The sequence below is a fragment of the Streptomyces sp. NPDC051211 genome (assembly GCF_040689505.1).
GTDB lineage: Bacteria > Actinomycetota > Actinomycetes > Streptomycetales > Streptomycetaceae > Streptomyces.
Map to the genome: position 1 here is coordinate 1 of NZ_JBFBAV010000037.1, position 56,215 is coordinate 56,215.

Here is a 56,215-nt window from a genome sequence, read left to right on the forward strand (position 1 = left end):
GCCGCAGGACGTGCAGGCCGAGGCTTTCCCCTACCCGCCCCTTCCCGAACTGGGGCTCCGCCCCAGACCCCGCGCCTCAAACGCCGGCGAGGCTGGGAAGGCCAAACGCCGGCGGGGCTGGGGAGGCCGAACGCCGGCGGGGCTGGGGAGGCCGAACGCCGGCGGGGCTGGGGAGGCCGAACGCCGGCGGGGCTGGGGAGGCCGAACGCCGGCGGGGCTGGGAAGGCCGAACGCCGGCGGGGGAGGTGGCGCCCGGTGGGGCCGGTGCGGTCGCGTGGCGGGGGTTGGGGCGGAGCGCCGGATTCGGGGAGGGGCGGGATGGGGGAACGGGACCCGTGGGGGTCTGCCGGGCCGGGCACCGGGTAGCGTGACCCGACGGTTCCACAGGTTCGGGCAGGTGCGGAGGAGGATCCCGGTGACGCAGAGCGGACAAGGCGGCTACCCGTACGAGGGTGCCCCGTGGGGCCCGCCGCCCGTCGCCGACCCGCAGGACGGCCACGTGGTGGGGCCCGGCTACGAGGGTCCGGGCGCGCCGCACGGCTACGGGTACCCGCCGCTGCCCGAGGCCGTGACCCAGTACATCCCACCGGTCCCGGCCGAACCGGCGGGAGCAGCGGGAGCGCATCACGAGGCGGCGACGCAGTACATTCCGCCGGTCCCGGCCCAACCGGCGGGAGCAGCGGGAGCGGCGGGCTCGCATGACGAGGCGGCGACGCAGTACATTCCGCCGGTTCCGGCCGCGCCGCATGCAGAGGCTGCCACGCAGTACATTGCGCCCGTCCCGCAGGATGAAGCTGCCACGCAGTACATTGCGCCCGTCCCGCAGGATGAAGCCGCCACGCAGTACATCCCGCCCGTCCCGGCCGCCCCGGGCGACGAGCAGGGTCACACCCAGTATCTGCCGCCCATCCAGGAGCCGGTGCTCCAGCAACAGCAGCCGCCGCCGCCCGGCCGGGCCCAGCGCCGGGGCCGGCCGCAGCCGCCGCCGCAGGGGCAGCCGCAGTACGCGCCGGTGCCGCCCCCGCCGCCGTCCTACGGGCAGCCCGCCGGCGACCCTCCCCGCCGGGTCTCCCCCGTCGCCATCGCCGCCGGCGTCCTCGCGCTGGCCGTCGTCGGTCTCGGCGTCGGGGCGCTGCTCAGCGAGCCCGGGAAGGCCCAGAACAACGATCCGGCCGCCGTGTCCTCCGTGCCGTCCCCCAGCGGTTCCGCCGCCACTGCCGCCGAGGCGCCGGTGGATCCGGCCCGCTCGCAGGCCGTGCAGCTGGACAAGCTGCTCGCGGACAGCAATGACAGCCGCGCCTCGGTGATCCGGGCCGTGGAGGACATCAAGGACTGCAAGAACCTCGACCAGGCCGCCGGCGACCTGCGGGACGCGGCCCGGCAGCGCGACGGGCTGGTGACCCGGCTGCAGGACGTGCAGATCGACAAACTGCCGGACCACGCCAAGCTGTCCGCCGCGCTCACCCGGGCCTGGAAGTCCTCGGCCGCCGCCGACCGGTCGTACGCCGCCTGGGCGGAGGAGATCGGGAACGGCAAGGGCGACGACGACAAGGGCGACAAGGAAGACAAGAAGGGGTGCAAGGACGGGCGGGCCCGGACCACCGCTCATGCTGCTGCCGGCAACAAGGCGAGCGGGGAGGCGACCCGGGCCAAGGAGTCGGCCTCGGTGATGTGGAACCGGATCGCCACCACCTACCAGCTGACCAAGCGGGACAAGTCCCAGCTCTAGTCCCGGCTCCAGTTCCGGCCCTGGTCCCGGCTCCAGTTCCGGCCCTGGTCCCGGCTCCAGCCCCGGCTCCAGCCCCGGCTCCAGTCCCGGCTCCGGGGGAGGGTCAGCCGGTGGTGGGGGCCGCCTCCATCGTCTGGGTCATGTCCATCGACGCCTCGCCGGGCTGCGCCACCAGCCGCCCCGCCTGCACCACCTGGAAGGTGACCCGCCCGTTCACCAGGCGCGGGTAGCCCCGGACCGCCCGCATGTCCTTGTAGCGCCAGCGCAGCTCCGGGGTGAGGCCGCCGGTGGCCACCCCCTCGGAGTTGTCCAGGACGCGGGCGATCCGGCGGCCGGTGACCTTCTCCTCGCCGAGCCGCTTCACCACCTCGGTGAAGACCGTGTACGCGATCCAGGTGGTCTGGGTCCCGACGTCCGCCGGGTCCGCCGCGTCGTCGCCGAAGGCGTGGTCGGCGATCGCCTTCCGCATCGGCTCCCACAGCGGGTCCGTTGCCACCGGGTACCAGCCGGTGACGTACGCGCCCTCGAAGGGGCTGTCGCCGCCGCCGGTACGGTCGACCAGGGCCTGGCTGACACTGCCCTGGATCGAGGCGATCTGCGGCCGCTTCTTCTGTACGTCGATCCGGCGGAAGGAGTCGACGAAGGTTTCGGTGCGCTCGCCGAGGGCGGCCGTCACGCAGCCCTTCTCCTTGCTGCGGCCGGCGTGCGCCAGCGCCTCGCGGGCCTGCGGGGCGAAGTCGGCGGCATCCTCCGCGGCCCGGATGTCGGCCGCTTCCGTCTGTTGCTTCTGTGCCTTCAGGCCGGCGTTCAGCAGGATCGGCAGCGAGTCGCCCGCCAGGGTGTCCGGCCGTATCAGGGCGATCTGTTCGCAGGCGCGGGCGAGCTGGTGTCCGGCGCCGGCCAGCAGGACCGGCTGGCCGCCGTTGACCGGGTAGGACAGGGCGCTCTGGAACTCCTCCTGGGAGACGCCGTAGCCGCCGATGAAGGGGATGCCGGCGTTCTCCAGCGGGGCCATGAAGGCGCGGCCGTGCTGGCTGTAGGAGCCCACCACCGCGACGGCCTTCTCGGCCACCGCCGTGCGCGCGCAGTCGGCGGCGCCGCTCGCCGTGTTGTGCTCGTTGCAGGTGATGACCCGCAGTTTGCGCCCGTTGATGCCGCCCTTGCTGTTCATCCAGCGCTCGTAGGCCCGGGCCATGGCCGGCATCCCGGGCATGTTGGTGGCCTTGGTGTCCTCGGGTGCCCAGGTCATGACGGTGAGGGTTTCCCCGGAGCCCCCTGTGCCTCCGGGGAAGACCCCACACCCGGTGACGAGGGACGCACCTACCACCGTGAAGAGGAGGGAGCGGGATACCCATGTGCGTCGCCTGTTGGTCATGACCACGCACATTTCCTCCCCAGGGGGAACTGGGGTGTGAGGTGTACACAACATTGAGTGACGCCAAGGTGAATTGCCGGGGCGTGTGTGGCACGGGGTGTGGCGGGCGTGGACCCGGGGGCCTTCAAGATCCCGTCAGAAGGGAACGTACGATCGAAAGCGTGACATTCGTCGAAGGTTCGAAGAACTCTTCCCGCCGCGGCCGCCGCTCCCCCACCATGGGCGGCATGCCGCTCAATGACATGCCGTGGTGGCGCTGGCGCAGCAACGTGCGCTCGGCGCTGCACATGCTTTCCGACCCCGCCTTCCACGAGGACACCTGGCTGGCCGGTGCCGAGGGCTACGGGGACGTCACCGACGCCGTGTACCGGCTCGTCGAGGACACCTGGCTCGACAGCTGGTCCGCCGAGAAGTACGTCGGGACGATCTTCCGGGACTCCCAGGAGGCCGCGCTCGTCGACGTCGCCGTGCTGCGGGTGCTGCGCATCCTGCACCAGGTCGGCCCGGACGCGCCCGTCTCCGCATACCTGGAGCACCACGGCTGGCCGGAGGCGGTGCGGGCCGCGCGCGAGGCGCACGTACGGCTGGCCACCGCCGACGGGGAGGACCCGGACGAGCGGCCGCGCTCGCTCGAAGTGCTGAGGATCCTGACCCGCGCGGTGTGAACGGTGTGAAAGGCTGTCGTGCCATGAGCGACCCGCACACCGAATCCCCTGCGGCCAAGGCCCAGCAGTACGTCCTGACCCTGTCCTGCCCCGACAAGCAGGGCATCGTGCACGCCGTGTCCAGCTACCTCTTCATGACCGGGTGCAACATCGAGGACAGCCGGCAGTTCGGCGACCACGACACCGGTCTGTTCTTCATGCGGGTCCACTTCACGGCGGACGACCCGGTGACGGTGGAGAAGCTGCGCGCGAGCTTCGCGGCGATCGGCGACACCTTCCGGATGGACTGGCAGATCCACCGGTCGGACGAGCGCATGCGGATCGTGCTGATGGTGTCGAAGTTCGGGCACTGCCTGAACGACCTGCTCTTCCGCTCCCGGATCGGGGCGCTGCCGGTCGAAATCGCGGCGGTCGTCTCCAACCACACGGACTTCGCCGAACTGGTCGGCTCGTACGACATCCCCTTCCACCACATTCCGGTCACCAGGGACACCAAGGCGGAGGCGGAGGCGCAGCTGCTGGAGCTGGTCCGCTCGGAGAACGTGGAGCTGGTCGTCCTCGCGCGCTACATGCAGGTGCTGTCGGATGCGCTGTGCAAGGAGCTCAGCGGGCGGATCATCAACATCCACCACTCCTTCCTGCCGAGCTTCAAGGGCGCGAAGCCCTACCACCAGGCGCATGCACGGGGTGTGAAGCTGATCGGCGCGACCGCGCACTACGTGACGGCCGACCTGGACGAGGGGCCGATCATCGAGCAGGAGGTCGAGCGGGTGGGGCACGAGGTGACGCCGGACCAGCTGGTGGCGGTCGGGCGGGACGTGGAGTGTCAGGCGTTGGCGCGCGCGGTGAAGTGGCACAGCGAACACCGCGTCCTCCTGAACGGCACCCGCACAGTCGTCTTCGCCTAGCCCCCTTCCGGGCCCCCGCTGCCCGGCCTGCTTGCATCCCCGCCGAGGCGTTACCTTCCCGCCTCGGCAGCACTTGTCATTTTCCGGCTCCGCCGGGCGGTACCACCCCAGCCCCTCCGGCGTTTGAGGAGCGGGGTCTGGGGCGGAGCCCCAGTTCGGGAAGGGGCGGGGTGGGGAATAGCTCCGCGCAGCGGCCGCCTGTCGGGTGCGGCGCCGTTGCCGTGGGCCTGCCCCCGGACCCCCGCGCCTCAATCGCCGGCGGGGCTGGATGTGCCCTTCGGGCACCCAGCCGGAAGGTCCAGCGGGGGCTGGATGGCTTGGCAAGCGGGGGCTGGGGCGCCCGGCAGGTGCGGCGCCGTTGCCGGGGGCCAGCCCCCGGACCCCCGCGCCTCAAACGCCGGCGGGGCTGGATGGGCCCCGCGCGGCTGGAATTGCCGCTGCGCGGCAACCCAGCCGCAAGGGCCTGGCGGGGCCGGATGGGCCCTCCGGGCGCCCGGCCAGGACGGCCCCCGCGGGGCTGGATGCGGCCCGGCGGGGCCCCGGCTGGCGGGGCCCCGGGGGCTAGAGGCGGCTCAGGGAGGCGGCTGCGAAGAGGACGTCGCGGATGGCTTCGCGGTCGCCGTGCTGGCCGGCGGCCGCCTCCTCCGGGGAGATGTGCCCCGCGGCCAGCTGGCAGAACTCCACCCCGTCCAGCGCGATCTGCGCCACCGTGTGCTCCCGCGACGTGGCCGCCGCCGGGGAGTCCAGCGCGATGTCCCAGGTCCCGCCCCCGGACCCCTCGATCTCCAGGTGCAGGGTGCGCCCCGGAGATCCGGCCGTGACCAGGGTGCGGGCCGGGGAGGCCAGCCCCGAGCGGCGGCGCTCGGCCAGTGCGCCCGGCAGCAGCCGGGCCGCCAGGTCGATCATCCGGTGCAGGTTCGCCCCGGACGGCGGGTCGTACGGGTAGTCCACCGCCTCCGCGATGTCCCACGCGTGCACCCAGCACTCGAAGGCCCGCTCCAGGAACGCGTCCCCCAGCGGCAGCGAGAAGTCCCCGTAGTCCACCGCCAGCTCCGCCACGCCCCGGCCCGCGAACGACACCGTCCGCACCAGCGTGTGGCCCTGCTCCCGCCAGGGTTCGCGGACCTGCCGGGTGATGGGGTGCGGGGCCGAGTCCCAGAACTGCTCGGTACGGGCGGTCGGGTGGACCGGCGCGTCCGGGCCCAGCGGGTCGTCCAGCCCCAGCGCCGTCGCGATCAGGCCGTCCACGGTCAGCAGGTGGCCGATGACCCCCGCGACCGTGGTCCGGCGCGACTGCCGCCGTTCCTCCTCGAACCACTTCAGGCGCACCGGGGTGTGCCACTCCGAGTCCCCGAAGTCCCGCAGCAGCGCATCCAGCCGCGCGGCCTCCGTGTCGTACGGATTCGCCCACACCGGCACCGGGATCCGGGCCGGCCGCTTCCCCAGGCAGCCCTCCAGCACCCGCGACCGCAGCAGCGGGTTCAGGTCGAGGCTCTCCTCCGGGTGCAGCAGCCCCACCGCGTCCCGCAGCCGCAACGCCTCCTCGGCGCACGGCGCGCACTCGGTGAGGTGCTCCTCCACCGCCCGGGTCTCGTCCGCCGAGCACGCCGACAGGGCCCACGCGCCCAGGAGGGACTTCAGGACGTCGTGGGAGGGTGGCGGGCCCGGCAGCCGGGGTGCCGCCTCGGGCGGCAGGTCGTCGGCGGCACCGCGCGGACCCGGTATCCGGGCCGGGCCCTGGAACTCGTATCCGTCGTCGGGGCACTCGGCGGGATCGCTCATCGCGAGGTTCCGTATCCAGGCGGGCCGTATCCGGGCGGGGAGGCGCCCTCCCGGGGGAGGGCGTTGGCGGTCGACAGCAGCTGAAGGCCCAGCCGCAGCCGGCGCCGCGCCTCGTCCTCGCTGATCTGCAGGTCGGCGGCGGCCTGCCGGTAGTCGCGGCGTTTGAAGTACGCCAGCTCCAGCGCGGCCCGCAGCGGCGCGGGCATGGACGTGACGATGTAGTCCGCGCGGGCGGCCGCGTTGGCGCTGCGCACCTTCTGCTCCAGCTCCTCGCGCGATCCGCGGCCCAGCTCGGCCTGCCGCAGCCGGGCCACCGCCTGCCCCTGGGTGATCCGGGCCACCCAGGACCGCATGGAGCCCTGCTTGGGGTCGTAGGCGTCCGGGTTCTCCCAGATGTACCCGAACACCTCGCGGGTGATCCGGTCGGCGGCCTGCTCATCGCCCAGCACGCGGTGCGCCAGGCTGTGCACGAGCGAGGCGAAGCGGTCGTACAGCTCTCCGAGCGCGGCCGCCTCGCCGCGGGCGAGCCGTTGTTGCATGCGGCGGTCCCAACGGGGTGGTGCATCCTTCGGCATTGCGCCCCCAGCCCTTTGTCGACCCTCCCGAATGTAGTGTCACTGCGCCACTCTGCGCCTGTTTTGGCTGAACCTCACCCCGGAAGAGCGGCTTCCGTGCTAGCACGTGGCCGGCCCGGCCGGTTCCCGGCCGGCCCCCGGTCGGTCCCCGGCCGGGCCGGATCGGGTGACGCGCCCCACTGCGCTCCTCGTGCGCGGGTTCGATGCGGCCACCTGCTTGCCCGCTTCGCTTAACGCGCAGGCCACGGAAGCCGTACGCTCCTGCCTTGTCTTGAACTGCACCCCACCGCACATGTGAAGGCGGACCCCTGTTATGGACAGCGCAGAATACGAGCGCAAAATCGCCGCCCGATTCGCCACCTTCGACCAGGACGGCAACGGCACGATCGACCGGGAGGACTTCAGTACGGCCGCGCGGGCGGTCCTGGCCGAGTTCGGCACGACCCCCCGCTCCGACAAGGGTCAGCAACTCTTCAGCGGGGCCGAGGCGTTCTGGCAGGGGATGGCCGGGATCGCCGACGTGGACGGTGACCAGCGGGTCAGCCGGGACGAGTTCATCACGGGTGCCGCCAAGCGGCTGCGGGACAACCCGGAGCGGTTCGCCGAGATCGCCCGCCCCTTCCTGCACGCGGTGATCGCGGTGGCGGACGTGGACGGCGACGGGGTCACCCCGCAGGCCGTGGTCCGGGTGCTGCGCGCGCTCAGGATCGGCCCGGACGTGGCCCAGCTGGTCGCCGCCGTGCTCGACGGGGACGGGGACGGCCGGATCTCGGAGGCCGAGATCCTGACCGCCTTCGCCGGCTATTGCGGGGTCGAGGCGCCGGACGCGTAACGACGTCGCGCGCACAACGCCGGCGCGCACAATGCCGCATGCACAGCACAGCACCGCGCTCACAGCGCCGCATGCGTAACGCCACACGCCTCCACCGGGTCGGTTCGACGGGCTCGGGGAGGCCGGTGTGCTCGCGGACCGGGACGCCTTCGCAGTGGCGGGAGACCGGGTCGTCGAGGCCTCAGCGGGCGTAGCGCTCGCGGAGTTTGTACTTGAGGACCTTGCGCAGGGTTTCGTTGCGGGGGAGGGCTTCGACCAGCTCCAGCTGTTCCGGCAGTTTGTGGGTGGCCAGGCCCTCGGCGCGCAGGTGGGCGGTGACGGCCGGCAGGGTCAGGGGCGGGGTGCCCGCGGGCTGTTCGACGACGGCGCAGACGCGTTCGCCCCGTTCCGGGTCGGGCAGGCCGATGACCGCGACGTCGCCGACGCCGGGGAGCCGGTGCAGCAGGTCCTCGATCTCCTTGGCTGAGATGTTCTCGCCCTTGCGGATGATGACGTCCTTGCTGCGGCCGGTGAGGACGAGGTAACCGTCCTCGGTGAGGTGTCCGAGGTCGCCGGTGAGCAGGTAGCCGTCCGCGTCGAAGACGCCGGCGGACTGGGCGGGGTCGAGGTAGCCGAGGCAGACGGCCTCGCCGCGCAGCCGTACCTCGCCGTCGGTGCCGGGCGGGAGGGGTTTGCCGTCCGGGTCGGTGATGCGGATGGACATGCCGGCCGGGGGCCGGCCCTCCGTGGTGGCCAGCTTCTCGGGCGGGTCCGTCGGTGAGCCCATGGTGATCATGGGTACTTCGGTCATGCCGTAGCCGTGGGTGAGGCGGCAGCCGAGTTCGCGGACCACCGCGTGGTGCAGCTCCGGGGGTTTGGGGGCGCCGCCGCCCGCGAGCAGCCGGAGGGTGGGGATCAGCGGGCGGCCGGGGTCCTTGCGCTGTTCGGCGAGGAACAGGGAGTAGAAGGCGGTGGAGCCGCCGGCGATGGTGACGCCGTGGCGGCGGTAGCCGTCGAGGGCCTCGGGCAGGGCGAACTTCTCGAAGAGGACCGCCGGGATGCCGTACAGCAGCAGCATGATCAGGTAGTCGGGGCCGCCGATGTGCGCGTAGGGGAAGGCGATCGAGCCGATGTCGGCGGGGTCCAGCCGCAGGGCGTGGGCGAGGCAGGAGCCGCCAGCGATGAGGGAGCGGTCGGTGTGCAGGACGCCCTTGGGGTCGGAGGTGGTCCCGGAGGTCCAGTAGATCCAGCGTACGTCGGTGCCGGCCGCCGGGGGCGGCGGCAGCACGGCCGGATCTCCCTGCGGCAGGTCCTCATACGCCTCGAACACGCCGCGGGCGCCGAGGCGTCCGGCCATGGCGGTGTGGTCGAAGCCGCGCCAGGTGCCCGGTACGGCGAAGAACTCGGCGCCGGACTCGCGGAGAGCGAAGCCGGTCTCGCGGTCGCGGTAGAAGGGGATGACGGGGGTCTGGACGGCGCCGAGCCGGGCGAGGGCGACGGACAGCAGGACCGTTTCGATGCGCGTGGGGAGCTGCCAGGCGACGACGGTGCCGGGGCGGACCCCCCTCCCGTGCAGTCCGGCGGCGACCCGCTCGGCGCGGTCGTGCAGCCCGCCGAAGGTGAGGGTGCGGCCGGTCTCGGCCTCGATCAGCACCGGGGCGTCGGGGGTGAGCGCCGCCCGGCGGCCGATCAGTTCCCAGAGGGTGGCGGACCGGCCCAGTTCGCGTGCGGTGTCCGTCATGCCCGGCCTCCCGGTGCGGTCGAAAGCTGACGTTCCGTCAGATCAGATGGAGAGACTAGGGCGGGAGCGCTTTACGGTCCAGGGTTCGCGGGGCTAGCTTCTTTCTGACGGGTCATCAGAAACGGTGAGGGGACTCAGGACTCCATGGAACTTCCTCGGATCATCAGCGTCGACGACCATGTGATCGAACCCGCCCATCTCTTCGACCGGTGGCTGCCCGCCAAGTACCGCGACCGCGGCCCCAAGGCGCTCACCGCCGGCATCGGCGAGCTCGTCTACACCGGCGGCAAGTACGTCATCTCCATGGACCCCGACGGCCCGCCCACCGACTGGTGGATCTACGAGGACCTCAAGTTCCCGTACAAGCGCAACATCGCCGCCGTCGGCTTCGACCGCGACGAGATGACCCTGGAGGGCATCACCCGCGAGGAGATGCGGCGCGGCTGCTGGGACCCCCAGGCCCGGCTCGCGGACATGGACCTCAACCACGTCGAGGCCTCCCTCTGCTTCCCGACCTTCCCGCGGTTCTGCGGCCAGACCTTCGCGGAGGCGCACGACAAGGAAGTCGCGCTGGCCTGCGTGCGCGCGTACAACGACTGGATGGTCGAGGAGTGGTGCGGGGACAGCGGCGGCCGGCTGATCCCGCTGTGCATCATCCCGCTCTGGGACATCGACCTGGCGGTCGCCGAGATCCGCCGGAACGCCGCCCGCGGGGTGAAGGCCGTCACCTTCTCCGAGATCCCCACCCACCTGGGCCTGCCGTCGATCCACTCCGGCTACTGGGACCCCTTCTTCGCCGTCTGCCAGGAGACCGGGACGGTCGTCAACATGCACATCGGGTCCTCCTCCCAGATGCCGGCCGCCTCCCCGGACGCGCCGCCCGCCGTGCAGGCCTCGCTCAGCTTCAACAACGCCATGGCCTCGATGATGGACTTCCTGTTCAGCGGGGTGCTGGTGAAGTTCCCGACGCTGAAGCTCGCCTACAGCGAGGGCCAGATGGGCTGGATCCCGTACGCCCTGGAACGCGCCGACGACGTGTGGGAGGAGCACCGGGCCTGGGGCGGGGTGCGCGGCCTGATCCCCGAGCCGCCGTCCACGTACTACTACCGGCAGATCTTCTGCTGCTTCTTCCGCGACAAGCACGGGATCGCCTCGCTGGACGTCGTCGGCCGCGACAACGCCACCTTCGAAACCGACTACCCGCACGTGGACTCGACCTTCCCGCACACCAAGGAGGTCGCCCTCGACCACGTCAAGGGCCTCGACGAGGAGACGGTCTACAAGCTGATGCGCGGCAACGCCATCCGCATGCTGGGCCTGGACCTGGTCTGATCCATGGACCTCGGATACACGCAGGAGGAAGAGGAGTTCCGGGCCCGGCTGCGGGAGTGGCTGGCCGTGGTGCTGCCCAAGCTGCCGCCCAAGCCCTCGCCCGCCGACTGGCCGGGCCGGCGCACGTACGACGCGGGCTGGCAGCGGATGCTGTACGACGCCGGGTACGCGGACCTGCACTGGGACGCCTCGCCCACCCGCCGGCTGATCTTCCTGGAGGAGACCGAACGGGCCGGGGCGCCCTACGTGGGCGCCAACTTCGTCGGGCTGCTGCACGCCGGTCCGACCATCGCCGCGGAGGGCAGCGCGGCGCAGCGCGAGCGCTGGCTGCCGCCGATCCTGCGCGGGGAGGAGATCTGGTGCCAGGGGTTCTCCGAGCCGGACGCGGGCTCGGACCTGGCCGCGCTGCGGACCCGGGCGGTGCGCGACGGGGACGACTACGTGGTCACCGGCTCGAAGATCTGGACCTCGCACGCGGAGGTGGCCGACTGGTGCGAGCTGCTGGTGCGGACCGGACCCGTCGGCGCGGCGGCGCCCAAGCACCGCGGCATCACCTGGCTGGCCATGCCCATGGACGCACCGGGCATCACCGTCCGGCCGCTGCGGACCCTGGCCGGCTCCACCGAGTTCGCGGAGGTGTTCCTCGACGAGGTCCGGGTCCCGGCCGCCAACCGGGTCGGCGCGGAGAACGACGGGTGGCGGGTCACCATGGTCACCCTGTCCTTCGAGCGCGGCACCGCCTTCGTCGGCGAAGTGGTCGCCTGCCGGCGGGTGCTGGGCGAGCTGGCCCGGACGGCGCGCGGCAACGGCCGCTGGGACGATCCGGTGCTGCGGCGGAAGCTGGGGCGGCTGCACGCGGAGTTCGGGGCGCTGTGGCGGCTCACCCAGTGGAACGTGAGCGAGGCGGAACGCTCCGGCGGCGTGCCGGGGGTGGGCGGCTCGGTCTTCAAGCTCCGCTACTCGCACGCCCGGCAGGAGCTGTACGACACGGCGGCGGAGGTGCTGGGCGCGGGCTCGCTGTGCCTGGACGGCGAGTGGACGGCGGACCGGCTGTCTTCGCTCTCCTACACGATCGCGGCGGGGACCTCGCAGATCCAGCAGAACATCGTCGCCGAGCGGATCCTCGGCCTCCCGAAGGGCCGGTGAGGAGTGCTGTGGACTTCCAGCTTACCGAGGACCAGCGGGACCTGAAGGCGGGCGTACGGGACCTCCTGGCGGGCCGCTACGGGCGCGAGGCACTGCGCGCGGCGGTGGACGGGGCGGAGGCGGACGGCGGGGCCGCGGCGGACGGCGGGACGGAGTCGGAAGGCGGTGCCGTGGCGACGGGGGCCGCGGCGGCCGGTGGGGCCGCGGCGACGGGGGCCGCGGCGGCCGGTGGGGCGGCGGGCGGCGGGGCCGTGGTGGACCGGGGGCTGTGGCGCGAGCTGGGCGAGGCGGGCTTCTTCGCGCTGCGGCTGGCGGAGTCGGAGGGGGGCGTCGGGCTGGGCCTGCCGGAGGCGGTGCTCGTCTTCGAGGAGGCCGGGCGGGCGCTGCTGCCGGGGCCGCTGGTGGCCACGCACCTGGCGGCCGGGGCGGTGGAGGGCGCGGCGGAGGGCCGGGCGGTGGTCACGGCGTACGACCTGGCGGGCGGGCTGGTGCCCTACCTGGCGGAGGCGGACGCGGTGCTGGGGGAGGCCGGGCCGGTGACCGGCACCGCCGTCCCCTCGGTGGACCCGCTGACCCCGCTGCACCGGGTGGCGGCGCCGGAGGTTTCCCCGTACCGGGACGCTCCGTACCGGGACGCCCGGTACCGGGAGGAGGGAGCGTTGCTGACGGCGGCCCTTCAGCTGGGCAGCGCGCTGCGGACGCTGGAGCTGGCGGTCGAGTACGCGGGCACCCGGCAGCAGTTCGGGCAGCCGATCGGCGCCTTCCAGGCGGTCAAGCACCTCTGCGCGCAGATGCTGGTGCGGGCGGAGCTGGCCCGTACGGCGGTCTACGCGGCGGCGGTGACCGGGGCGGCCGGGGAGGTGGCCGGGGCGAAGCTGCTGGCGGACGAGGCGGCGGTGCGCAACGCCCGGGACTGCCTCCAGGTGCACGGCGGCATGGGATTCACCTGGGAGGCGGACGTCCACCTGCATCTGAAGCGGGCGTGGGTGCGGGCGGAGCAGTGGCGGACCGCGGCGGAGGCGGAGGAACTGCTGGCCGGGGAGCTGCTGCTGGGCGCGGTGTAACTGGGGCGACGGCGCGGGACGCATGTCCGATTGCGGAGAGTTGATATCGGTTTGTGTCCTTGGCCGGTCGCATTGCGGACCGCAGCCGGGGGCCGCTCCGGTACGCTCCCGTCAATGCGAGCGGTTGAGCGGCGCGAGCGTCGCACAGTATGCACCACGCCTACTCCTTCGCGCTGGAATATGCCCGAAGCGCTTGTTGTGGTGACTGTACGTCAACCATGCTGCTCCGCAAGGGGATCATCACGGTCGGTGATCCCGTCGTCCTTTCGCGAGGCGAAGTGTCCGCCGGTTCGGATGGTGTGAGCGGTGCAGGTGCTTCAGGTTCAGCTGGAGGTAGGCCCGGATCCCGCGGAGGTCGGCCGGGCGCGCAGATGGGCGCGCTCCCGGCTGGCCGGCTCGGGGATAGGGGACGACGAGCCGCTGGCGGAGACGCTGATCCTGCTGATCTCGGAGCTGGTCACCAACGCGGTGGTGCACACCGGGTGCCCGGCGGTGCTGCGCATGCTGCTCGGCGGCCCGGGCGTCCGCGTCGAGGTCGCCGACGCGAGCGACCGCCCGCCGGCCCCGCGCCACGCGGCCGGCGACGACACGGGCGGGCGCGGACTGGAGCTGGTCGACGGGCTGGCGGACCGCTGGGGCTGGCAGCGCGAGGGCGCGGGCAAGCGCATCTGGTGCGAGATCGACCGGGCGGACAAGTCGGTGGACGACACATCCGACTTTTCCGGCGCGCCGCGGGAACCGCGCGTGTACCTCTAACGAGGTGTTGACGGCTCGTCACACGTTGATCACCCTGGAGTGAGCGATTCGTCGCGAGGGGACGCCAAGGTTCCGCCTTGGCGAGTGCGGGTCGTGGGGTGGCGGCTCGCCGTGCCGCGCTCGGGGCGTACACGACCGTACGCCGCCACCCACAGCTTCTTCCCGAGCCCGGCTCAGGCGCGGTCCGTGGCTCGCGGATGTCCGGTGCCGGCGAAGGTGACCCAGCAGGTGTCGCGAGCCCTGTCCACGAGGTACCAAACCCGGCCACCGCCGGTCACCTCGATCTGCCACTGCTCGCACGTCTGTCCGCGATGGGTCCCGTGCGCCAGTTTGCCCTTCAGTCGGTGGTGCCGGGGGGTCTCAGTGGCTGGCGCGGGGTCGGTGCGCATGGTGACCCAGGCTCGATAGGTGTTCTCGCGAGCCTGCTGGGCGAGCGATTCCCAGCCCTTCGCCGAAGCCGCGTCAGTGAAGCGAACCTCCCACTCGCCCCGTGGCGCGGGAGGTGCGGCGCGGTCGCCGCGGCCCGCGGTCATGTGAGGTCCTGTGGGTCCGGTGCCGGACCGTAGTCTGCGTCGTGGTCCCTGGTCAGTGCGGCCAGTAGTTCGGGATCGGAGTACACCTCGGCGGTGTGCTGCCACGCAACGAGCATCTGGGCGACTGACGCGCTGTTGCCCACGGAGTCGGCCGCACGCATCGTCTCGACCAACTCGACGGCGAAGGCGTGGATGTCGGGCTCGGGCAGGAACCGGACCCAGGGAAAGGCGTCCGGCAGGATGCCGAGGAGCAGCTCCATGGTGCCGGGGTCGCGCTGCGCCATCGCCGACAGCATCCTGGTGGCGGCCGAGACGACGGTCTGGTCCTGCTCGGCCCGCGCTGCGGTGGTGAGGACCAGGTCCTCGCCGTCTCTGCGGTGTAGGAGGAGCCGCGGCGACTGCTTGAGCCTGGCCAGCGTCTGCTTGTTCTTGTTCACCAGCTCGGAGAAGTTCACCGCGGCGTTATCGGGGCCCATGTCTTTCAAACTACTTTGAAAGACATGCTGCGTCATCACCCGTACGAGCGGCACGGCCGGCTCCGCCGGGCGGGGTGCACAGCGGCGGGCGGCGCCGCGAAGTCGCGGGACAGGGCAGGGGCGGGGTGTTCTGCCGCGATGCCTGCGGGCCGGAAAGTCCCCAGTTCCTTCCGGGCCGCAGGCGGCCGAGGATGCACGGCCCGGGTGACGGGCCCGCTCTGCCCTCACCCAGCGGGGAGCTTATGGGGCCGCCGGGGGGCGCGGTGTGCGCGGTGTGCGGGCCGGTTCCACATTTTGTGCAGGCGTGTTTGCCAGGGCCTCGTGGCGGTGCTGGGTCGGGGTGACGCCGTACGCCTCCCGGAAGGCGCGGGAGAACGCGGTGGCGCTGGTGAACCCCCGGCGGGCGGCGATGGACTGGACGGTGTGGCGGCGGAGTTCGGGGGCGGCGAGGTCCTGGTGGGCGCGGGTGAGGCGGAGCCGGCGGATGACGGTCGCGATCCCGCCCCCGTCGTCGTCCGCGCCGGGGTCCTCGTACAGGCTGTAGAGGGAGCGCAGGGAGATCGCGTGCCGGGCCGCTATGGCACGAGGGGTCAGTTCCGGATCGCCGAGGTTGTGCTCGATGAAGCGGTCGATGCGGGCCCGCAGGGCCCGGGTACGGGCCTCGGACGGGAGCTCCCCGGGCGTGTCGAGGTGCTCGGCCAGGCAGGCCGCGACGAGGTCGGTGGTGACGCCCGCCAGCCGGGCCAGGTCCTGCGGCGCGCAGTCGGGGCCCTCGTCGTGCAGGGAGGTCAGGAACCGGGCCAGGATCGCGGCCATGCCGGTTCGCGCGGGGATGCGCCGGGCCAGGAGGCGGTCCAGCCGGTCGGCGCGCAAGGGCATCGCCGCCCGGGGCATCTGCAGCACGATCGCCTCGACCTGGCCGTCCGCCTCCGGGACGCCGGCCTCCCAGGGGTGCGAGGAGTTCCAGAACACCAGGTCGCCGGCCGTCAGCGCCGAGCCGTTTCCCCGCTGCGTGATCCACTCACTGCCCGAGGTCACCAGGGCGAGCTGGTACTGCTCGGGGTCGCTGCGGCGGATCAGCGCGGGGGTGCGCCGCGAACGCAGCGGGGAGTAGCAGAATTTCGACACCTGGAGCGCCCCGAGGTCCAGCGCTGCGACCTCGGCGTGGAACGCGGCCGTGTCGTCGGTACTGAGGGCGGTGGGCATCAGCTCGCTGGCGACGACCTCGCTGAACCACTCGAACCGGTCCGCCGTCGGCACGGCGGAGGTTGAAAGATCCACCCACATCGATCGAGCATCCTCCTCACCCGGGCCTCGGCCCAGGCTAGAGGATCACTTCCGGCAGGGTTCTCGCCCGTCCGGCCGAGCACTCCCGCGTCCCCGGATGCGAGGTCGCTTCCGGCGCCGCAGGCTGGGCATGCAGCGTTTCGATTTCTCGCAGAGGGGTCGATCGGTCATGCCCACAGCAAGCCGTACCGGACAGGAGCCCGGGTCGGTGTCCGTGTCAGTGCGGGCGCTCGCGTCCGGGGCACAGATCCTCCAGCGGATCGCACAACATGATCACCTGATAGGCATCCTGCTTCCGCCCCGCGCCGGGTGAGTGCCGGCCGTGCCGCAGGAACCTCCACTGCGAGGCCTTGGTGTGCCGCGTCCGACCTGCCTTCTCCACTTGGGCGTGCAGGGTGCGCGTCCGGGGGTCGTTGGTCTCCACCAGGACCTCGTCCTCGCCGAGCGGGAAGTGGTCGTGCAGCAGGCACAGGCCGAAGCGGTCCAGATTTCCGTGCTTGTCCAGCACGGCGACCAGGTCCCGGACGAACTCCGCGTCCTGCGGTCCCAGCCCTTCGGCTTCCTCGAACGAGGGAAGCGGCGCCCTTGGCATACGGGATTCCGTCGTCTCGGTCATGACTCCTCCCGGTGAAAGCGCCCATCCATCCTTTATTAATATGATCGGTCGCATATTGTGATGTCGCAATCCGGAATTCCCTGGTGGCGCCGGTGCCGTCTGCTCTCCTTGTCGCTGCTGGTCATCGCGTGTCTGGTGGCGGTGTTGCTCCTGATCACCGCGTGGCGGGTGCTGACATCGGGTGCCGACACGGCCCGACGGGACACCTCCTGCCAGCCGAGTCTGCTCAAGGCGAGGGTGGAGGCCGCCCAGCTGGGTTTTCAGCACCGGGGCCGCGCCTACACCCAGGTGCAGTCCGATATGACGGTCAAGGTTCCGGACACCTGGCCGTATGCGAGAGATCTGACCCTCGGTGAAGAATCCCCCGAGTATCAGAACGCGATGAGCTGTCTCCTGCGCGGGAGCGAGGCCGCCGACCCGAAGATCGCCGCCTCGGAGAAGGAGAGGCGTGCCCGCAAGGCCGAATGGCGCTTCCGGAGTCCCACGGTCACCGCGACGGGCGACTGGATCACGGTGGAATACCAGGCGTTCGCCCGGATCGAGGAGAAAGGGGAGATCAGCATCGGGCCGTGGGGCATCGAGGTCGGCAGCAAGGTCTGGCGGGTCGTACTCAAGCCGCCGGACACCCTGAGGGCCGCCGACTGGAAACGCGTCGAGGTCGGGCTGGGCGGGCTCGACGCCTCCGTGATCTCACCGGAACCCTCGTCCCTCCGGGAGGGTGTTTTGGCATGGGGCCAGCCGAAGAGCCTCGACATCAGTGTCGAGGTGGATCCGCCCTGGCAGCGGTCGTTCACCTGGACCAACGTGTGGTCGCGGCTGAGCCAGGTGGGCGTGGTCTCGTGGTGGCTGGCCGCCTCCCTCGTGCTGGCGGTGGCCGCGGTCCGCGCCCTGCCGCGGAAGCCGTCACCCGCGCCGCGGGAGGCGGGGCGGGTCTCCACATCCGCCGGTTGGCTGTTCGGCGGCAGGCGATTCAACGAAGGCCCCAAAGAGGCCGTCCTGTACTGGGCCGTGCTGAGCGCAGCAGTCGTACTGACACTGGTCCTGCTCATGAAGGGGATCAAGTCGCCTTCGTGGCGTGGCCTGATCGGCATCGCGACGGGGCTGGCCCTGACCCTGGTCGCCCGCCCGTGGTGCCGTCCCGCGCTGTCCTCCGCGCAGGAACCCGGGAAAGGGGCCGGCGTACCCGATCCGCAAGCCCGTCAGGCCCGCGCCGTGACAGTGACCGCGACCGCTGTGGCCGCGCTGGGCGTGTTCGCGGTCGTGGCCTTGCACTTCCTCGAACAGGGGCCGCCCATTTCGTCGGCGGCACAGAGCTCCGGTCACCGCCTGCGCGTGCTGCTGGCGCTGGCGACGCTGTGGCTGGGGCTGGCCGCTATGACGGCCTGGGCGTGGCGCTTCGGACGGGAGGGAGGGCTGATCCGGAAAACCTGGATCAAGACGTGGAACAGCGGGCCGGTCCGCTGGGTCGCGGTCGTTTCGACGCTACTGGCGGCGACCGCAGCGGTCATCCTGGCCTGCTTCTGGTGGGCGGCACGCCGCGAGTGGAAGCGCGTCGCCTGGCCCGGCGAAAGAATCGGAATCCCCGGTGAGAGGGTCGCCGAGATCCTGAGCGCCATCCCCTTGCAGGGCCTGCACTGGGTGTACGCCTACTCCTGGGTGCTGGCCGGCATCGCGCTCGTTGCTCTGCTGCGCATCCGCGTCGAAACGCAGAACGGCCGGCAAGCGGTCTCCCTGGGCCCGGAAGGGCCGGATCTCCTGCTGACGGTCGCGATCTTCGCCTTCATGGTGGGGCTGAGGCAGGTGCAGTTCGCCGGCGCCTCCGCTTCCCTCTACGCCCTGTGGTTCGTGCTGATCATGCTCTCGCTCTACGCGGTCTGTGCGGTGGGCCGGCGCTCTTCGGTGCTGAGCGGGGCGGACCGGCAATTCCTCAGCCGGGCGTTCGGCACGCGTGAGCGGCGGGATGAATTGTTGGAGGAGGCCCATGAGTACCGCAATTGGCACCATCAGATCTATTTGATGGAACACGGCCGCGCGAATGGCGATGTCGAGCGCGCAGAGATGGAAGAGAACCTGCGCGGGCAGGCGCGGTGGCTTTCGGGGCTGGGCCGGGAACATCCGGCGGAGCACTATTCCGTGGTGGACGTCGCCCTCGCCTGGGGGCCCGAGCCCCGCTGGTGGCAAAACGCACGGCACGCCGCCAAGCTGGCGTTCTTCTTCGGCATTCCGGCGAGCGTCGCCCTGGTCTGGCTGACCGAAATCTACCAAAATTGGCTGCGGGCGCTGCACACCCCCACCGGGCTGCTGGAGATCGCGGCAAAGCTGGGTGCGTGGCAGATCGCCTGGGCCGGTGCCGGCATGGTCCTGGGAGCGCTCTGGCGGGTGCTGCCCGGGCGCCGCGGTCCGGTGCGCGCGCTGAGCCTGACCCTGGCCTACGCCCTTCCCGTGGGGGTGGGCGTCCTGCTCAGCCGCATCGCCGACTCCGAGCCCGGCTATGCGCTCCTGAACGTCCTGCTCATGCTCACCGTCCTGACGATGACCAGCCTCTGGATGGACATGGCGACCTTCAGCAGGGAAAGGCAGTTCTGGCCCACCCGTTTCGGCCTGCTCCTGTCGATCTATCAGATGCGCGGCATCTCGGCGCAGATCGCCTACGTCCTCGTCCAGTTGGTGGCGGCCGCCGCGATCTGGCACGAGCTGGCCAGCAGGGTCGGCGGCCCGGACTAGGGTCCTGCCGGTGGATCATCACGGTCAGAGGATGGCCACCGGGGCGACCGGGGTGCCGGTGGCGCCGACGAAGGGTTCCGGCATGGCCGAGAGGAAGAAGCTGTAGCGGGAATCTTCTGCACAGGCTGTGGACAACTTTTCGAGGTTCCAGTTCTGGCCCTGGTGCATGCCCATCTCGACCAGGTCCAGCGCGTGCACCGGCAGCCACAGGTTCTCGATCTCCGGGGGGAAGATCTCGAAGGTCAGGGTGTCGTTGGCGACCGCCGCCACGTCGCGGGCGTGGAACCACTCCGGCGTGCGGACCGAGAGGCCGGGGGACGGGTAGCCGTAGCCGTGCTTGTCGCCCGCCAGGTAGGCCTGGATCTGGCCGGTGCGGACCAGGACGATGTCGCCGGCGCGGACCTCGACCCGGCCGAACTCCTCCGCCTCCGCGAGGTCGGCGGGGGTGACCGCGTGGTCGCCGGGCAGGCGGTCCAGGCCCTTCGCGCGGGCAACGTCGAGGAGGACACCGCGCGAGACGATCGGCGACGCCTTGTCGATGCCGCTGTACTGCGACCGGGTGTGCGGGGTGATGGAGGAGGCCGGCCGGCCGTTGTAGATCTTGCCCGAGTGGGAGACGTGGGTCAGGGCGTCCCAGTGGGTGGCCGCCTGAAGCCCCATGGTCACCGCGTCGTCGCTGCACGCCACCGTGCCCGGGCCGAACAGCTCCTGGTTGATCTGGACCATGGTGTGCAGCGGGTTGATCCGGCCCGGGATGAGCCCGGCCTGGACGCCGTCCTCCTGGAGCGGCAGCGCGAGCGGGATGCGGCGGCCGGTACGGATCTCCGCGGCGGCGCCGCGCAACACCTCGCCGGTGATCAGGTTCAGCGTGCCGATCTCGTCGGCGGCGCCCCAACGGCCCCAGTTGTTGACGCGCTTGGCGATGTCGTGGAACTCGGCGGGGAGGGTCATGGCTTCGCTCACTCCTGACTGCCGGGGGCTTGTGCCCGCGTAACCGACTGGCCATAGAATCTAACGGTCCGTCAGAAAACGGGAAGGGGCCGGACGTGGGGAACTTCTTGGCAGGCAAGGTCGTCGCCGTCACCGGTGCGGGCCGGGGCATCGGGCGGGCCGTAGCGCTGGCCGCCGCCGCCGAGGGCGCGCGGGTCGTCGTCAACGACTACGGGGTCTCGGTCGAGGGCGGGGAGCCGACGAGCGAGATCGCCGAGGCGGTGGTCAAGGAGATCGTCGCGGCGGGCGGGGAGGCCGTGGCCGTGGCCGACGACATCTCGACGATGGCCGGCGGGCAGCGCATCGTCGACACCGCGCTCGCGCGGTACGGACGGATCGACGGTGTGGTCTGCGTCGCCGGGATCCTGCGCGAACGCATGCTCTTCAACATGAGCGAGGAGGAGTGGGACCCCGTCGTCGCCACCCACCTCAAGGGCACCTTCACCGTGTTCCGGGCCGCCTCGGCGGTCATGCGGAGGCAGGGCTCCGGCACCCTCATCGGGTTCACCAGCGGCAACCACCAGGGGAGCGTGGCCCAGGCCAACTACTCCGCCGCCAAGGGCGGGATCATCTCGCTGGTGCGGAGCGCGGCCCTCGGCCTCCACAAGTACGGGGTCACCGCCAACGCCGTCGCACCCGTCGCCCGGACCCGGATGTCCGCCAACGTGCCGATGGAGCTCAAGGAGATCGGCGAGCCGGAGGACGTGGCCGCGCTGGTGACGTACCTGCTCAGCGACCGGGCCCGGGGGGAGGGGATCACCGGGCAGGTCTACACGATCGCCGGACCGAAGATCGCCGTGTGGGCGCAGCCGCGCGAGCTGCGCGCCGGATACGCCGACGGGGCCTGGACACCGGAGAAGATCGCCGACTTCCTGCCGGGGACGGTCGGCACCGACCCCATGCCGATGCTGGCGCAGCTGGAGGCCATGGCCAAGGCGGCGGCCGCCAAGGACCGCCCCAACGCATAAGGGGATCCCGTGGAGTTCGGCTTTGGCGCGGCGGACGAGGAGTTCCGGTCCGCCGCGCGGGATTGGCTCGCCGGGCATCTCGTCGGGCCGTACGCGGAGGCCGCCGGCCTCGGCGGGCCCGGCAGCGAGCACCAGGGGGTGGCCGCCCGCCGGGAGTGGGAGCGGGAGCTGGGGCGCGGGGGCTGGATCGGCCTCGGCTGGGAGGACGGGGGCGGGGACGGGGGCGCGGGCGCACGTGCGGGCGGGGGCGAAGGGGCGGGCCCGGGCGGAGGGCCGTACGGGAACCGGCGCGGCACCCTCACCCAACAGGTGGTGTGGGCCGAGGAGTACGCCCGCTCCCGCGCCCCCGCCCGGGTCGGCCACATCGGGGAGAACCTGCTCGCCCCCACCCTGATCGCGTACGGCAGCCGGGAGCAGCGGGACCGGTTCCTGCCGGCCATCGCGCGCGGCGAGGAGCTGTGGTGCCAGGGGTACAGCGAGCCGGGCGCCGGCTCCGATCTGGCGGCCGTCCGTACGGCCGCGGTGCGGGACAGGGCCGACGGGCGGTACCGGGTCAGCGGGCAGAAGATCTGGACCTCGCTGGCCCGGGACGCCGACTGGTGCTTCGTCCTCGCCCGCACCGAGGCGGGGTCCCGGCGGCACCGGGGGCTGTCCTTCCTCCTGGTCCGGATGGACCAGCCCGGGCTGATCGAGGTCCGGCCGATCCGGCAGATGTCGGGGACCAGCGAGTTCAACGAGGTCTTCTTCGACGGGGCCGTGGCGGCCGAGGTCGTCGGCGGGGAGGGCAACGGCTGGGCCGTGGCCATGGGCCTGCTGGCGCTGGAGCGCGGGGTGTCCACCCTGGTGCAGCAGATCGGCTTCGCGGCGGAGCTGGAGCGGGTGGTGGCGGCGTACGTCGCCACGGGCGGGGCCGGGGCCGGAGGGGATCCGGTGGTGCGGGAGCGGCTGGTCCGGCAGTGGGCCGAGCTGCGCACCATGCGCTGGAACGCCCTCCGCACCCTCGGCAGCAGCCAGGACCCGGGCGCGCCCAGCGTGGCCAAGCTGCTGTGGGGCGGCTGGCACCGCAGGCTCGGCGAGCTGGCGGTGGCGGTCCGCGGGGCGGCGGCCGCGGCGGGGGCCGGGGACTGGGCGCCCGGTCTGCCGTACGAGGACGGCCTGGACGAGGCACAGCGGCTGTTCCTGTTCACCCGGGCCGACACGATCTACGGCGGTTCGGACGAGATCCAGCGGAACATCATCGCCGAGCGCGTGCTCGGCCTCCCTAAGGAGTCCAGGTGAGAGGCGTCGTTTTCGACGGCAGGCAGGCCCAGGTGGTCGACGATCTGGAGATCCGCGATCCGGGGCCGGGGGAGGTGCTGGTCGCCATCGCGGCGGCCGGTCTGTGCCACAGCGATCTGTCGGTGATCGACGGGACGATCCCGTTCCCGCCGCCGGTGGTGCTGGGGCACGAGGGTGCGGGCGTCGTGGAGGCGGTGGGGACGGGGGTGACCCATGTGGTGCCGGGTGACCACGTCTCGCTGTCCACCCTCGCGAACTGCGGGGCCTGCGCGGACTGCGACCGGGGCCGGCCGACGATGTGCCGGAAGGCGATCGGGATGCCCGGCCGGCCGTTCTCACGCGGCGGGAAGCCGCTGTTCCAGTTCGCCTCCAACTCCTCGTTCGCGGAACGGACCCTCGTCAAGGCCGTGCAGGCGGTGAAGATCCCGAAGGACATCCCGCTGACCAGCGCTGCCCTGATCGGCTGCGGGGTGCTGACGGGGGTGGGCGCGGTGCTGAACCGGGCGAAGGCCGACCGAGGCGAGTCGGTGGTGGTCATCGGCACCGGCGGGATCGGGCTCAACGTGCTGCAAGGGGCCCGGATCGCGGGCGCATCGGTGATCGTCGCGGTGGACGCGAACCCGGCGAAGGAGGCGGTGGCCCGGCAGTTCGGGGCCACGCACTTCGTGGACGCCTCGGCCGAGCCGGACCCGGTGGCGGCGGTGAAGGAGATCCTGCCGACGGGCGCGGACCACGCCTTCGAGTGCGTGGGCAACGTGAAACTGATCCGGCAGGCGATCGACCTGCTGGACCGGCACGGCCAGGCGGTGCTGCTGGGCGTCCCGGGCTTCACCGAGGAGGCGTCCTTCCTGGTCTCCGCCATGTACCTGGACAAGACCATCATGGGCTGCCGGTACGGGTCCTCCCGCCCGCAGCGCGACATCGCGCTGTACGCGCAGCTGTACCGGGAGGGCAGGCTGCTGCTGGACGAACTGGTCACCGAGGTCTACCCGGTGGAGGACTTCGCCAAGGCGGCGGACGACGCCCACCACGGGCGGGTGGCGCGCGGCGTGCTGACCTTCTGACCCCGCGCGACGCCCGCCCGACGGCCCCCGCCCGACGACCCCTTCGCGATGCCGCCCGCGCGACGTGGCCGGCCACCTGCCCGGAGGTACGGGGCAGGTGGCCGGGGGCGCGTACGACCTCGCACTAGTCCAGCGGCAGGACCTGGTAGGTCAGGCTGAAGGCGTAGTCGGTCCCCTTGACGATCTTGGCGAGGTTGGTCGTGCCGACCCGGCTGTCATTGAGCTCGAACACGCCCAGCTTGTCGTCCGGGTCGATGACGTCGGGGTCCTGCTCCCACAGTTCGAGGGGCAGGACCGTGCCGCCCTCGAAGATGAACCGCTCGGGATCCACTCCGCTGTAGTCGACCGTGCCCCGTTCGCGGCAGACCGAAGTGGGGATGGCGACTCCGCCGTCCAACTTGATGTACACCTCGTCCTCGCCGCTCTCCGAGATGTTGGTGCAGCGCAGGGTCAGCAGCTGGACCTTGTACAGCTCCCCGGGCACGGGCGGCTGAGCGGCGGAGGCCGCCGGGACGGTCAGGGTGAACGCGGCCGTGAGGCCCGCGGCCCCGGTGGCGAGGCGACGGAGCGTTGTCGATCGCATCTGGTTTTCCTTCCCCGTGGTGAATCGGTGGTCGCGCCGTGGGCCGCACGGCCACTCGGCCCGCTGCCCCGACGTGGCAACACCTTCACCCGTCCGCGCTCCGCGCCACAGAGCAGTCGACTACTCCATCGCGGCAAGGCCGCTACTCCGTACCGGCCCGCCTTCAGGCCGAACTCACGCTCGGTTTCGGCCAACCGCGTGCCGCCCCGGCCGGTTCGACGGCCGGCGTGCCACGCTGCGGGCCGCACGCCGTGGGCGATCCATCCGGCTGGGGGGCCGGATCGCCCGGGCGCCGAGGGGGACCCACGGTGGACACGGGCTGGGGGAGCGGCCGCCTGCATTTCGCCGGCCGGGACGCAGAGCTGGCGGCGCTCCGCCGCGCGCTGCGCCGACCGGACTGCAAAGCGGTGGTGATCACGGGAGCGCCGGGGGTGGGCAAGAGCCGCCTCGCCGAAGAGTTCTCGACCGGGGCCGGGGCCGGGGCTGGGGCCCGGGCCGGGGCCGGGGGCGGCGGCGGCCGCGGCGGCCACCGTGTCGTACGCGTCCAGGCGACGCACAGCGCCCGGGCGCTGCCGCTGTCGGCGCTGGCGCCGCTGCTGCCCTCGGACGTGTACGCGGAGGAGCCCGCGGAGTTCTTCCGCCGGGTACGGCGGCGGATGGCCGCGCACCGCGCGTCCGCCACCACCCGCACCGTCCTGGTCGTCGACGACATCCAGCTCCTCGATCCCACCTCACTGGCGCTGATCGCACTGCTGCTGGCGGACTCCTCGCTCTTCCTGGCCGTGACCCTCCCCGACGGCGCCGACTGGCCCGACGTGCTGCAGTCCCTGTGGCGGGAGGACGCCTTGCGCCACATCGAGCTGCCGGCGCTGGGTGAGGAAGAGAGCGCCCGGCTGCTGGTCGCCACGATGGGCGGGCCGGTCGCCGCACCCGCCCTGCGGGCCCTGTGGGAGGCCAGCGGCGGCAATGCGCTGTGCCTGAGGGAGCTGCTGCGCAGCACCCTCGCCGACGGGCGGCTGAGCCCGGTGCACGGGGTGTGGTGCCTGACGCGGCCGCTCGCCGCGGTGCTGCCGGGCGCCCTGCTCGACGTACGGCTCCGGGAACTCGCCGGGCCGCAGCGGACCCTGATGGAACTCCTCGCGGTGTGCGGGCCGGTCGGACTGCGGGACGGCCTGGCGTACGTCGATGCGGACGCCCTGGCCGGACTGGAGCGGCAGCAACTCGTCGAATCCCGCCTCGACGGGCGCCGCGAACAGCTCACGCTCGCCCACCCGATGCACGCACGGCTGCTGCGCGCCGGCATCACCCGGCTTCGGGCCCGGACCCTGCTCCTGGACCAGGTCGGCCGGGTACGCGGACACGGCGCCCGGCGGGCCGGCGACGCCCTCGCGCTGGCGGGCTGGGAGCTGGAGGCCACCGGGACCGCCGATCCCGGCCTGCTGGTGCGGGCCGCGGCGCAGGCCCTGCACGCGGATGACGTGGACACCATGTGCCGGCTGGCACGCGCCGCGCTGGTACACGGTCCCAACACCCGGGCCGGGCTGATGCTCGGCGAGGCCCTGGGACAGCGGGGCGAGTTCGATGAAGGGATCGCCGTCCTGGAAGACGCCTTCGCCGCGGCCCGGGAGCCGTACCTGCACACCGCAGCCCTGACCCTGGCCGTCCACCACTTCTACGGGCCCGGGAACATGACCCGCGCGCTGGCCGTACTCGACGAGGCCGGGCGCCGGGGCGGTCCGTGCGCCGAGATGGCCGCCTGGGAGGCCACCCTGCTGACCTCGGCGGGGCGGACCGCGCGGGCCCGCACCGTGCTCGACCCGTGGCTGCCGCTGTCGGAGGGGGCCGAGCCGTCCGACTCCGGGGTACTGCTGCTCCAAGCCCGGCTGAGGGTGGAACTGTCCTCGGGCCGGCCCGAGGACGCCGTCCGCAGCGGCCGCGCGGCCCATGCCGCGCACCGCATGCTGGCCGACCGGTCGGCGGTCTTCTATCCGGCGCGCAGCCTCTACCTCGTCGCGGCGTCCCTGCTGGAGGCGGGGCGGTTCGACGAGGCGGAGCGGGTCGTGTCCGAGGGGCTGGAGGGACTGCTGCGCTCACCGGTGCCCGCGCTGCTCGTCTGGTTCGGCTGGGTGCGGGGACGGATCGCGCTCGACCGGGGCCGGTGCGCGGAGGCGGTCGCCCACTTCCGTGAGGCCCGGGCGCAGGCCCATCTGTGCGGCCACAGATTCGCCGAGCAGCGTGCGCTCGCCGGGCTGGTGCTCGCCGAGGCGTACGCCGGGCGCAGCGCCCCGGAGACGGCCGGACTGGCCACCGGTTCCACCGATCCGCACTCCCCGCTCGCTCAGGCCGACACGCTGCGCGCCCGGGCCTGGTCGTTGCGGTGCCGGGGGCGACGCCACGAGGCGGAAGCCGTGCTGCGCGCGGGCGCCGAAGCGGCGCGGGCGGAGGGGGAGTTCGCCGGCGCCTTGACGCTTGAACACGATCTGCTCCGCTGGGGCGACCGGGACGCGGCCCCTCGCGTACGCGCACTGGCCGAGGTCGCCCAGGGACCGTACGCGGCGGCTCGTGCCGCCCATGCGCGTGCGGTGGCCGACCGTGACCCGGACGCGCTGGTGGCCGTGGCCGACGCGTGGACGGCGATGGGCGCGCTGCTGCTGGCTGCCGAGAGCCTCGCCGGAGCGGCCGGGCTGTGGCGCGCGCCGGGCGGCGCGGCGCGGGAGGGGGCCGGCCGGCGGGCCACGGCCCGCGCCCATTCGTTGCGGCGGGAGTGCGAGGACGCGGCGACCCCTGCGCTGGCGGACCTCTCGACGGCGGCGGAACTCAGCCCGCGCGAACGGGAGATCGCGCAACTGGCGGCCCAGGGACACACCAGCAGGGAGATCGCCGGCCAGTGCGGCCTGTCCGTACGGACGGTCGACAACGCGCTCGGCCGGGTCTACCGCAAGCTCGGCATCCACGACAGGGGAGGCCTGGGGCGGGTATGGGGGCTTTGACGGCGGCGCGGTTGTCGGCGGTGGCGGTGGCGGGCGGTGACGGTGGTGGCGTCGGCGTCGGCGTCGGCGGCGGCGGCGGGCGGGCGGGCGGGCGGTGACGGTGGCGTCGGCGGCGGGCGGTGCGGGGCCGGGGCCGGTCAGTCGGCGAGGCGGCCGAACTTTCCCTTGTGGAAGAGCAGCGGGGCGCCCTCGCCGTCCGCGCCCATCGCCTCGACCCGGCCGACCACGATGAGGTGGTCGCCGCCGGTGTGGACGGCGTGGATCCGGCAGTCGATCCAGGCCGGTACGCCGGCCAGCTGCGGCGATCCGGTGACCGGTGCGGGGGTGTGGTCCACGCCCGCGAACTTGTCGGCCCCGCTGATCGCGAAGGCCCGGCAGAGCGGCCCCTGTTCGGCCCCGAGGATGTTCACGCAGAACACCCCGGCGCGGGCGATGCGCGGCCAGCTGGTCGACGTACGGCCGACCATGAAGGTGACCAGCGGCGGGTCGAGGGACAGCGAGGCGAAGGACTGGCAGGCGAAGCCGGCCGGGCCGGGCTCGTCGTCGGCGGAGGGGGCGGTGATGATCGTGACCCCGCTGGCGAAGTTCCCGAGCACGGCCCGGAAGTCGGCGGGGCCGACCGGGGCGCGCTCGTCGTCGCCGACGGCGCGGAGGTCGGGGCGCGGATGCGCGTCGACGGGCGCGGGCTCCATGGCGGTGGGGGAGCCGACTGATCTGAGGTATCGGACGACGGTGGCCGCCATCCCTGCGTGTCCCATCACACGAGGATTGAAGCTGACGGTTCGTCAGATTGGAAGGGGCGGGGAGGCCGGGTATGGGTTCCGGCCACCGGGGCGGGATCCGGCAGGGGCTGGTGGGGGCCGTGTGGGGGCTGTGGGGCGGAATGGTCCCACCGGGTGAATCCGGGTGTCCGGCGGTGGAGGTGTGGGGGGCCCGGGCCCGGGGCTGGGCATCGTGGCGGGGGTCGTCGTAACGGACTCTGGAGGACACGCATGCTCGGCACCGACTTCCGTACCGGATCCCCCAACTGGCTCGATCTCGGCAGCCCCGACACCGCGGTCGCGGCCGCCTTCTACGGCGCCGTCTTCGGCTGGGAGTTCGTCTCGGCCGGGCCCGACGCGGGCGGGTACGGCTTCTTCCAGCAGGACGGCAGGACCGTCGCCGCGCTCGGGCCGATGATGGACGAGGGGGCCAGGCCGGCCTGGATGGTGTACTTCCAGAGCCCGGACATCCAGGCCACGGCCAAGGCCGTCGTGCAGGGCGGCGGGAAGGTGCGGGCCGAGCCGATGGACGTCATGGGGGAGGGCTGGCTGGCACAGTTCACCGACCCCGGCGGGGCCGAGTTCGCGGCGTGGCAGCCCGGGACGACCAAGGGCCTCGGCCGCGCGTCCGTCGAAGACACGCTGTGCTGGGTGGAGCTGCACGTCGCCCACCCGGTCGCGGTCATCGCCTTCTACCGCACGCTGTTCGGCTGGCGCTCGCAGGAGATGGACGCGCCGGGGATGACGTACCGGGTGCTGAGCATCGGCGAAGGGGACCAGGAGGACGGGTCCTTCGGCGGGGTCGCGCCCCTGCAGGACAGCGACGAGGCGCGCTGGGTGCCGTACTTCGCCGTGGCGGACGTCGATGCCACCGTCACGGCGGTGACGGAGAACGGCGGGATGGTGCTGATGCCGGGGGTGGACGTGCCGGACGTCGGGCGGATCGCCTGGCTGGGCGACACGCACGGGGCGGTCTTCGCCCTGCTCAAGCCCAACCCGCAGTAGTGAACCGCTCGCTGATTCGCCGGTTCAGCAGCCGCGGTACTCGGGCGTGCGCCGTTCCACGAAGGAGGCCACGCCCTCGTTCGCGTCCGCCGTGGTCATGTTGATCTCCTGGGCGGTGGCCTCGGCGGCCAGTGCGGTGGCCCGGTCCGTGTCCAGCGAGGCGTTCACCAGCTGCTTGGTCATGGCGATGGCCCGGGTCGGGCCCTGGGCGAGGCGCTCCGCCCAGGCGCGGGCCGTCGCCTCCAGCTCCTCGGCCGGGACCACCCGGTTGACCAGGCCGATCCGTTCGGCCTCGGGGGCGGTCAGGGCATCGCCGAAGAACATCAGCTCCTTGGCCTTCTGGGGGCCGACCAGGCGGGGGAGGAGGTAGGCGCCGGCGCCGTCGGGGACCAGTCCCCGGCGGACGAACACCTCGATGAACCTGGCGGGTTCGGCGGCGATGACGAGGTCGCAGGCGAAGGCGAGGTGGGCGCCGATGCCGGCCGCTGTGCCGTTGACGGCGGCGATCACCGGCTTCTCGCAGTCGAGCACCGAGGTGATCAGCCGCTGCGCGCCCAGCCGGATCATGCGGGCCACGTCTCCGGCGACGCGCTCGCCTGCGCCACCTGCGGGTGCGGCCGCGGGTGCGGCCGCGGGTGCCCCGCGGAGGTCGGCGCCGGCGCAGAAGCCCTTGCCGGTGGCGGTGATCACGACGGCGCGGAGGGTGGGGTCTGCGGTGGCTTCGGCGAGGAGGGTGATGATCTGTTCGCGCTGGTCCCAGGTGAGGGCGTTCATCGCTTCGGGGCGGTTGAGGGTGATCCAGGAGATGGCGTTGTCGGTGCGGTGGAGGATCGTGTCGGTCACCGGGGCTCCGTTTCGGGAAGGGGCGGGGAGGGGAAAGGCTCCGCGCAGCGCCGGACAGGGGCGGGGGGCAGCCCCGCGAGGGTGGGGCGGAGCCCGGGCAACGACGGGGTCAGCGGCAGATGGTGAGGGCGTCCAGGGCGACTGCGCCCTGGCCTCGGGGCAGCACCATCAGGGGGTTGATGTCCAGTTCGGACAGCTCGTCCCCGAGCTCCAGCGCCATCCGCTGCACCCGCAGGATGACCTCCACCAGCGCGTCCACGTCCGCCGCCGGTGCCCCCCGTACCCCCTCCAAGAGCGCATGCCCCCGCAGTTCGGTGAGCATCGCCCGAGCCTGGTCCTCGCCGAACGGCGGGACGCGGACCGCCGCGTCGTGCAGGACCTCGACCAGGACGCCGCCGAGGCCGACCGTCACGGTGGGGCCGAAGAGGTCGTCCTGGGTGACGCCGACGACCATCTCCACGCCCCGCTCCACCATCTGGCACACCAGGATCCCGTCCAGCGGAATGTCCTCGTAGCGGGCGATGTCGGTCAGCTCCCGGTACGCATCGCGGATCTGGCTGGCCGAGGTCAACCCCACCTTCACCAGGCCGAGTTCCGTCTTGTGGGCCAGCTGCGGGCCCGAGGCCTTCATCACCACGGGGTAGCCGACCAGGCCGGCCGCCCGGACCGCCGCCGCCGCGCTCGTGACCAGCTGCTCCCGCGGGACCCGGATGCCGTACGCGCGCAGCAGCTGCTTCGCCGCGTGCTCGCTGAGCTGCTGGCCCGGCCGCATCAGGGCCTGGGCCTTGCGGTAGGAGGGCGAGGGGGTGCGCGGGGCGTCGTCGAAGGGGGACCGGTAGCCGGTGGTGAAGCGGTGGTGGCCGAGGTAGGCGCGGACGGCGGTGATGCAGTTGCCGAAGGTGCGGAAGGTGGCCACCCGGGAGGAGCCGAGCAGGGTGGTGCGGTAGGCGTCCTCGGTGCCGACCGGCGAGCCCCAGATCACGCAGATGAGCTTGTCCGTGGCTTCGGCGGCGTCCACCAGGTCCTGGGCGAGCTTGTCGCTCATCGGGGGGAACGGCCCGGTGATCGGGCAGATCAGGACGCCGACGGACGGGTCGGCGAGGATCGCGTCGATGATCTTGCGGCCGCGCCAGTCGCCGACCGGGTGGCCCCCGTTGTCGACGGGGTTGGCGACGTTCAGGTAGTCGGGGATCCACTGGTGGAGTTCGGCCTGCTTGGCGGCGGAGAGGGTGGGGAGGCTGAGGCCGGCCTCGGTGGCGAGGTCGGAGAAGTGGGCGCCGGTGCCGCCGGATATGGAGTACACGACCACCCCGTCGGCCTTCGGCCGGCGGGCCCGGGCCAGCAGCGCGGCCGTGTCCTGGAGTTCGTCCAGGCCGTCGACGCGGATCACGCCGAACTGCCGCATGGCGGCGTCGACGACGGTGTCCGCGCCGGTCAGCTTGCCGGTGTGGGAGGCGGCCATCCGGGCGCCGGTCTCGGTCCGGCCGACCTTGACGGCGACGACCGGTACGCCGTTGCGGGCGGCCCGGTCGGCGGCCAGCAGGAAGGAGCGGCCGTCCTTGAGGCCCTCGACGTAGCAGGCGATGGCCCCGACCTCGGGCTGCTCGGCGAAGTAGGAGATGAAGTCGGAGGTCTCCAGGTCCGCCTCGTTGCCCGTGGGAGCCCAGTGGGAGAGGCGGATGCCCAGCTCCTGGAGGGTGTAGACGGGCCGGCCCTGGTGGCCGGACTGGGTGATCAGTGCGATGGCCGGGCCGTCGAGGTCCTCCCGGAACTCCTCGAAGGCGTTGAGGTTGGTGTTCGGGCCGAGCAGGCGGAGTCCGGAGCGCTGCACGGCGGCGGCGAGCCGGGCCTGGGCGGCCTTGCCCTCCTCGCCGGTCTCGGCGAAGCCGGAGGCGAAGGCCACCGCGAACTTCACCTTCGCTTCGGCGAGTTCCTCGATGACCGGGAGCGGATCGCCGACCAGCAGCACCGCCAGGTCCACCTGTTCGGGCAGCTCGGCCACGGAGGCGAAGCAGGGGTGCCCGAAGACGGTGGGGCGGGTGGGGTGGACGGGGTGGATGCGGGCGCCGACGCGCTCCGCCCAGGCGATGAGCTGGCGGGTGATGCCGGTGTTGGGTCTGCCCTCGGCGTCGGAGGCGCCGATCACCGCCACGGACTCGGGCCGGAAGAACCGGTCCAGGTCGGGCACTTCGGCGTGCAGGGGCCGTCCGCTGACATCGCGCGCGCCCGCGTCCGCGCCGCCGGCGGTCGGGGCGGTCGTGGAGTGGACGGCCGCCCGGGGGTGTTCCCCGCAGGCCTCGACACGTGCGCGGAAGTCGGTGGTGAGGGTGCCGTGAGTAGATCCAAGCATCGTTCCGCCCGCTCCTGCTCGATGACTCGTACTGACGCGTAGTCAGATTACTGAACTGACGCGTCGTCAGGAACAGGGCTGCCGCACAATTCAGTGGCGGGCGCTCCGGGCCAGTGCCTTGGCGATCTTCTCGGCGTCCCGAGCCATCTCCCGGAACATTCCGCTGATGGGATTGGTGAAACCGGTGAAATACAGCCCCGGCGCGGCCGGATCCGTGCGGGCGCCGTGGACGACCGGCCGGCCTCGCCCGTCCAGGACGCCCAGGTGCCCGACCAGTCCCTCCAGGGCCCGCCGGTATCCGGTGGCGGCGACCACCGCGTCCGGGGTGATCCGCGAACCGTCCGCCAGGACCACCTCGGACCCCTCGAAGGAGGCGACGGCCGCCACCGGCTCCACCGCCCCGGACCGGACCGCGGCGATCAGCCCGACGTCCTGGACCGGGATCGCGCCCTGCCCGACCCGGCTGTACAGGCCGGTGTCCGGGCGCGGGAGCCCGTACGCCGACAGGTCCGGCACCGCGACCCGCGCCTGGAGCGCGGAGATCCGGTCGACCAGGCGGACCGGCAGCCGGCGGACCAGGATGCCGGAGCGCTGGGCCGGCCAGCCGGCCGTGGAGCGCCGCACGATGTGCGGCACGGTGCGTACGGCGAGCCGCACCCGGGCGGCCCCGCCCTCGGCCAGGTCGACGGCTATCTCGGCGCCGGTGTTGCCGATGCCGACCACCAGTACGTCGCGCCCGGCGTAGGGGGCGGCGTTGCGGTAGCCGCCGGCGTGCAGCAGCTCGCCCGGGAACGCGTCGGCGCCCGGCCAGTCCGGGAGCGCCGGGGTGTGGTTGTACCCGGTGGCGACGACCACCGCGCCCGCGGCGAGCTCGCGGCCCCCGGTGGCGTACAGCACCCAGCCCGCGTCGTCGGCGGCGCGCTCGATCCGGGTCACCTCCACCCCGGTGACCAGCTCCAGCTCGTGGTGCTCGGCGTACTTCTCCAGGTAGCGCACCACGTTGTCGCGGGACACCCAGCGCCCGAAGCGGCGCGGCATGGCCAGGCCGGGGAGGCCGGACAGCCGGCGGGTGGTGTGCAGGCGCAGCCGGTCGTAGTGGCCGCGCCAGGAGGCGCCGACCGAGCCGGACTTCTCGACGACCACCGCCCGGACCCCGCGGGCGCGGAGCGCGGCGGCCGCGGCGAGGCCGCCGGGGCCGCCGCCGATCACGTACACGGGGCGGGGTTCGGTGGTCAGGTCAGGCGCAGCGGGCATGAGGTGTGAGCGTATCGCCACGCAGCGTTGATGGGTCTCGGTCAAGCGGGGAATCGGTTGCGGATCGATCACGGAGGGCGTGCCGGGTCCGGTGGAGGGTCTTGCGCGGGGCCTTGCGCGCGGGCCGCCGATCCGCTGAACTGACGTACCGTCAGATAGCGAGGAGGGGAGGCCCGCATGCAGACCATCTGGCTCAGCGGGGCGGAGTGGCTCGCCGTGCTCCGGATCGGCCTCGGCCTGTGGTGGCTGGAGAGCTGGCGGCACAAGGACAAGAAGGGCTGGTTCGAACGCGGCACCGGCATCGCCTGGGCCGCCGACGTCGCCGGGAAACACCGGTGGCCGTTCGTGAAGACCGGCTTCGCCACCGTGGTCGAGCCCCGCCCGCGACTCATGGCGTACGTCGTCGTCTACGCCGAACTCGCCCTGGGCCTGGGCCTGGTCCTCGGGTTCCTCACCCCGGTCGCCCTGATCGGCGGCCTGCTGCTGAACCTGCTCTACCTGGTGCTCATGATCCACGACTGGGCCGAGCAGGGCCAGAACGCGATGATGGCGCTCATCTCGCTCGTCGCGCTCTCCGCCATGAGCTGGCAGACCTGGTCCCTCGACGCGGCGATCGGACTCTTCCTGTGACCACCGTACGGTTCGACCTGCCCGAGGTGGACGAGTTCACCCGGCCCTACTGGACCGCGGCCGCCGAGGGCCGGCTCCTGCTGCGCCGCTGCGCCGACTGCGGGCGGGCGCACCACTACCCGCGCGAGTTCTGCCCGTACTGCTGGGCCGGTGAGGACCGGGTGGCCTGGGAGCGGGCGAGCGGCCGCGCCGTCCTCTACACCTGGTCGGTGATCCACCGCAACGACCTGCCGCCCTTCGGCACCCGCGTCCCGTACGTCGCCGCCGTGGTGGACCTCGCCGAGGGCCCCCGGATGATGACCGAGATCGTGGACTGCCCCGAGTCCGCGCTGCGCATCGGCATGCCGCTGGAGGCCGCCTTCCGCCCGGAGGCGGAGGACCTCGCGGTCCCGGTCTTCCGCCCGGCCGATAATTCCCGGCCGACGCCGGAGTGAGCGGCGCCGGCCGCCCCGGGTCTCCTTGATCACCGACACCTCCGGGTCGGTCAGCGATGCCGAACTGAGTCCCGGCAGGGCCTATGCGGTGGGGCCGGTCAGGGGCTGCCACCAGGGGCGGTTGTCGCGGTACCAGTCCACCGTGGCGGCCAGGCCCTCGTCGAAGGAGCGCCGCGGGCGGTAGCCCAGCTCGTCACGGATCTTGGACCAGTCCACCGAGTAGCGGGCGTCGTGCGCCTTGCGGTCCGGGACGTGCTCCACGCTCTCCCAGTCCCGGCCGCACGCATCGAGCAGCAGGCCGGTCAGCTGCTTGTTGGTGAGCTCGGTGCCGCCGCCCACGTTGTAGACCTCGCCGGGCCGGCCGCCCTCCAGGACCAGCCGGATGGCCCGGCAGTGGTCCTCCACGTGCAGCCAGTCCCGGATCTGCTCGCCGTCCCCGTACAGCGGTACGGGCAGTCCGTCGAGCAGGCGGGTGATGAACAGCGGAATGATCTTCTCGGGGTACTGGTGGGGCCCGTAGTTGTTGGAACAGCGGGTGATCCGCACGTCCAGGCCGTGGGTCCGGTGGTACGCCAGGGCCAGCAGGTCGGAGCCCGCCTTGGCCGCCGAGTAGGGGGAGTTGGGGGAGAGCGGCTGCTCCTCGGTCCAGGAGCCGACCGGGATCGAGCCGTACACCTCGTCCGTGGAGACGTGGACGAAGGTGCCGAGGCCGGCGGCGTGGACGGCGGCCTCGAGGAGGTTCTGGGTGCCGAGGACGTTGGTGGAGGCGAAGCCGGCGCCGGCGGCGATCGACCGGTCGACGTGCGATTCGGCGGCCAGGTGCACCACCGCGTCGTGCCCGGCCATCAGCTCGGTCACCCGGCCGGTGTCGAGGATGTCCCCGCGGATGAAGGTCAGCCGCGGATCGCCCTGTACGGGGGCCAGGTTGGCCGGGTTCCCGGCGTAGGTGAGCACGTCCAGCACGGTGACGGCCGTGGGCGCGGTGAAACCCGGGTCGGCGTCGGACAGCAGCGAGCGGACGAAGTGGGAGCCGATGAAGCCGGCCCCGCCGGTGACGAGGATTCTCATGGACGTCTCGCAGGTCTTTCGTTTCGGGATTCGGGTCTGGGGAGCTGAAGGGGCTCGGGAGGCTCGGGGCTCAGGAGGCGATCTGGATCCGGCTGTGGTCGCCCAGCACCAGGCGGTGCGCGCGGGGCGCCCGCGCCGCGCCGGACACGTGGACGGACCGGCCGATGAGGGAGCCCTCGATGCGGCCCGCGTCCTCGATCCGTGCCCCTTCCAGGAGGATGGAGAACTCCACCTCGCTGCCGCTGATCCGGCAGTGGTCGGCGACCGAGGTGGAGGCCCCGATGTGGGAGTCGCTCACGACGGCGCCCGCCCCGATGACGGCGGGACCGACGATCCGCGACCGGACGATCCGGGCGCCCGCCGCGATCCTGACCCGGCCCACGATCTCGCTGGCCGCGTCGACCGAGCCCGCGACCTCCCGCTCGATGCCCTCCAGTACCGCCCGGTTGACCTCCAGCATGTCGGCGACGTTTCCGGTGTCCTTCCAGTAGCCGGTGATGGTGGTGGCACTGACGGAGCGGCCGGAGTCGATCAGCCACTGGATGGCATCGGTGATCTCCATCTCGCCGCGCGCGGACGGCGCGCACGCCGCGACCGCCTCGTGCACGGCCGGGGTGAACAGGTAGACCCCGACCAGCGCGAGATCGCTGCGCGGTGCCGCCGGCTTCTCCTCCAGGCGTACGACGGCACCGTCCGGGCCGAGTTCGGCGACGCCGAACATCGACGGGTCCGCGACCTTGGTGAGCAGGATCCGGGCGTGCGGGCGGTCCCGGCGGAACGCCTCGACCGGGCCGGTGATCCCGCCGACCACGAAGTTGTCGCCGAGGTACATCACGAAGTCCTCGTCGCCCAGCCAGTCGCGGGCGATCAGCACGGCGTGCGCGAGCCCGAGCGGGGCCTCCTGGCGGAGGTAGGTGATCCGGGCCCCGAAGCGGGAGCCGTCGCCGAGGGCGGCCCGGATCTCCCGCTCGGTGCCGCCGACGATCACACCGATGTCGGTGATGCCGGCCGCGACGATCGACTCGATGCCGTAGAAGAGGACGGGCTTGTTGGCCACCGGGACGAGCTGCTTGGCGGCGGTGTGGGTGATGGGCCGCAGCCGGCTGCCGGTGCCGCCGGCGAGGACGAGTGCCTTCATCGGGCGCCCGCCCCGGCCGTCACGGCCGCCCTGGCCGTCACGGCCGCCCCGGCCGTCACGGTCGCGTCGGTTGCCCCAGCCACCCCGGCCGCCCCGGCCGTCACGCCCGCCCCGGTTGCCAGGTGGGCCGCCGGGTCCGACGCCATGTCCGCCGCCGTTTCCGCCGCCATCGCGTCCAGCAGGGCGTACAGGCGCGGCTGGGTGCGGCGGACGAGTGCGGTGATGCGTTCCGCGTGGTGTGCGTCGGCGCAGCGCAGCGGCTGGGCCAGGACGTACCGGCCGCTGGGGCCGCCGCCCCCGGAGTGCGGCAGCCGTACGACCGCCGGTTCCGGCCACAGCTCCTGCCCCTCGACCGCCTGCCGGGCCCGCGCGATCTCGGCCGCCGCGTCGCCGGCCCAGCCCACGGGCCGGGTGAAGGCGGGTTCCGCCGCCAGGCGGGCCAGCCACTCCGCGCCGTCCGCGGCCTGGGCCGCGGCCAGGGCGGTGTCCGCGTGTCCGGCGCGCAGCCGCTGCTTGAGGGCGTGTGCCGCGCGCGGATCGTCGAAGGCCGCCAGCGGCAGCCAGTGCCGGGGCGGGATCCGGTGCCGGCGGGTGCCGGCGTCGTCCAGGAGTACGGTCGTCCGCTCGGCCGAGGTGGCGACACGCGCCCCCGCGTCGGCCATCCGCAGCCACAGGTCCCAGTCCTCCAGCCCGGCCCCGGCCCGCCAGCCCCCGACCCGCTCGGCCAGGCCGCGCCGGTGCGCCACCCGGGACGGCTCGAAGATCACGCCGAGCAGCTGGAGTTCGGGGTGCCAGCACATCTCGTGCGGTTCGGACCGGGCGGTGGACCGGCCCTTCGGGTCCTGGAGTTCGAAGCCGGTGGCCACCAGGTCGGCGCCGGTTCCGATCAGCGACAGGATCAGCGCCAGGTGGTCCGGGCGCCAGCGGTCGTCGTGGTCGAGGTAGGCGACGACCTCTCCGCGGGCCTCGGCGAGCGCCAGGTTGCGGGGGCCGCTGGGGTGGCCGTGGCGTTCGGCGCGCAGCAGCCGGATCCGGGGGTCGGCGAGGGCGGCCTCGCGTACGCAGTCGTCGGTGTCGTCGGTGCTGCCGTCGGACACCACCAGCATCTCCCAGTCGGTGACGGTCTGGGCGGTCACCGAGGCGAGGGTGTCGAGGATGGGGCGGGACCGGTTGAAGGTCGGGCAGATCACCGATATGCGGGGCTGCCCGGGGGAGTGGTCCATCTGTGCAACTTTCCGCGCGGCGATATCGGTGGTGGGCCGCATGCCGAGCCGAAAGAATTACTTCCCACTGCTGCACCGGTGGGCTATTGGCGTGCCCCTGATGCGAATCCTGCAGAAGTGACGAATTGTCATCCCGGTGGAATTTCCGCCGGTACGGCGTGCGGCGCCTGGCGCAAAAATAGCGCCGGGCGCCGCCGTTACGCGCCCGTCGGAAGACGGGTCATTCCCCGTCCCGGGACGAGGATCCGCTCAGGCCGCGAAGCGGACCGGTGCGGTGCGGGAGTGCCAGAAGGCGGCCACCTGGGAGCGGTCGCGCAGGTGCAGCTTTCGCAGCACGTTCGACACGTGGAACTTGACCGTGCTGCGCTCGATGGTCAGCTCCTCGGCGATCTCCGAGTTGGACTTGCCCTCGGCGACCAGCATGGCCACCCCCCGCTCGCGGTCGGTGAGCCGGATGACCTCCGCGGCCGGCGGTTCCGGCTGCCGGAACTGTCCCAGCCGTCCCGCCAGCAGGGTCGGCACCAGCTCGGGGGAGACCCAGCCCCGCCCGCTCAACACCTCGCGAACTGCGGTGATGTATCCGTGGTCGGGGTCGTCGCGGTCGATGATGCCGACGACCCGGCCGAAGGCGGGCGACTGCCAGAACGGATCGTCCTGGCCGGAGACCAGGGCGACGGTCCGGCGACCGTGCCGGCTCAGCTGGTGGTCCGCGTCGAGCGCGCCGCCCTCCACCACCACGACGTCGGCGGGGGTGCCGGACTGCACCCTCCCGTCCTCTTCCCGTCCACAGACCTGCCAGCCGGGCACGGTCAGAGCCTCGGACACGCGGCGGCGCAGCGAAGGAGAATTGATGACAAGAAAGATACGTTCCATGCTTCCCCGTAATTCTGATGTGCAAAGCGGTCGTAACCCGGGTCGGTCAGAACCCGGGTTGTCGCCCCCGCGACAACAACCTTGATCAGTAATAGGGAAGTTAACACATTCAGCCACCCGGGTGAACGATGACGCGCACCGGAGCGGGCGCCTCCGGGAGAATTGAGGTTGACCTGAGGAACTCCGAAACCGCGCGCCCTAGTTGCCCGTGTTGATGGCGGCGACGGTCGTCGCGGCGTATCCGGCCAGGGCCACGTTCACGGAGTCGGCGAGCTGCTGCATGGCCGGTTCGGCCCAGTGGCCCTCGGCCAGCTTGCCCATGCGGGCCCGGACGGCTTCCTGCTCGGCCTTGTCGGTCCGGTCGCCGAAGACCAGCGTCTCCAGGCCGCCGCTGTGCAGCAGCACGATCAGGGCGGCGGTCCGGTCGTCCGGCCGCTCCCCTTCCAGGACCGCCGCGGCCAGCTTGGCGCGGACACCGGCCTCGGGGGCGCCGTCGACCTCCGGGTAGCGGTGGGTGGGGAAGATGCCCCAACGCCGGGTCTTCTCCTCGCGGATGATGCCCTTCTCGAGCAGTCCCTGCCGGGCGCCCTCCACGGCCTCCTGCTTCAGCCGGTAGATCCACGCCTGGGCGTCCTCCGGCTGCTCCGCCGCCCCGATGGCCGCCAGTGCGGCATCAAGAACCGGAATCCCCAGGGGAGTTGAGTCCGTGACCAGAACCCTGCCCTCGTCCAGGCGGATGCGGCCCGCCAGCCCCAGTTCCAGCAGCGAGGCGCTGGAGATCATGAACTCGGACTGAGGCTGCAGCGCCTGCGCGCCGGTGGTGTCGTCAAGGGACAGGAGCATGATCTGCTCGCCCAGTGTGGTTTCCATACGAATGTCCTCTCCGTGGCCCTGACCTGCGAAACGTTCTGTGTGACAGATCACGGTAGGGGGTGCGGGCGGTGTTCGGGAGCCGGCCCGGAAGCGGCCGGAAGCCCCGTGCGGGCCTCGGCCGTGCGCAGCCGCGTGGTGTTCCAGCTGAACCCGAGGCCCTCGGACAGCCGTAGCGGCTGATAGCCGACGGGGATCACCTTGACCGCCGCCCAGCCCATCTCCCGGAGCGGAAGCGGAAGTCGGTGGCCGAGGTCCACCACGAGCGGATCGGCGCCGTCGGCGAGGAGTCCCGCCACCAGCTCCTGCGTGGTCACCTCCCGGGCCTCCCGGGGCGGCCGCGGTCCGCGGAACTGTCCGGTCCACTCCTCGACCAGCTCGAAGCAGTCCCTGGAGGCGACGTACCGCAGCCGGTCGTCGTCGTCCAGGATGGCGGCCGGGGCCTGTCCGTACCCGTGGCTCTCCCGCTGGTTGACCACCGCGGACCGGACCTGGAGCGCCTCCTGCAGCGCGCCCAGCATGCTCCAGCCGACCCGGTCGGTGGCATTGCAGCCCATCGTGGCCAGCGGCTGCGGGCCGGTCCGGTCGAGCACCACCCCGACCGTGCACGCCACCCCCGGAATACCGGTCGGCAGATCCGCCAACACCGGCTCCAAGCCCGCTCCGACCGCCGCTCCCCACAGCTTGAGCAGGCTGCGCAGCAGGGCGTTCTCCTTGCCGCGGGGGAGTCCGCCGGCCGTCAGGGCGGCCAGGTCGATGCGCATCGGGCGCAGCCGCTGCTGCCAGGCGACGAGCAGCGCGTCCCGCTCCACCAGCTCCAGCAGGGCGGAGCGCAGGGCCATGTCGTACCCCTGCCCGGAGGCCGCACCCGAAGGGCCCGGATCGAACCCCTCCGCTTCGCCGGGCGGGGCCGGATAGTCCACCAGCCCGGCCGGTACGAGGAGTTCGGAGCCGTCGGCGAGCCGCCGGGCCGGGTACCAGGTCAGGGTGCGGCCGGTGGCCGCCGGATCGCCGAGGCCGAGGCCCGGGGTGGCGAAGTCCAGGGCCCGCGCCCCCAGTCCGGCCGCGGTGCCCCGGACCTGCCCCGGCACACCGCCGTCCTGCGGAAACAGCGCGAACCGCTCGACGGCCTCGCCGGCGCCGCGGACCAGCGCGTCCATCCGGGTGTGCCCGTACGCGCCGACCACGCGCGGGGTCAGGGCCTGGCCGTCCCGCTCCGCCCGGTCCGTACCGGCGGCCAGCCGGACCAGGGCCCGCCACAGCAGGTCGTCCGGCGGCCCGGGCGGCAGCATGCAGGAGTCCTCGGCCAGGCCGTTCGCGGGGTCGAGGGTGGCCAGGAAATCGATCATCAGCGGTTCCAACCAGGGGGAGGGGAGGACGAGCCCCTTCGGCGGGGGCTCCGTCGGGGCTCGTCCGGTCTGTGCGGTTCTGCGCCGGCGCGTGCAGTGCGCTTCGTCGGTGATGCGGTGGTTCAGAAGAACGGCAGCCGGGCGCGGCGGTCGGTCAGGGCGGCGGTCAGGGCCAGCAGCACCCCGGCCGAGCCGGTCGCCAGGTCGGCGGAGATCCGCAGGCACTCCTGGCCGAGGAAGGCGATGCCGCCCCGGAAGGGCACGGCGTTGATCCCGAGCCCGGCCAGATGCCGCTCCAGCACCGGGTCCGCCCCGGTGCGGTCCGGGCCGGAGGCCAGGTGGATACGGGTCAGGATGGTGCCGGCGCGGCCGTTCAGGAGGCCGGCCTGGGGGAGGAAGGGCAATTCGGTGGCCGCCCGGATCGCGTCCCGGGCCCGGGCCAGCTCCTCGTCCGGCCGGTGCGCCAGCAGGTCGTGCAGCACCATCCCGGTGCCGCCGCTGCCCGCGCCGATCACCGGGATACGGCCGGTGGCGGACTCCCCGAACGGCTCCCCGGGCCGCCAGCCGAGACCGTCCAGGTCGGTGCGCAGCGCCTCGGCCGCCCGGTCCAGCAGGGTGCCGTCGCCCGTGTGCTCGTACAGCCGGAGCAGGAACAGGGCGGTGCCCGCCCCGCCCCGCAGCAGCCCGGTGGCCGGGCGGCGGTCCGGTCGGCGGTCGGCCGGGGAGGGCAGTCCGGCGAGCCGTTCCGCGATCTGTACGGCCTCGTCGGGGAGCCCGAAGTGCAGCAGGGTCAGGCCCACTCCGGCCAGGCCGTCCTGCAGGGAGTGGTCGAGCCCGGACAGCGGCGCCCGGGCGATCCGTCCCACCAGCTCGCGGGCGGTGCCGGCGCGGCCGAGCCGGTCCAGTGCGTACGCGATGCCGCCCAGCCCGGCGTAGAAACCGGGCTGCGGATCGCCCGCCGCCCGCACCCGCTCGACCAGCCAGTCGAGGTGCTCCTCCGGGACCGGCAGCCCGGCTTCCCCGAGCGCCCACAGCACCCCCGCGGCTCCGTGGGCGAAACCGAGACCGCCCTCCGGGGTGAAGAACTGCTCGGCGTCACCGGGGAACAGCCGGTCCTCACGCCCCTGCTGAACGGTGGCCAGCACGCTGTCCCCGAGGGCCCGCAGCCACCCGGAACGCTCCCCGGGCCCGGGCACGACCCACAGCCCACCCGAACCCGCCCCGGAGCCGTCCGCCCCGGAGCCGTCCGCCCCGGCAGCGGTCTCCTCAAGGCCCAGGTCGCGGCGGACCGCGGCGGCGAAATCGGCGGGCACCGGATAAAACCGCGTGATCAGGTCGAGCAGTTCCTCCGGCTTGTCCGGGGACCACGACACCATCGCCACCAGCGGCGCGAACATCGCCAGCCGCAGACAGCCCAGCGCATAGCGGTCCACCGCGAACCCGGTGTAGCCGGCCGGGGCGATGAAGCCCACCGCGCCCATGGTCTGCCCGGTCTGCTCCTCCGGCGGTACGGCCGTCTCGAAGTCGATGAACACCACTTCGCCGTCCGGCCGGACCAGCAGGTTGCCCGGGTGCAGGTCACCGAAGACCACGCCCCGCTCGTGCATCCCGGCCACCGCGCGCTCGGTCTGGCCGAGCACGTCCAGCGCCCACGCGGTGTACTCCGCGACCGCCGTGGCCGACGTCATGCCGTTCAGCAGCGGGTTGCGCCGCATCAGCTCCTTGGACAGCGCGGTGCCCTCCACCCACTCCCGGACCAGGAAGTAGTGCTCGTGGCCCTTGCGGTAGTCGATCAGCCGCGGGATCGCCGGTGCCCCGGCCAGCCGGCGCAGCGCCCAGTGCTCCTGCTTGTGCCGGGTGACCGCGTCCCGGCCGTCCGCGTCCAGGCCCGCGTACGGCCGGGCCTCGCGCAGCAGGACCTCCGAGCCGTCCCGGGTGTCCGTACCCCGGTACACCCCGCCGCCGTTGGAGAAGTGCACGGCGGCGGTCACCCGGAACGGGAAGTCCCGCAGCGTGCCCGCCCCGCGCGCGGCCAGCGACTCGGCCAGACAGCCGGGCACCGTCACCCACTCCGGCGGCCGGAACCCCGGGCCCCGCCGGTCCGGCACCAGTTCGCCGTCCGGGCTCTCGATGCAGTAGACGAGCTCTCCGGTCTCGGCGGAGCGGACGGTCTGGAGCACGAAACCGCCGTAGCGGACGTAGAGCGGGCCCTGCCGGTAGCGCAGGTCGCTGAGGATGTACGGGCCGGGCTCGCCCCCCACCAGGGTGTCGAGCTCCCGCAGCACCTCCTCGAAGTGCGCGTCGTCCAGCGGGTACACGGTGATGAACTTGCCGCTGCCGCTGCGGTCGCCGTACTTGCCGTTGCGCCGCTGCAGCAGCTGCGCGGAGCGGATGAACTTGAACATCACGCCCTCGGCGACGCAGTACTTCGCCACCAGGTCGAGCAGGTGCGCGGCGTTGTCCAGGGTCGCCGAGACATGGATCTTCCAGCCCTGCTTGGGCAGCGTCACCCCCGGCGGGGCCATCACCACCCACTCGCTGCCCGGCGTGCGCGACCAGCCCTCGGGCAGTGCGCCACGGGCCGGCGGGAAGGCGTCCTCGGCCGGATCGACCCGGGCCGGCAGATCGAAGAACGGCGTACCGGGCGGGCAGAAGTGCAGATGCCGGAGGATGTCCATGTCGTGCGAGTCCTGTCACCGTGAGGGCCAGCGAGTGGCGGGGGCGGTCAGCGAGTGGCGGGGGCGATGTACGAGAGGTAGAGCCAGGTGCCGAGCGAGCGGGTGCCGGCTGCGACGCGCGCGGTGCCGATGGCCTCGGCCGGAGCCGTGCCGGTCACCGCCATCGGCAGGACCAGGGCGGGCACGGACAGGGAATCGCCCTCCCGCACGGGCACGAACGCGGACAGCGGCACGGTGCTCTCCTCGGCCCGGCCCCGCTCCACGGTCCCGGTCCCGGTCTCGGTCCGGGTGACCATCCCGCGGCGGTACAGGGTGACCTCCGCGCCCGGGGTGACCGCCTCCAGGTCGGCGGAATCGGACAGCACCAGCGAGGCCCTGCCGTCCTCGAGGACGTACCCGCCGGCAACCGTGTACGGCACGCTGACCATGGTCAGTGCGGCACCGGCGGTGGCGGCGGCCAGCAGCGCGGTGGCGCAGATCCGCCCGATCCCGGCACCGCCCGTACGCGCCTCGCGCACCAGCCGCCGGCCGCCGGCCCAGGCCCGGTACCCCAGGTAGCCCACCGCGACGAGCACCAGCGTGGCGCCGAAGATCCCCATGCCCTGGAGCAGGTCGAGCCAGAGGGTGGCGGCCAGCCCGATCAGGTACAGCGGGAAGAGCATGCAGGCGAGCCCGAACGGCACGGACCACCACAGCCCCGGCAGTTCCTTCTCGTACCGGCCGCCGAAGAGGATCCGGGCCAGGAACCGGCGGGCGTCGGCCATGGTCCGGTCCCGCAGGTGCGAGATGTCCAGATGGGTCATCAGCGCGATGTAGCCGTCGAGTTTGACGAACGGCAGCAGGTTCAGCAGGCTCGTGAGGTAGGTGGAGACGGCGAAGACGAGCATGCCGTCCCGCAGTCCGCCCTCGCCCGCGGCGAGCGAAGCGAGCCCCGCCGAACCGGCGATGACCAGCTGCGTCACGATGCCGGCCAGCGCCACCTGGACGCGCTGCCGCCGCTCGGGCAGCCGCCAGCCGTCGGAGACGTCGCAGAAGAACGCGGGGGTCAGGTAGAAGAGCATCACGCCCATCCGGCTGGGCCGGCCGCCGTGATGGGTGAGGACCGCGCCGTGACCCATCTCGTGCAGTGCGGTCCCCAGGACGGAGGCGCCGGAGACGCCGAGCAGGATGCCCAGCGGCAGCGGTGCGCCCAGGCTCTCCTTGACCACCGGGGCCTGGGACGCGAGGGCCAGCAGACCCCCCAGGGCGAGGACCGCCGCGAGGACGGCGCCCGCCCGGTTGGCGAACAGCCGCAGCAGCGGCGCGAGCCGGCCGAGCATCCGGTCCGGTTTCACCACGGTGAGCTGGAAGGTCAGCGGCGGCACGAACTTGAACCAGGTGCTGCTGCGCTTGTGCGGCAGTCCGTCCTCCAGCAGCCGCATCCGGCTCAGGCTTTCGACGGCCTCGCCGACCGCCTGCTCGGTCCACGGCGGACCGAGCTCGGCCACCAGGTCCGGGTGGCCGCGTTCCCCGTCGATGGCTTGGAGCAGCCGGACCATGTCCGAACCGACCCGGATGTACTGCTGCGCGCCGCGCTGCACCACCCACGGGGCGTCCTCGGCGATCGGCTCGTGGAGCGTGACGTCGGGGGCCAGTTGCGGCCGGGCCAGCAGGGCGGTGGCCCGCTCCGGGGCCAGTGTGCCGCCCCGGCCGGACCTCATATGACGTCCCGGGAAAGGAACAGCTTGCGGGCGGCGAACCCGGACAGGGCCAGCCAGCCGGCGATGACGAGGAGGGCCAGCGGCACGGACAGCAGCTCGGGCTTGCCGTCCCGGTAGACCGAGCTCATCGCGATGGTCAGGGTGAACTTGCCCGCCTCGGGCAGCAGCCGCAGCAGGGCCTCGTCGACGAACAGGGTCAGGCCCAGCAGGGTGGCGACGGCGGCGGTCTGGTTGCGGATGATCCAGCCGAGGAAGACGCCCCAGGGGGCGCCGAGCAGGGTGACGGTGAAGACGCCGACCAAGGTCAGGGTGGTCTCGCCCGTCCACACCGGCTCGTACTCGGTGGTGGTGGCCAGGAACAGCGTCGGGGAGGCCGCGGCCAGCACGGTGGCGAGTACGGCGTAGAGGGCGCCCATGCCGGTGCCGGCGATCAGCTTGGCGGCCAGCAGCCGGTCGCGCCCGCCGCTGAGCAGCACGGTCCGGGCGATCGCACCGGAGTTGTACTCCTTGGTGACGAACACGGCGCCGAACAGGGCGGAGAACAGCAGCAGCATGAACCAGCAGCGGACCACCTGGTCGGTGGCCGCCTCGACGGTGTCCCGGCCGGCGGCGATGTCCGCGTCGGCCTGGGCGACGAAGCCGGTGCCGGCCAGGACGCCGAGGAACACGCCGATCAGGGCGAGGATCCACCAGGCCCGGCCGGTCCAGGCCTTGGACCACTCGGCGGCGATGACGTTACGCATGTGCGGCCTCCTTCGCCGGCTTGCTTCCGGTGCCGCCGGTGCCTCCGGTCCCGCCGGTGTCCCCGGCGAGGGCGAAGAACCGGTCCTCGAGGCTGTACCGGCCCTGTTCGGTGAGCTCGTCGAGGGTGCCGCAGTAGCGCAGGCCCTGCTGCACGATCACGACGTCGTCCACGGTCTGCTCCACCTCGGCCAGCAGGTGGCTGGAGAGCAGAACGGTGCGTCCCTCGTCGGCGAGGGACCGCAGGAAGGTGCGGAGCCAGCGGATCCCGTCCGGGTCGAGACCGTTGGCGGGTTCGTCCAGCACCAGCAGTTCGGGGTCGGCGAGCAGCGCGCAGGCCAGGGCGTGGCGCTGCTTCATGCCGGTGGAGAAGCCCTTGTGCTTCTTGTCGGCGCGGTCGGCGAGGCCGACCCGCTCCAGTACCTCGTCCACCCGGCGGGCGGGGAGGCCGAGCATCTTGGCCCAGATCTTCAGATCGCGGCGGCCGGACACGCCCGGCATGGCGCCGATGCCGTCCATGGTGACGCCGATCCGGTGGGCCGCGTGGGGCAGTTCGGCGTAGGGGGTGCCGAACACGGTGGCGCTGCCGGAGGTGGGCGCGGTGAGGCCCAGCAGCATGCGCAGGGAGGTGGTCTTGCCGGCCCCGTTGCGGCCGAGCAGACCCACGATCCGACCCGAGGGGACCTCGAAGGTGATGTCGTCGACGGCGGTGAATGCGCCGAAACGCTTGGTCAGACCGTCGAATTTCGCTACTGCGGTACTACTCATGCGCGCTCCGTGGCAACGTGGCAACGTACAAACGGCGGGACCCCGGGTCCCGGAAGGAAATGAGGCTTCCTTCCGGGACCCGGGACCGGGCTGTCACCTGAGGGATCAGGTGACGGCGACAGCGGAGGCCACACCGCCGTAGATGGCGGAGGCGGCGACCGAGACGGTCACACCGGCCTTGAAGTTGGACCAGACGCCGGGGGCCTCCATGGCCTCCAGCTCCTGCATGCCCAGCTCCAGGGAGTCGATGGCGTCCTTCTCGAAGATGTCCTGCATGTTGTTCACCTCCTTCACGCGGTTCGTTGGATCGGTCGGGGGACGGTCATCAGGTCGCCGCGATGGCGGTGGCGACGATGCTGTACGTGACCGCACCGCTGACACCCGCGCCGCTGATGTAGCCGCCGACGGACCACCAGCCCGGGGCCTCCATGGCCTCCAGCTCCTGCATGCCGAGCTCGAGCGCCTGGCCGAAGTCCTGGTTCAGGTTCTCCTTCATGTGTGTGACACCTCCTTTCCTCGTTCCGACGTGTGCTTCGGTCGTCCGCAGGCGGTGAGCGACAGCTCTCCGCGAGCGGAAGTCTTGGTGGGGACCGCCCGGTGCAGCAGGGCCTCGATGTCCGCGGCGCTCAGGCCGTCGAGCATCGGCAGCCCCGCGCCCCAGGCCCGTACGGAGCTCCGGGCGACCGCGGTGATTTCCGCGGGATCCGCGGCGACCTCCCGTACGACTCCCCAGGAGTCGATCAGGGCCGCGATGCCCGGACCGGGGTCCTCGGGCAGTGCCGCGTCCGGCACGGCCGTCCGCAGCAGCCGCCACAGCCGGTCCAGCCGGCGGGCCGAGCCGAGCCGGGTGTCGCCCGCGGCGATCGCGGACCACAGCGGCGGCAGCAGCGCGGCCACGGCCGTCATCTTCCGCAGGCCCAGTCCCGTCGACAGCTCGTTGGCGAGGTACCAGCCCTTGCCGCCGTACGGAGCCCGGCCGAGCAGCACCCAGCCCCCGTGGCTGAGACCGCTGATCTTGGCGATCTCGGCGCGCAGCCCGGCGTCGGCGGACCGGAGTCCGGCGCCGAGCCGGACCGCCCGGACCGCCAGCGCCTCGGCCAGCGCGTCCTCGGTGGGCAGGTCCCGGTGGTCGCCGACGTACTGTCCGGCGATCCGGAACAGCACCTCCAGCAGGCCCTCCGAGAGGAGTGCGTACGGCAGGGTGGCCGTGGCCTCCGGGTCGATCACCGCGGCGTCCGGCCGCAGCGAGCCGCCCATGACCAGCCGCTTGCCCTGCGGGTACTCCAGGCAGGCGACCGCGCTCAGTTCGGCCCCGGTGCCCAGCGTCGTGGGCACGGCGACCAGCCGGGGCCCACGGTGCTCCGCCGGCGGCAGCAGGATCAGCCCGCACCGCTGCGGCACCCTGAGCCGGTCTTCGGTTCCGGGGTCCGCCGACAGCAGGACCGCCAGCTTGGCCTGGTCGAGCAGCGAGCCGCCGCCGACCGCGATCACCAGTTCCGTGTCCGCCAGCCGCCGGGCGAGCCCGGTGACGGCGGTCAGATCGCCGGAGCCGCCGATCACGACGGTCCGTGCGGTCCGGCCGGCACGCTCGATCTGCTCGCGGACCGAGGCGGCGACCGCCGCGCCGGCGATCCCCTCGTCCAGCAGCAGGGTGACGGAACGCTCCGTACGGGTGCCGAGCCATGCGGCGAGCTCGTCACCGCCGTACATCATCACCGTCGGGCAGTGCCAGCCGTTGCTCATGCGAGGGCCTTCTCCCGGGTGGTCCGGAACGCGGCCAGGCCGGTCCGGACGCAGTCCAGCAGTTCGGTCAGCTCCGCCTCGCTGTAGGTCAGGGCTGGGATCAGCTGGATGCCGTGCACCCCGGGGTGGACGATGGCGCCCGCCGCGCGGATCGCGGAGACCAGCGCGGGCACCTCGGTCTGCGGCAGCGGCGCACCGTCCGCCGTGGTCACCCGGACGGAGCGGAAGCAGCCCAGGCCGGTGGTCCCGGACACCGAAGGGTCCTCGGCGGTCAGCCGGGCCAGCTCGGTGTCCAGCCGCTCCGAGAGCCGCTGCCCGAGGGCCACGGCGTCCAGCCGGCGCATCTCCGCCAGGGTGGCGAGGATCGCGGCGCAGGTGACCGGCGTACCGGCCTGGGTCTCCCCGTGGGAGAGCAGCGCACCGGCCTCGTCGAAGGCGTCCGCCACCCGGTGGGAGACGATCACGGCGGCCGCGGCGGACGTGCCGTTGGTGAGGCCCTTGGAGCTGACCACCAGGTCGGGGGCGCTCGGCCAGCGCTGCGAGGCGAAGAAGCTGCCGGTCCGGCCGAAGCCGGTGGCCACCTCGTCGGCGACCAGCAGGAAGCCGTACTCCTCGCGCAGCCGCAGCAGTTCGGCCACGTACTCCTCGGTGAGCGCGACCGCACCGGAGCCGAGCACCGGCTCGACCACCACGGCGGCGATCTGGCCGCCCTGCCGGGCCAGCAGCGCGCCGATCTCGGCGGGATCGTTCGCGGTGACGTGCCGGACCAGCCGCTGGTCCACCCCGTACAGCTGCTGGCCCAGGTTGTCGCCGGTCAGCGAGAAGCTGCCGTAGGTCAGGCCGTGGTAGCTGCCGCGCAGACCGACGACCACCTTGCGGCGGTCGTCGCCGCGCAGTGCGTGGTAGTGCCGGGCGAGCTTCATCACCAGGTCGTTGGCGGCGCCCCCGGAGGTCGAGAAGAGCACCTTCTTGAAGTCCTCGGGACCGCTGACCTCGATCAGCGCCTCGGCGGCCCGCCGGGCGTACGTGTTCTCGTACCGGAAGACGCTCAGGTAGGAGGCTTCGCGCAGGGCTTCGGCGGCGGCTTCGGCGATCGCCGTGTTGCCGTAGCCGATGTTCGTGTTCCACAGGCCGCTTGAGCCGCAGAGCAGTTCGCTGCCGTCGGCGTAGCGCACCCGGACGCCGTGCGCGGACACCGCGCAGAGGTCGTCGCGCCCCTGGTCTTCCGGGGCGAGCAGGGAGGCCCAGAGGGCGGTCATGCCGTGACACCTGCTTCCAGTAGTACGTCGTGGTGGCGCGAGCCGCCGGCCGGCAGCGGGTGCCGGGCCAGGACGGACAGGCCGGCCTGTTCGAGTTCGGTCGCCAGCCGGTCGGCGGGCAGCACTCCGACGGTGCTGGTGCACACCGTGACGGGGCCGCTGTCGGGGATCGGGGCGGGAAGGACGGTGACGGTCCGGGATTCGGCGCCGACCGGCCAGTACTCGTGCATCCGGTAGCCGGAGCCGCCGGCGCCGGTCACCTCGAACACCGCCTCGGGGTCCGTCTGGGCGCCCGGGTCGGAGATGTCGGCGGTCGAGAGCAGGAACCGGCCGCCGGGCGCGAGGTGTTCGCGCACCGCTGCGTACAGTCCGGCCCGGCCCGCCGCGTCGAGCAGCGAGATCGAGGTCGTGCCCAGCACGATCAGTTCGAACCGGCGGCCCAGCGCGAAGGAGCTCATGTCCCCGTGGACGGGGGTGCAGCGGTCGCGCAGCCGGGCCGGGGAGCCGGCGAGCCGCTCGGCGAGCAGGCCGAGCATGCCCTCCGACAGTTCCAGGGCGGTGACCGAGCGGCCCAGCGCGAGCAGGGGCAGGGTCAGCCGGCCGGATCCGGCGGCCAGTTCGAGGACGTCCCCCGGAGTACGGCGGACCTGGGCGATCAGTTCGCGCACCTCGTGGGTGTCGCGGACCGAGAGGTCGTGGTAGACCGGGGAACCGGTCGGGTCGTACAGGTCGTGGAGCTCGGCCCGGTCGCCGAGTCCGGCGATCAGCCGGCCGGCGTCGCCGGGTACGGCGAGCGGAGTCAGTGCGAGGGCCATGGCCGCGGGCTCACTTCCCCGCGCCGAGCAGCTCGCCGGAGCGCAGTGCGACACCGGCGGCGGCGAAGGAGGATTCGACCTTCGCCAGGGCGTCGCGGTCCGCGTGGGCGGCGGCGGCGTCGAGGGAGCCGTGCACCAGCAGCGCCTCGGCGAGTTCACCGGCGGACCGGTTGATCCGGAAGGTCCGGCCGGAGGCGTGCAGGTACGCGGCCTCGTCGGTCCACAGCAGCAGCGGCAGCGAGGCGTCCGTGAGGTCGGCGGGCCGGGTGATCCCGGTTTCGGCCGCCGGCGCCAGGCGTCCGCCGAAGCCGGAGACCCGTGCCTCGCCCAGACCGCGGGCACGGAGTTCCCGTACGGCGTTCAGCGCGGCCAGGTACCGGCCCAGCCAGGGGCGTTCGGCGAGCGCGGCGGCCCGCTCCGGCTCCGGCAGAACGGCGCCGAGGGAGACCGGACAGGGCTGGTCGCTCGTGGAGTTGAGGTGTTCCCAGGCGGCGTGGACGGTGGCGAAGGAGTCGCCGAGCGTACCGATCCGGCTGCCGCCGGGGGAGACCGACAGCTCGCCCTCCGGGCCGACCCACAGCCGGGTGCCGGGACCGTCGCCGGCCGGGCCGCCGCCCAGGGCGGAGACGTCGGCGAGCTGCACCGCGGGGTCGGTGACGAAGGAGACGAACCCGCCCTCGGCGCGGGCCCGGTCGGCGTCGGCGAGGAAGGCCTCGAAGTCGGTCTCCTCGGTGATCCGGACCAGGGTGGCGCCGATCACGGACATGTAGGCGGAGGTCGCGTAGTCCTGGGACTGGAGGAAGAAGTCGTCGTCGATGGAGAGGTCGCCGCCGGGTTCGCTCAGCGAGCCCTCGTACCCGACGACCAGCGGCGCGCCCTCGCTGTCCGGCACGCCGGTGTCCGGTGCTCCGGTGTCCGGTGCTCCGGGGGAGAGGATGACCGAGTGCGGGCCGACCAGGTCCGAGCCGAGCAGCTGCGCCAGGTGGTCCGCGTTCTCCAGGACCACCGTGGCGGCACCGACGGCCGGTTCCCCGGCACGGCCGGGCAGTGCCCGGCCCACGCCCCAGGACATCACATGCCGCTTGGCCACGGACATACGGTTACCGCTACCGTTCATGATTTCCACCCCCCTGGATGACTGGTTATCGAGAGACTGCTGAAAGAATGGTCTTGAGATCGTCCATGACGGCTTTCTGGCCGTGGACATTGAAGACGCCGGTCAGATTGAGAATGATTTCCTCGACCCCGGCCTTCCGGTAAACGTCGAGTTGTTCGACGACCCGGTCGATGTCGCCGTGCACGAATGCGCCGCCGTCGATCATTCTTTTCGCCGCTGCCGGTAGTTCCAGCCCGGAAATGTCGATTCCGGCCTGCCGCAGCATGTCGATGTAATGCGGCGCCTTCATGTGCGTCGCATTGCTGGCGATGACCATGTCCGAGGGTTCCCGGCCCGGCCGGTCCAGCGCCACCGGGACGATGGCCGTCAGCCGCGGAGTCTCGCGCCCGGCGGTGCCGGCGCCCTCCCGCATGGCCGGAAGCACCGTGCCCTCCAGGTAGCCGGCGGGCGTCAGCCAGGTGATGGCGGCGTCGGCGACCTCGCCGGCCAGCCGGGCCATCCCCGGCCGCAGCACTCCCAGACCGAGATCGATCCGGGGCGCCACCGCCGGTCCCATTCCGGCGTGACAGGAGAAGTACTCCCCCTTCACGTCCACGACCTGCCCGGAGAGCAGGCCCCGCATGATGGTCAGGTACTCGCGGGCCGCCGTCAGCGGGCTGGCGTACGGCTCGCCCAGCAGACCGCGCTGGAAGGACTTGCCGCCCGGCCCGAAGCCCGCGACCACCGATTCCCCGGTGGCCAGGGCCAGCGACCGGACCTGGTGGGCGGCCTCGTACGGATGCCGCAGCGGCATCAGCGTGACGCCGAGACCGGTGGGCACCCGGAAACCGGCGCCGGCCGCGGAGGCGAATCCCTGGAAGGGCTCCACCAGCATGGCCTGTCCCTGCCACAGCCGGTGGGCATCGGTCCATTCCACCAGGGCTGCGTACGGCAGCAGCTGTTCCGGCCGACGCGGCAGGAACGGCATGAGTACCGAATACGCGGTCATGTGTCTCACTCCATTGCTTTTCCCGACCTCTCGGCCGGACAACAGCAAATCTACGGAGGTTCCGAGGGCTGCACACCCGCCACGAGGAGAGTCCTTTCCGGCCCCTCCCCCGTCCCGGGACGGGGGAGTTCGGCCCGGTGCAATACTCCGTCGCACCGGACCTTGGAAAGGTCGCGCTTGGAAAGGCCACACGACATGCCACCGCGCATCACCGTCATTTGCCCCACGTACAACCGCAGTAAGGCGATCCTGTCGACGCTGGAATCCGTGCGGGCGCAGCGCATGCGCGACTGGGAACTGCTGGTGGTGTCCGACGCGAGCGACGACGACACGGACGCCGTGGTCGCCGGGGCGGCCGCGCAGGACTCCCGGATCCGGCTCCTGCGCACCCGGCGGTTCGGCTCCCAGTCCGGGCCGACGAACATCGCCCTGGACGAGGCGCGCGGCGAGTTCATCGCCTACCTCGATCACGACGACCTCTGGGAGCCCGGCCATCTCGCGGGGATGTGGGAGGCGTTCGAGGGCGGGGCCCGCTGGGTGGCCACCCGGGCCCGGAAGATGACCGAAGCGGGCACGGTGACGAGCACCGCCCATCCGCTCTCCCTGGTCTGGCACCCCGAAATCCAGCTGATGAGCCCGCTGTTCGAGAACTCCTGCGCCGGCCACGCCGCCGGACTGGCCCAACGGGTGGGCGGCTGGCGGGAGTCCCCGGTCGGGTTGGAGGACTGGGACCTGTGGCTGCGGTTCGCCGATGCGGGCGAGCGCTGCACCACCCTGCTGGACCGTACGGTCACCCTGCTCGACGACCCGCGCACCCGGACGCACAGCCTGGAACGGCAGTTCACCCAGGAGATCGCCCGCTTCGAGACCCCGCGGGCGGCCCGGGCCGCCTACCGGGCGCTCTCCGACGCCCGGCTCCAGGCCCGCGAACTCGCCGCCACCCGCCTGGACCTGCTGGAGTGGTACGGCCGGCTGGCGGAGCGCGGCGAGCTGGTGCTGCCCCGCGGCTGGCAGGGCGGCACGGGCGCGCTCGAGGCCGCCGTCGAGGACGCGCTGGGGGTCGGCGGCACCGTGTGGAAGGGCCTGGCGATCGTGGACCGGGGGACCCACGTGTCCCTGTGCGTACCGCTGTCGACCATGACCGCCGAGCACGCGGACCGCTACACCCGCTGCTTCCGGGCCACCATGCGGCACCAGATGGCCTTCCTCGAGGACGTGCTGCCGGACGGGAGCGTGCTGCGGTGAACGTCCCGAACTGGGTGGCGGAGGCCCGGGAGCGGATATGGACCCGTACCGAGCAGGTACCGCTGGAGGCCCTGGCCGACTGGGACACCGATCCGGCGGCAGGCGGCCTCCGGCACCGCAGCGGCCGGTTCTTCTCCGTCGAGGGGCTCGGCGTACGGCTGCCCGGACATCCGGTGCCGCACTGGCAGCAGCCCATCATCAACCAGCCGGAGACCGGCCTGCTGGGCCTGCTGACCGCCCCGATCGACGGGGTCCCGCACGCCCTGGTCCAGCTGAAACCGGAACCGGGCAACTGGGGCGGGCTCCAGCTCTCCCCGACCGTGCAGGCCACCCGCAGCAACTACACCGGCGTACACCGCGGCGCCCAAGTCCCTTACCTGGAGCATTTCCTGGACGCCGCCGAGGACCGGGTGGTCGCCGATCTCCGCCTGTCCGAGCACGGCTCCTGGTTCCTGGCCAAGCGCAACCGGAACATGATCGTGGAGACCGTGGCGGCGGAACCGGCCCCCGGATTCCGCTGGCTGTCCGTCGCCGGCCTGCGCGGGCTGCTGGCCGTGGACGACCTGGTGAACATGGACACCCGGTCCGTGCTGGCCTGCCTGCCCGGCGGGCCGGCGGAGCCGGGGCCCGCCCTCCACGGCACCGGGGAGATCCTGCGCTGGATCGCCGGCTCCCGGTCCCGGGCGGGTGTGCGGGAGCGGCTGCCGCTGGACCGGCTCACCGGCTGGCGGCGGACCGACGGCCGGATCGTCCACGACAGCGGCCGGTTCTTCGAGGTGATCGGGGTCCGCGTCGAGGCCGCCGGCCGCGAAGTCGCCCGCTGGGACCAGCCGATGATCGCCCCCCTCCACACCGGCATCCTCGCCTTCCTGCTGACCCGCATCGACGGCGTCCCGCACGTGCTGGTGCAGCTGCGGGCGGAGGCCGGAGGCGTGGCCGGCCCGGAGCTCGCCCCGACCGTGCAGTGCACCCCCGAGAACTACGACCTGCTGCCGGCCACGGCCCGGCCCCCGTTCCTGGACGAGGTGCTGGGTGCCGCACCGGACGCGGTCCGGTTCGACACGGTGCTCTCCGACGAGGGCGGCCGCTTCCACCACTCGCGCAGCCGGCACCTGATCGTCGAACTCGACCCGGCCGCCGAGCGCCCGGAGCACCCGGACTACCGCTGGGTGACCCCCGGCCAGCTGCGGGAACTCCTGCACCTGGGCCCGTACGCGAACATGCAGACCCGGTCCCTGCTCGCCTGCCTGGACGCCGCATGCTGATCACCGTGCTCGGCGCGTCCGGGTTCATCGGATCGGCCGTGACCGCCGAACTCGCCCGCAGCGGCGCCCGGTTGCGGACGGTGTCCCGCCGCCCGGCCCTTCCGGTCCCGGGTGCGGAGCACCGTACCGCCGATGTCACCGAGCCCGGCCGGCTGGCCGAGGCCGTTGCCGGATCCGATGCGGTGGTCCACCTGGTCGCGGAGCTGTCCGGGACCGGGACGGCGAACTGGCGGGCCGCCGGCGACGGCCCGGCTGCCCGCCTGATGGACGACCTGGTCGTCGCCCTCGCCGCGCGCGGCGGACCGCCGCCCGTGGTGCTGTTCGCCTCCACCGTCCCGCCGTGCGGGCCGGGCGCCCCCACCCCGTACGAGCGCGGGAAGCGGGCCGCCGAGCAGATCCTGGAGCGGGCCACCGCGCGGGGGTCCGTACGCGGCATCACCCTGCGGCTGCCCACGGTCTTCGGTCCGCCCACGGTCTTCGGCCCGGCCGCCGCCCACGGCCCGGCGGCCGCGGACCGGGGCGTGGTGTCGGCGATGGCCCGGCGGGCCGTGGCCGGGGAGCCCATCACCCTGTGGCACGACGGCACGGTCCGCCGCGACCTGCTGTACGTCGCCGATGCGGCCACCGCGTTCACGGCCGCCCTCGGCCGTGCCGACGCACTGGCCGGAACCCACTGGGACGTCGGCACCGGCCGAGGCCTCCCCC

At 72.8% G+C, this 56,215-nt stretch carries 49 protein-coding genes (1 of these 49 cut by a window edge); 19 read left to right on the top strand and 30 right to left on the bottom strand.

What is annotated here, in order from left to right; genetic code table 11:
- Positions 1 to 415 precede the first annotated feature (415 nt).
- A complete protein-coding gene (locus tag AB0447_RS27890) occupies positions 416 to 1,729 on the top strand; it encodes a hypothetical protein (RefSeq protein ID WP_366479577.1) in 1,314 nt (437 codons plus the stop codon).
- Positions 1,730 to 1,832: 103 nt separating this feature from the next.
- Here AB0447_RS27890 and AB0447_RS27895 read toward each other — a convergent pair whose 3' ends face one another.
- Entirely contained in the window at positions 1,833 to 3,104 is a 1,272-nt protein-coding gene (locus tag AB0447_RS27895) for an ABC transporter substrate-binding protein (protein ID WP_366479578.1), read from the bottom strand.
- Between the two features lie 218 nt (positions 3,105 to 3,322).
- On the opposite strand from AB0447_RS27895, the gene AB0447_RS27900 reads away from it, so the two are divergent.
- Together AB0447_RS27900 and purU are read left to right on the top strand one after the other, a co-directional pair.
- Positions 3,323 to 3,769 (top strand): hypothetical protein, encoded by a 447-nt coding sequence (locus AB0447_RS27900; protein ID WP_366479645.1) that lies wholly within the window; start codon positions 3,323 to 3,325, stop codon positions 3,767 to 3,769.
- Positions 3,770 to 3,792: 23 nt separating this feature from the next.
- Entirely contained in the window at positions 3,793 to 4,677 is an 885-nt protein-coding gene (gene purU, locus AB0447_RS27905; RefSeq protein ID WP_366479579.1) for a formyltetrahydrofolate deformylase, read from the top strand.
- A gap of 561 nt (positions 4,678 to 5,238) precedes the next feature.
- On the opposite strand, the gene AB0447_RS27910 is transcribed toward purU, so the two are convergent.
- Both AB0447_RS27910 and AB0447_RS27915 read right to left on the bottom strand, forming a co-directional pair.
- Positions 5,239 to 6,459, bottom strand: a complete 1,221-nt coding sequence (locus tag AB0447_RS27910; RefSeq protein ID WP_366479580.1) for a zf-HC2 domain-containing protein — start codon at positions 6,457 to 6,459, stop codon at positions 5,239 to 5,241.
- The gene (locus AB0447_RS27915; RefSeq protein WP_366479581.1) at positions 6,456 to 7,034 is read right to left on the bottom strand and encodes a sigma-70 family RNA polymerase sigma factor; all 579 of its coding nucleotides are present in this window, start codon (positions 7,032 to 7,034) and stop codon (positions 6,456 to 6,458) included. Before AB0447_RS27915 ends, AB0447_RS27910 begins: the two co-directional genes overlap by 4 nt.
- A gap of 313 nt (positions 7,035 to 7,347) precedes the next feature.
- Here AB0447_RS27915 and AB0447_RS27920 point away from each other — a divergent pair, with 313 nt between their 5' ends.
- Positions 7,348 to 7,866, top strand: coding sequence for an EF-hand domain-containing protein (locus AB0447_RS27920; protein ID WP_366479582.1), 519 nt, complete (start codon positions 7,348 to 7,350; stop codon positions 7,864 to 7,866).
- 181 nt (positions 7,867 to 8,047) lie between these two features.
- On the opposite strand, the gene AB0447_RS27925 is transcribed toward AB0447_RS27920, so the two are convergent.
- Positions 8,048 to 9,586 (bottom strand): AMP-binding protein, encoded by a 1,539-nt coding sequence (locus AB0447_RS27925; RefSeq protein WP_366479584.1) that lies wholly within the window; start codon positions 9,584 to 9,586, stop codon positions 8,048 to 8,050.
- 144 nt (positions 9,587 to 9,730) lie between these two features.
- On the opposite strand from AB0447_RS27925, the gene AB0447_RS27930 reads away from it, so the two are divergent.
- The 4 genes from AB0447_RS27930 (at position 9,731) to AB0447_RS27945 (ending at position 13,884) form a co-directional block, all read left to right on the top strand.
- Positions 9,731 to 10,918 (top strand): amidohydrolase family protein, encoded by a 1,188-nt coding sequence (locus AB0447_RS27930; protein WP_366479585.1) that lies wholly within the window; start codon positions 9,731 to 9,733, stop codon positions 10,916 to 10,918.
- A gap of 3 nt (positions 10,919 to 10,921) precedes the next feature.
- Entirely contained in the window at positions 10,922 to 12,064 is a 1,143-nt protein-coding gene (locus tag AB0447_RS27935; protein ID WP_366479586.1) for an acyl-CoA dehydrogenase family protein, read from the top strand.
- An 8-nt stretch (positions 12,065 to 12,072) separates the two neighbouring features.
- Positions 12,073 to 13,128, top strand: a complete 1,056-nt coding sequence (locus tag AB0447_RS27940; RefSeq protein WP_366479587.1) for an acyl-CoA dehydrogenase family protein — start codon at positions 12,073 to 12,075, stop codon at positions 13,126 to 13,128.
- A 306-nt stretch (positions 13,129 to 13,434) separates the two neighbouring features.
- Positions 13,435 to 13,884 carry an ATP-binding protein gene (locus AB0447_RS27945; RefSeq protein ID WP_366479589.1) on the top strand — a complete coding sequence of 150 codons (450 nt, stop codon included), beginning with the start codon at positions 13,435 to 13,437 and terminating at the stop codon, positions 13,882 to 13,884.
- A gap of 529 nt (positions 13,885 to 14,413) precedes the next feature.
- Here AB0447_RS27945 and AB0447_RS27950 read toward each other — a convergent pair.
- From AB0447_RS27950 to AB0447_RS27960, 3 genes are all read right to left on the bottom strand, one after another.
- Positions 14,414 to 14,893 carry a hypothetical protein gene (locus AB0447_RS27950; RefSeq protein ID WP_366479590.1) on the bottom strand — a complete coding sequence of 160 codons (480 nt, stop codon included), beginning with the start codon at positions 14,891 to 14,893 and terminating at the stop codon, positions 14,414 to 14,416.
- 240 nt (positions 14,894 to 15,133) lie between these two features.
- Positions 15,134 to 16,180: a helix-turn-helix domain-containing protein gene (locus AB0447_RS27955; protein WP_366479591.1), complete on the bottom strand. Its 1,047-nt coding sequence runs from the start codon at positions 16,178 to 16,180 to the stop codon at positions 15,134 to 15,136.
- A 217-nt stretch (positions 16,181 to 16,397) separates the two neighbouring features.
- Complete coding sequence (locus tag AB0447_RS27960; protein WP_366479592.1) at positions 16,398 to 16,796, bottom strand: hypothetical protein; 399 nt, start codon at positions 16,794 to 16,796, stop codon at positions 16,398 to 16,400.
- A 108-nt stretch (positions 16,797 to 16,904) separates the two neighbouring features.
- On the opposite strand from AB0447_RS27960, the gene AB0447_RS27965 reads away from it, so the two are divergent.
- Complete coding sequence (locus tag AB0447_RS27965; RefSeq protein WP_366479593.1) at positions 16,905 to 19,520, top strand: DUF6185 family protein; 2,616 nt, start codon at positions 16,905 to 16,907, stop codon at positions 19,518 to 19,520.
- Positions 19,521 to 19,544: 24 nt separating this feature from the next.
- Here the strand turns inward: AB0447_RS27965 and AB0447_RS27970 are convergent, their stop codons facing one another.
- A complete protein-coding gene (locus AB0447_RS27970) occupies positions 19,545 to 20,471 on the bottom strand; it encodes a cyclase family protein (protein ID WP_366479594.1) in 927 nt (308 codons plus the stop codon).
- Positions 20,472 to 20,566: 95 nt separating this feature from the next.
- Between AB0447_RS27970 and AB0447_RS27975 the strand changes: the two genes are divergently transcribed.
- The 3 genes from AB0447_RS27975 to AB0447_RS27985 are packed head-to-tail and all read left to right on the top strand — an operon-like array spanning position 20,567 to position 23,820.
- A complete protein-coding gene (locus tag AB0447_RS27975) occupies positions 20,567 to 21,478 on the top strand; it encodes an SDR family oxidoreductase (protein ID WP_366479595.1) in 912 nt (303 codons plus the stop codon).
- Positions 21,479 to 21,487: 9 nt separating this feature from the next.
- A complete protein-coding gene (locus AB0447_RS27980; protein ID WP_366479596.1) occupies positions 21,488 to 22,756 on the top strand; it encodes an acyl-CoA dehydrogenase family protein in 1,269 nt (422 codons plus the stop codon).
- Positions 22,753 to 23,820, top strand: a complete 1,068-nt coding sequence (locus AB0447_RS27985) for a Zn-dependent alcohol dehydrogenase (protein WP_366479597.1) — start codon at positions 22,753 to 22,755, stop codon at positions 23,818 to 23,820. Before AB0447_RS27980 ends, AB0447_RS27985 begins: the two co-directional genes overlap by 4 nt.
- Positions 23,821 to 23,944: 124 nt before the next feature.
- Here the strand turns inward: AB0447_RS27985 and AB0447_RS27990 are convergent, their stop codons facing one another.
- Entirely contained in the window at positions 23,945 to 24,403 is a 459-nt protein-coding gene (locus AB0447_RS27990; protein WP_366479598.1) for a hypothetical protein, read from the bottom strand.
- 308 nt (positions 24,404 to 24,711) lie between these two features.
- On the opposite strand from AB0447_RS27990, the gene AB0447_RS27995 reads away from it, so the two are divergent.
- The gene (locus tag AB0447_RS27995; protein WP_366479599.1) at positions 24,712 to 27,393 is read left to right on the top strand and encodes an AAA family ATPase; all 2,682 of its coding nucleotides are present in this window, start codon (positions 24,712 to 24,714) and stop codon (positions 27,391 to 27,393) included.
- A gap of 137 nt (positions 27,394 to 27,530) precedes the next feature.
- Here AB0447_RS27995 and AB0447_RS28000 read toward each other — a convergent pair whose 3' ends face one another.
- Positions 27,531 to 28,151 (bottom strand): flavin reductase family protein, encoded by a 621-nt coding sequence (locus tag AB0447_RS28000; protein WP_366479600.1) that lies wholly within the window; start codon positions 28,149 to 28,151, stop codon positions 27,531 to 27,533.
- 234 nt (positions 28,152 to 28,385) lie between these two features.
- On the opposite strand from AB0447_RS28000, the gene AB0447_RS28005 reads away from it, so the two are divergent.
- Positions 28,386 to 29,159, top strand: a complete 774-nt coding sequence (locus AB0447_RS28005; RefSeq protein ID WP_366479601.1) for a VOC family protein — start codon at positions 28,386 to 28,388, stop codon at positions 29,157 to 29,159.
- A gap of 24 nt (positions 29,160 to 29,183) precedes the next feature.
- Here the strand turns inward: AB0447_RS28005 and AB0447_RS28010 are convergent, their stop codons facing one another.
- The 3 genes from AB0447_RS28010 to AB0447_RS28020 all read right to left on the bottom strand — a co-directional run bounded on the left by AB0447_RS28010 (position 29,184) and on the right by AB0447_RS28020 (position 33,606).
- Entirely contained in the window at positions 29,184 to 29,933 is a 750-nt protein-coding gene (locus tag AB0447_RS28010) for an enoyl-CoA hydratase-related protein (protein WP_366479646.1), read from the bottom strand.
- Positions 29,934 to 30,111: 178 nt separating this feature from the next.
- Positions 30,112 to 32,352, bottom strand: coding sequence for an acetate--CoA ligase family protein (locus tag AB0447_RS28015; RefSeq protein WP_366479602.1), 2,241 nt, complete (start codon positions 32,350 to 32,352; stop codon positions 30,112 to 30,114).
- A gap of 90 nt (positions 32,353 to 32,442) precedes the next feature.
- Entirely contained in the window at positions 32,443 to 33,606 is a 1,164-nt protein-coding gene (locus AB0447_RS28020) for an NAD(P)/FAD-dependent oxidoreductase (protein WP_366479604.1), read from the bottom strand.
- A gap of 177 nt (positions 33,607 to 33,783) precedes the next feature.
- On the opposite strand from AB0447_RS28020, the gene AB0447_RS28025 reads away from it, so the two are divergent.
- Positions 33,784 to 34,236 (top strand): DoxX family protein, encoded by a 453-nt coding sequence (locus AB0447_RS28025; protein ID WP_366479605.1) that lies wholly within the window; start codon positions 33,784 to 33,786, stop codon positions 34,234 to 34,236.
- Positions 34,233 to 34,670 carry a Zn-ribbon domain-containing OB-fold protein gene (locus AB0447_RS28030; RefSeq protein ID WP_366479606.1) on the top strand — a complete coding sequence of 146 codons (438 nt, stop codon included), beginning with the start codon at positions 34,233 to 34,235 and terminating at the stop codon, positions 34,668 to 34,670. Before AB0447_RS28025 ends, AB0447_RS28030 begins: the two co-directional genes overlap by 4 nt.
- Before the next feature lie 81 nt (positions 34,671 to 34,751).
- On the opposite strand, the gene rfbB is transcribed toward AB0447_RS28030, so the two are convergent.
- The 17 genes from rfbB to AB0447_RS28115 form a co-directional block, all read right to left on the bottom strand.
- Positions 34,752 to 35,738, bottom strand: a complete 987-nt coding sequence (gene rfbB / locus AB0447_RS28035) for a dTDP-glucose 4,6-dehydratase (RefSeq protein WP_366479607.1) — start codon at positions 35,736 to 35,738, stop codon at positions 34,752 to 34,754.
- A gap of 70 nt (positions 35,739 to 35,808) precedes the next feature.
- Positions 35,809 to 36,876 (bottom strand): glucose-1-phosphate thymidylyltransferase, encoded by a 1,068-nt coding sequence (locus tag AB0447_RS28040; protein WP_366479608.1) that lies wholly within the window; start codon positions 36,874 to 36,876, stop codon positions 35,809 to 35,811.
- Positions 36,873 to 38,099: a glycosyltransferase gene (locus AB0447_RS28045; protein WP_366479610.1), complete on the bottom strand. Its 1,227-nt coding sequence runs from the start codon at positions 38,097 to 38,099 to the stop codon at positions 36,873 to 36,875. Before AB0447_RS28045 ends, AB0447_RS28040 begins: the two co-directional genes overlap by 4 nt.
- Positions 38,100 to 38,348: 249 nt before the next feature.
- A complete protein-coding gene (locus tag AB0447_RS28050; RefSeq protein WP_366479611.1) occupies positions 38,349 to 38,972 on the bottom strand; it encodes a response regulator transcription factor in 624 nt (207 codons plus the stop codon).
- Positions 38,973 to 39,170: 198 nt separating this feature from the next.
- Positions 39,171 to 39,842: a GPP34 family phosphoprotein gene (locus tag AB0447_RS28055; protein ID WP_366479612.1), complete on the bottom strand. Its 672-nt coding sequence runs from the start codon at positions 39,840 to 39,842 to the stop codon at positions 39,171 to 39,173.
- Positions 39,843 to 39,892: 50 nt separating this feature from the next.
- Positions 39,893 to 41,191 (bottom strand): YcaO-like family protein, encoded by a 1,299-nt coding sequence (locus AB0447_RS28060; RefSeq protein ID WP_366479613.1) that lies wholly within the window; start codon positions 41,189 to 41,191, stop codon positions 39,893 to 39,895.
- A 122-nt stretch (positions 41,192 to 41,313) separates the two neighbouring features.
- On the bottom strand, positions 41,314 to 43,869 hold the full coding sequence (gene lanKC, locus AB0447_RS28065; protein ID WP_366479614.1) for a class III lanthionine synthetase LanKC: 2,556 nt from the start codon (positions 43,867 to 43,869) through the stop codon (positions 41,314 to 41,316).
- 47 nt (positions 43,870 to 43,916) lie between these two features.
- Positions 43,917 to 45,569, bottom strand: coding sequence for a daptide biosynthesis intramembrane metalloprotease (mpaP, locus tag AB0447_RS28070; protein WP_366479615.1), 1,653 nt, complete (start codon positions 45,567 to 45,569; stop codon positions 43,917 to 43,919).
- Entirely contained in the window at positions 45,566 to 46,312 is a 747-nt protein-coding gene (locus AB0447_RS28075) for an ABC transporter permease (RefSeq protein ID WP_366479616.1), read from the bottom strand. Before AB0447_RS28075 ends, mpaP begins: the two co-directional genes overlap by 4 nt.
- Entirely contained in the window at positions 46,305 to 47,078 is a 774-nt protein-coding gene (locus AB0447_RS28080; RefSeq protein ID WP_366479617.1) for an ATP-binding cassette domain-containing protein, read from the bottom strand. Before AB0447_RS28080 ends, AB0447_RS28075 begins: the two co-directional genes overlap by 8 nt.
- 105 nt (positions 47,079 to 47,183) lie before the next feature.
- Positions 47,184 to 47,354: a daptide-type RiPP gene (locus AB0447_RS28085; protein WP_366479618.1), complete on the bottom strand. Its 171-nt coding sequence runs from the start codon at positions 47,352 to 47,354 to the stop codon at positions 47,184 to 47,186.
- 49 nt (positions 47,355 to 47,403) lie between these two features.
- On the bottom strand, positions 47,404 to 47,574 hold the full coding sequence (locus tag AB0447_RS28090) for a daptide-type RiPP (RefSeq protein ID WP_366479619.1): 171 nt from the start codon (positions 47,572 to 47,574) through the stop codon (positions 47,404 to 47,406).
- The gene (gene mpaC, locus AB0447_RS28095) at positions 47,571 to 48,821 is read right to left on the bottom strand and encodes a daptide-type RiPP biosynthesis dehydogenase (protein ID WP_366479620.1); all 1,251 of its coding nucleotides are present in this window, start codon (positions 48,819 to 48,821) and stop codon (positions 47,571 to 47,573) included. Before mpaC ends, AB0447_RS28090 begins: the two co-directional genes overlap by 4 nt.
- Positions 48,818 to 50,080: a daptide-type RiPP biosynthesis aminotransferase gene (gene mpaD, locus AB0447_RS28100; protein ID WP_366479621.1), complete on the bottom strand. Its 1,263-nt coding sequence runs from the start codon at positions 50,078 to 50,080 to the stop codon at positions 48,818 to 48,820. Before mpaD ends, mpaC begins: the two co-directional genes overlap by 4 nt.
- Positions 50,077 to 50,895: a daptide-type RiPP biosynthesis methyltransferase gene (mpaM, locus tag AB0447_RS28105; protein WP_366479622.1), complete on the bottom strand. Its 819-nt coding sequence runs from the start codon at positions 50,893 to 50,895 to the stop codon at positions 50,077 to 50,079. The genes mpaD and mpaM overlap by 4 nt, the downstream gene beginning before the upstream one ends.
- 10 nt (positions 50,896 to 50,905) lie before the next feature.
- The gene (mpaB, locus tag AB0447_RS28110; RefSeq protein ID WP_366479623.1) at positions 50,906 to 51,991 is read right to left on the bottom strand and encodes a daptide biosynthesis RiPP recognition protein; all 1,086 of its coding nucleotides are present in this window, start codon (positions 51,989 to 51,991) and stop codon (positions 50,906 to 50,908) included.
- Positions 51,992 to 52,037: 46 nt separating this feature from the next.
- Positions 52,038 to 53,048, bottom strand: coding sequence for an LLM class flavin-dependent oxidoreductase (locus AB0447_RS28115; RefSeq protein ID WP_366479624.1), 1,011 nt, complete (start codon positions 53,046 to 53,048; stop codon positions 52,038 to 52,040).
- A gap of 147 nt (positions 53,049 to 53,195) precedes the next feature.
- Between AB0447_RS28115 and AB0447_RS28120 the strand changes: the two genes are divergently transcribed.
- The 3 genes in view from AB0447_RS28120 to AB0447_RS28130 are tightly spaced (each overlapping or abutting the next) and all read left to right on the top strand, a layout consistent with a single transcriptional unit that may run on beyond the window.
- Positions 53,196 to 54,245, top strand: coding sequence for a glycosyltransferase (locus AB0447_RS28120; RefSeq protein ID WP_366479625.1), 1,050 nt, complete (start codon positions 53,196 to 53,198; stop codon positions 54,243 to 54,245).
- Positions 54,242 to 55,510 carry an NDP-hexose 2,3-dehydratase family protein gene (locus AB0447_RS28125; RefSeq protein WP_366479626.1) on the top strand — a complete coding sequence of 423 codons (1,269 nt, stop codon included), beginning with the start codon at positions 54,242 to 54,244 and terminating at the stop codon, positions 55,508 to 55,510. The genes AB0447_RS28120 and AB0447_RS28125 overlap by 4 nt, the downstream gene beginning before the upstream one ends.
- Positions 55,504 to 56,215, top strand: the 5' portion of a protein-coding gene (locus tag AB0447_RS28130) for an NAD-dependent epimerase/dehydratase family protein (protein ID WP_366479627.1). 245 nt of this gene lie beyond the right edge of the window; the window shows 712 of its 957 coding nt (coding positions 1–712); the start codon lies at positions 55,504 to 55,506; its stop codon lies beyond the right edge, outside the window. Before AB0447_RS28125 ends, AB0447_RS28130 begins: the two co-directional genes overlap by 7 nt.

Excerpts from the sequence above, each read along its gene's own strand:
- AB0447_RS27895 (WP_366479578.1), bottom strand. The coding sequence starts at position 3,104 with ATGACCAACAGGCGACGCACATGGGTATCCCGCTCCCTCCTCTTCACG.
- AB0447_RS27900 (WP_366479645.1), top strand. The coding sequence starts at position 3,323 with ATGGGCGGCATGCCGCTCAATGACATGCCGTGGTGGCGCTGGCGCAGC.
- purU (WP_366479579.1), top strand. The coding sequence starts at position 3,793 with ATGAGCGACCCGCACACCGAATCCCCTGCGGCCAAGGCCCAGCAGTAC.
- AB0447_RS27910 (WP_366479580.1), bottom strand. The coding sequence starts at position 6,459 with ATGAGCGATCCCGCCGAGTGCCCCGACGACGGATACGAGTTCCAGGGC.
- AB0447_RS27915 (WP_366479581.1), bottom strand. The coding sequence starts at position 7,034 with ATGCCGAAGGATGCACCACCCCGTTGGGACCGCCGCATGCAACAACGG.
- AB0447_RS27920 (WP_366479582.1), top strand. The coding sequence starts at position 7,348 with ATGGACAGCGCAGAATACGAGCGCAAAATCGCCGCCCGATTCGCCACC.
- AB0447_RS27925 (WP_366479584.1), bottom strand. The coding sequence starts at position 9,586 with ATGACGGACACCGCACGCGAACTGGGCCGGTCCGCCACCCTCTGGGAA.
- AB0447_RS27930 (WP_366479585.1), top strand. The coding sequence starts at position 9,731 with ATGGAACTTCCTCGGATCATCAGCGTCGACGACCATGTGATCGAACCC.
- AB0447_RS27935 (WP_366479586.1), top strand. The coding sequence starts at position 10,922 with ATGGACCTCGGATACACGCAGGAGGAAGAGGAGTTCCGGGCCCGGCTG.
- AB0447_RS27950 (WP_366479590.1), bottom strand. The coding sequence starts at position 14,893 with ATGGGCCCCGATAACGCCGCGGTGAACTTCTCCGAGCTGGTGAACAAG.
- AB0447_RS27955 (WP_366479591.1), bottom strand. The coding sequence starts at position 16,180 with ATGTGGGTGGATCTTTCAACCTCCGCCGTGCCGACGGCGGACCGGTTC.
- AB0447_RS27960 (WP_366479592.1), bottom strand. The coding sequence starts at position 16,796 with ATGACCGAGACGACGGAATCCCGTATGCCAAGGGCGCCGCTTCCCTCG.
- AB0447_RS27970 (WP_366479594.1), bottom strand. The coding sequence starts at position 20,471 with ATGACCCTCCCCGCCGAGTTCCACGACATCGCCAAGCGCGTCAACAAC.
- AB0447_RS27990 (WP_366479598.1), bottom strand. The coding sequence starts at position 24,403 with ATGCGATCGACAACGCTCCGTCGCCTCGCCACCGGGGCCGCGGGCCTC.
- AB0447_RS28000 (WP_366479600.1), bottom strand. The coding sequence starts at position 28,151 with ATGGGACACGCAGGGATGGCGGCCACCGTCGTCCGATACCTCAGATCA.
- AB0447_RS28005 (WP_366479601.1), top strand. The coding sequence starts at position 28,386 with ATGCTCGGCACCGACTTCCGTACCGGATCCCCCAACTGGCTCGATCTC.
- AB0447_RS28010 (WP_366479646.1), bottom strand. The coding sequence starts at position 29,933 with ATGAACGCCCTCACCTGGGACCAGCGCGAACAGATCATCACCCTCCTC.
- AB0447_RS28015 (WP_366479602.1), bottom strand. The coding sequence starts at position 32,352 with ATGCTTGGATCTACTCACGGCACCCTCACCACCGACTTCCGCGCACGT.
- AB0447_RS28020 (WP_366479604.1), bottom strand. The coding sequence starts at position 33,606 with ATGCCCGCTGCGCCTGACCTGACCACCGAACCCCGCCCCGTGTACGTG.
- AB0447_RS28025 (WP_366479605.1), top strand. The coding sequence starts at position 33,784 with ATGCAGACCATCTGGCTCAGCGGGGCGGAGTGGCTCGCCGTGCTCCGG.
- rfbB (WP_366479607.1), bottom strand. The coding sequence starts at position 35,738 with ATGAGAATCCTCGTCACCGGCGGGGCCGGCTTCATCGGCTCCCACTTC.
- AB0447_RS28040 (WP_366479608.1), bottom strand. The coding sequence starts at position 36,876 with ATGAAGGCACTCGTCCTCGCCGGCGGCACCGGCAGCCGGCTGCGGCCC.
- AB0447_RS28045 (WP_366479610.1), bottom strand. The coding sequence starts at position 38,099 with ATGGACCACTCCCCCGGGCAGCCCCGCATATCGGTGATCTGCCCGACC.
- AB0447_RS28050 (WP_366479611.1), bottom strand. The coding sequence starts at position 38,972 with ATGGAACGTATCTTTCTTGTCATCAATTCTCCTTCGCTGCGCCGCCGC.
- AB0447_RS28055 (WP_366479612.1), bottom strand. The coding sequence starts at position 39,842 with ATGGAAACCACACTGGGCGAGCAGATCATGCTCCTGTCCCTTGACGAC.
- AB0447_RS28060 (WP_366479613.1), bottom strand. The coding sequence starts at position 41,191 with ATGATCGATTTCCTGGCCACCCTCGACCCCGCGAACGGCCTGGCCGAG.
- lanKC (WP_366479614.1), bottom strand. The coding sequence starts at position 43,869 with ATGGACATCCTCCGGCATCTGCACTTCTGCCCGCCCGGTACGCCGTTC.
- mpaP (WP_366479615.1), bottom strand. The coding sequence starts at position 45,569 with ATGAGGTCCGGCCGGGGCGGCACACTGGCCCCGGAGCGGGCCACCGCC.
- AB0447_RS28075 (WP_366479616.1), bottom strand. The coding sequence starts at position 46,312 with ATGCGTAACGTCATCGCCGCCGAGTGGTCCAAGGCCTGGACCGGCCGG.
- AB0447_RS28080 (WP_366479617.1), bottom strand. The coding sequence starts at position 47,078 with ATGAGTAGTACCGCAGTAGCGAAATTCGACGGTCTGACCAAGCGTTTC.
- AB0447_RS28085 (WP_366479618.1), bottom strand. The coding sequence starts at position 47,354 with ATGCAGGACATCTTCGAGAAGGACGCCATCGACTCCCTGGAGCTGGGC.
- AB0447_RS28090 (WP_366479619.1), bottom strand. The coding sequence starts at position 47,574 with ATGAAGGAGAACCTGAACCAGGACTTCGGCCAGGCGCTCGAGCTCGGC.
- mpaC (WP_366479620.1), bottom strand. The coding sequence starts at position 48,821 with ATGAGCAACGGCTGGCACTGCCCGACGGTGATGATGTACGGCGGTGAC.
- mpaD (WP_366479621.1), bottom strand. The coding sequence starts at position 50,080 with ATGACCGCCCTCTGGGCCTCCCTGCTCGCCCCGGAAGACCAGGGGCGC.
- mpaM (WP_366479622.1), bottom strand. The coding sequence starts at position 50,895 with ATGGCCCTCGCACTGACTCCGCTCGCCGTACCCGGCGACGCCGGCCGG.
- mpaB (WP_366479623.1), bottom strand. The coding sequence starts at position 51,991 with ATGTCCGTGGCCAAGCGGCATGTGATGTCCTGGGGCGTGGGCCGGGCA.
- AB0447_RS28120 (WP_366479625.1), top strand. The coding sequence starts at position 53,196 with ATGCCACCGCGCATCACCGTCATTTGCCCCACGTACAACCGCAGTAAG.